Source organism: Pseudomonas sp. RL_15y_Pfl2_60, from assembly GCF_963970595.1.
Taxonomy (GTDB): Bacteria; Pseudomonadota; Gammaproteobacteria; order Pseudomonadales; family Pseudomonadaceae; genus Aquipseudomonas.
Window position 1 is genome coordinate 286,137 of the sequence record NZ_CAXAOE010000001.1, and the last position, 57,671, is coordinate 343,807.

The following is a 57,671-nucleotide window of genomic DNA, read 5'->3' on the forward strand; positions in this document are numbered from 1 at the left end:
CGGAGTAACGCGCAGGCGGTTTGGTGAAATGCTGGCTAGGATCAAGCTTGATCAGCTTGAGTGTCTCGCCCTGCTTCATCTCAGGCAACACAGCGTCATCGCCGGCCTTGCTCAGCTGTGGCAATACACGGGTGTAGCCATCGAACTTGAGAATACGGCCCTTGGCGCGCAACTCGAAATTAGCCGCCTCGACGGTAACTGTCGTCGACAGGTACTGCGCCGGTGGCATCTGGCACGCAACGAATTGACGCCAGATCAGCTCATACAGGCGCTCAGCGTCACGCTCCATGCCACTCAACTGGGTCGGCTTGGTATTGACGTCGGAGGGACGAATCGCTTCGTGGGCCTCTTGCGCGCCTTCCTTGCTGCTGTACATGTTTGGCGTTTCCGGCAGGTACTTCTTGCCGAATTCATCTTCGATAAAACCGCGCACCATGCTCACCGCATCAGCCGACAGGTTGGTCGAGTCGGTACGCATGTAGGTGATGTAGCCAGCCTCATACAGCCGCTGAGCCATCATCATGGTCTTCTTCACACCGAAGCCCAGGCGGTTGCTCGCAGCCTGCTGCAAGGTGGAGGTGATAAAGGGCGCTGAAGGCTTGCTGCTGGTCGGTTTGTCTTCACGCTTGGCGACGCTGTAGCTGGACGACTTAAGCGTCTCCAGCGCAGCTGTAGCCTGTGCTTCGTTGAGCGGCTTGAATGCTGCACCGTTTTCACGGGCCACTTCAAAACGCACAGTGTCTTTTTTGTCTGTGGCCAGATCAGCGTGCACTTCCCAATATTCTTCCGGGACAAAGGCACGAATCTCTTTCTCACGCTCAACCACCAGCTTGACCGCTACCGATTGCACACGACCTGCAGACAGGCCGCGTGCGATCTTGGCCCACAGCAGCGGTGAAACCATATAACCCACAACGCGGTCGAGAAAGCGTCGGGCTTGCTGGGCGTTAACTCTATTGATATCGAGCTCGCCCGGCTTGGAGAATGCCTCTTGAATGGCTTTCTTGGTGATCTCGTTGAACACCACGCGCTTATAACGGCTGTCATCGCCACCAATGGATTCGCGCAGGTGCCAGGCAATAGCTTCCCCCTCGCGATCCAAGTCGGTTGCGAGATAGATGGTGTCGGCGTCTTTGGCTAAGCGGCGCAGTTCATCAACGACTTTCTCTTTGCCCGGGAGGATCTCGTACTTGGCTTTCCAGCCATGCTCGGGATCAACCCCCATGCGCGCCACCAATTGACGCTTGGCTTTTTCCTTTGGCGACAGGGCCGGAGCCTCGCCTGCAGCAGCTTTTCCGCGTTTGGCCGGTTCTTTGGCCGCACTTGCCGAACCACTAGTAGGCAGGTCACGGATGTGGCCGATGCTCGACTTCACCACGTACTCGTTGCCCAAGTACTTGTTGATTGTCTTGGCCTTGGCCGGGGATTCCACGATGACCAGCGATTTACCCATGGATCAGAAAATTCCTGAATGTGAAGAAAAGAAAAGGCAGGAGACGCCTTGTCTGGCACCGCTATATATAGTGGCGCTCAAGGCAAGGTCAAGTTTAGGTATTTGACTAAGCGCTTCAAGGTTTGCCAAAAAGCGGCGTTTCAGCCTCGATCAAAGCGAAGCGCGGAACGCTTTCGCCGTCAACATCAACACGCTCACAAAACATCTCAAGCGGACGAACCCAAAGCCCATAATCACCGTACAGCGCCTGATAAACAACGACCTGCTGCTCAGTTTCGGAATGCTGGGCGACACCAAAAACGCGGTACTCAGGGCCTTTGTAATGGCGGTAAAGACCGGGTTTTATCTGCATCACACATTTCCTGTAAAAATAAAAATTCTCGCAAAGTGATTTCTGAAAATCAGACCGCCTGATTTTTCAGTAACCCCCCAACAAACAAAAACCGGGGCACAAGGCCCCGGTTTCGCACCCTGAACGATTAGACCCGTTCGAAGATGGTGGTGATGCCCTGACCGAGGCCCACACACATAGTCGCGACACCCAAAGCGCCGTCGTTTTGCTTCATTACGTTGAGCAGGGTACCGGAGATACGTGCACCGGAACAACCGAACGGGTGGCCCAACGCAATCGCGCCACCGTGCAAGTTGACCATTTGATCCATCTTATCGAGCACTTTCAGGTCCTTCAGCACAGGCAAGGCCTGAGCCGCGAAGGCTTCGTTGAGCTCCATAAAATTGATGTCAGCCATGGTCAAGCCAGCACGCTTGAGCGCTTTCTGAGTCGAAGGCACTGGACCGTAACCCATGATTGCCGGATCAACACCTGCAACGGCCATCGCACGGACCACAGCCATCGGCTGGATACCCAGATCCTGGGCACGCTGCGCCGACATCACGATCATGCATGAAGCGCCGTCAGTGATCTGCGAGGAAGTCCCTGCAGTGACGGTGCCGCCTTTTGGGTTGAACGCTGGACGCAGTGTAGCCAGGCTCTCAAGGGTTGTTTCCGGACGAATGGTCTCGTCGTAGTCGAAAACCTTGAGGAAGCCATTCTCGTCGTAGCCTTCCATCGGGATGATTTCATCCTTGAAGTTGCCTGCGACTGTAGCTTTGTGCGCCAAACGGTGCGAACGCTCACCGAACGCGTCCTGCTGCTCACGGGTAATACCGTGCATTTTACCGAGCATTTCAGCGGTCAGACCCATCATGCCCGACGCCTTGGCCGCGTACAGCGACAGGTGCGGGTTTGGATCAACACCGTGCATCATGCCAACGTGGCCCATGTGCTCAACGCCGCCAACCACGAATACATCACCGTTACCGGTTTGAATCGCCTGCACGGCAGTGTGCAAAGCGCTCATGGAAGAGCCGCACAGACGGCTAACGGTCTGGCCTGCACTGGTGTGCGGGATCTGAGTCATCAGCGACGCCATGCGTGCGATGTTCCAGCCCTGTTCCAGCGTCTGGTTTACACAACCCCAGATCACGTCTTCGACTTCGGCCGGATCGATCTTCGAGTTGCGATCCAGGACGCCGCGAATCAGGTTTGCCGACATGGTCTCGGCACGGGTGTTACGGTGCATGCCGCCTTTGGAGCGCCCCATCGGGGTGCGACCGAAGTCAACAATCACTGCATCTCTTGGGTTCAAGCTCATCATTTTACCCTCGCTAAATCGTTGCGCGATTAACCGAAAAACGTCTGGCCGTTCTTGGCCATTTCACGCAGCTTTTCAGTTGGCTGGTACAACGCGCCCAGATCGGCGTACTTATCGGCCAGGGCTACAAATTCGGCTACGCCGATGCTATCGATGTAACGCAGTGCACCACCACGGAACGGCGGGAAGCCGATACCGTAGATCAGGCCCATATCGGCCTCTGCAGCGGTTTCAACGATGCCATCTTCGAGGCAGCGAACGGTTTCCATGCACAGCGGGATCATCATGAAGTTGACGATATCTTCATCAGTCAACTCACGCTCTTCGCGCACGATTTCTTTAAGCAGTTCATAAGCTTTAGGGTCAACGACCTTTTTCGGCTTACCGCGCTTGTCAGTCTCGTAGGCATAGAAGCCTTTGCCATTTTTCTGGCCCAGACGATCAGCGTCATACATCACGTCAACCGCAGTACGGCCTTCAACAGCCATGCGATCCGGGAAGCCTTCAGCCATCACGTCACGGCCGTGGTGGCCAGTGTCGATGCCAACAACGTCAGACAGGTACGCCGGGCCCATTGGCCAGCCGAACTTTTCCATGACTTTGTCGATACGGGTGAAATCAACACCGAACTCAAGCAGCTTGGAGAAACCACCGAAGTAAGGGAACAACACGCGATTGACCAGGAAACCAGGGCAGTCGTTGACCACAACCGGGGTCTTGCCCATCTTCTTGGCGTAAGCAACGGTAGTAGCGATGGCGGTTTCGCCAGACTTCTCACCGCGGATAACTTCAACCAGCGGCATCATGTGCACAGGGTTGAAGAAGTGCATGCCACAGAAGTTTTCCGGGCGCTTCAGCGCCTTAGCCAGCAGGCTGATGGAAATGGTCGAGGTGTTGGAGGTCAGGATCGCATCTTCACGAACCACGCCTTCAACCTCAGCCAACACAGCTTGCTTGACCTTCGGGTTTTCAACCACTGCTTCAACCACGATATCAACGTGACCGAAGTCACCGTAAGACATGGTTGGGCGAATGGCGTTTAGCGCCTCAGCCATTTTGGCCGGGGTCAGACGACCTTTTTCGACACGCTTGCCGAGCAGCTTGGAAGCCTCGTTCAAGCCCATCTGGATACCCTCTTCACGGATATCTTTCATCATGATCGGCGTGCCTTTGACAGCCGACTGGTAGGCGATGCCGCCCCCCATGATGCCAGCGCCGAGTACGGCAGCCAGTTTCACGTCTTTTGCGATTTCGTCGTAGTGCTTGGCTTTCTTCTTCAGTTCCTGATCGTTCAGGAACAGACCAATCAGGCTTGCAGCAACCGGCGTCTTGGCCAGTTTCACAAAGCCTTTGGCTTCAACTTCCAGCGCTTTGTCGCGACCGAAGTTTGCAGCTTTCTGAATGGTTTTGATCGCTTCAACCGGCGCCGGGTAGTTCGGGCCAGCTTGACCTGCAACGAAACCCTTGGCGGTTTCAAAGCACATCATCTGCTCAATTGCGTTGAGCTTGAGTTTTTCCAGCTTAGGCTGACGCTTGGCCTTGTAATCCAGCTCGCCGCTGATGGCGCGCTTGATCAGGTCCAAGGCAGCTGCTTGCAGCTTATCAGCGTCAACAACGACGTCGACAGCGCCAGCTTTGAGTGCATCTTCGGCACGGTTTTCTTTACCGGCGGCAATCCACTCAACAGCGTTGTCAGTGCCGATAACACGCGGCAAACGCACGGTACCGCCGAAGCCCGGATAGATACCCAGTTTGACTTCTGGCAGACCAACTTTAGCGCTGGTGGCCATGATGCGGTAATCCGCAGCCAGGCACATTTCAAAACCACCACCCAAAGCGATACCGTTGATAACGGCGACGGTTGGAACAGCAAGGTCTTCAAAGTCACTGAAGATTTTGTTGGCTTCAAGGTTGCCTGCGACCAACTCTTCGTCAGGCAGCTTGAAATTCTCAACGAATTCGGTGATGTCGGCACCGACGATAAATACGTCTTTGCCGCTGGTAACAATCACGCCCTTGATCGAACCATCGGCCTTGATTGCATCTACGGACTGACGCAATTCGTTCAGGGTAAGACGGTTGAACTTGTTGACGGATTCACCCTTGAGGTCGAAATTCAATTCGACGATGCCACTTTCAAGAGCTTTAACCGTGATGGCTTTACCTTCGTAAATCATCAACTGATCTCCACGATATGGAAGCTAAACAGTACACGTCAGAGCCAACCAGCAAGCTGCTCCGCGGCTGAGCCGTCCAGAGTAGCGTTAAAATGCCTGGCACACCCACTGACGCGATATTCGAGCAGTAAAGGCGCTGTTTATTACAAACAAACGCTCAATTCATACGCCCGTTTGATTTGGGTCGGCACACATTCAGGGAAAAGACTTAACTTGTCAATTGTCGATCTGCGACCACGGCTTGGCAAAAGCGCGCTAAAACCAGCAAAAAGACTGTTACGCCGGGGCTTGCAAAGGATAATCAGCTAATCTTTTAGCGCATAATTCAGCACCAGCAGCCAAGCAAACTAGTACGCGTTCAGGCTAGCAAATCACTCTGAGGCCCGGTACATTTGACCGCAGATGGCGCGCAAGGATTCATCCTGAGTTGCCACCCAAAACAACAACGAACCCTAGCAAAGGGTCTATGGAGCACCGCATGACAAGCCATATGCTTGCCATTTCCCTACGCACTTTATTCGCATCCGCCCTGCTCCTGATCAGCACATTCAGCCATGCAGCACCCCCTCCGGCAGATAGCCTGCTAACGCTTCACCAGATGCGCCTTGACACCCAAAAAAGCCTCAGCAGCTTCTACATGTACAACAACATGGAGGGCGACCAGCGTTATGCGCAAATGATTAATGAGTCGCTCAGCGAAGCCAGCCAGGCTTTGTCTAGCTTGCAAGATCTGAACGGCGACAGCTCCAAAGCCCTTAGCGGGCAGTTGGTTGGGCTCTGGAATGGCTACCAGCACAACCTCAACAATCTGGTAAACACCCTCAAAACCCAGGGCTATACCGACTTGCAGCCGGTGGCCGACCTGGCTGAACAGAATCAGAAAATCATGGCCCTGAGCGAGGAGCTCTACAAAAAGATAGAGCAGGAAAGTGGCTACAGCGTGCCGCTGTTAATTCAACAAAGCCGCAAGCAAAGCCTGTTGATGCAGGCGATTGCAGTGGATTACTCATCGCGCAGTGCATCGGTGGGCGCAACGTTTATGGGTGGCGGCGATAGCCGGAGCATGGAAGAGCTGGTCAATGAGTTTGCCACCACCCTCAAGGCGCTCAGCCAAGCCCCCGAGAACACTGCCCAGACCACTGAAACGCTGAACAATGTAGGCACCAAATGGCATTACATTGAAAAATCATTGAAAAATTACAATGAAAACAGTGTACCCTTCTTGGTTAGCAAGTACTCCGATAGCATCATTGAAGAGCTGGAGCAGCTATCCTCGCAGTACGCAGCAGCATCGACCTAAGCGCCCAAGCAACAATGCCACCGAGTCGCGTCGATATGCACACACAGAATTTACCGGCCTGCCTGGCCAACCTTCCAGCCCGGTGCTTGCATCGGGCTTTTCTTTGCCTGCTAGAAATAGCTTTTGAGAAAGTCCCTGATCGCTTCCAGGCCCTGCCCTTTGCCATGCTCGCCCCAGCACACGGCGACCATTTGCGGGCTAAGTTCAGCCTTGTAGACATCTGCCGGCAAACTCGCCAAACGCTGCGCAAGCTCGTTGTCCGTGCAGGGCTCACGCCACTGATTGCACCACTGCCCAGGCTCTATCTGCCAATAACACCAGCTGTCTTGATGCCCACGGCGACGCGCCAGATGATACTGCGGGCACGACGTCCCCTGCCCGCGCTGCAGCCAGTGCGGCCATTGCTGTTGCGAGAGGTTCATGGCCAACCCGAACTGCCTGGCTTGCATGCGCACATCCATGCGTCCACGCAAACGCCTGGAGGGCATCAGCATCGCCAAGGGGCTGAGCATACAAAAAAGCAATGCCAATACAATCCACAAGGTCATAGGTTATATCTCTGCCGTAAAAGCCTGCCGCAAGCACTCATTAAGGTTCATACTTATATTCATCGACTGTCCATTTAAGGAGTCTCTCATGTCCTACACACACATCTTGGTCGCCGTTGACCTTACCGAAGAATGCGACCCGGTCATGAGCCGCGCGCAATTACTGGCACGCAACAACCAAGCGAAGCTGTCGGTTGTGCATGTCGTCGAACCAATGGCCATGGCGTTTGGTGGCGACGTGCCAATGGACCTGTCGATGCTGCAACAACAGCAATTTGATCAAGCCCGCGAGCGCCTTGATGCATTTGCCGTGAAATACAACGAACTGGCTGCTGACCAGCGCCACCTGACCTACGGCCAGCCGCGCCAGGAAATCCATCGCCTGGCCGAAGAACAGGGTTGTGACCTGATCATCGTCGGCAGTCATGGTCGCCACGGCCTCGCCCTGCTGCTGGGCTCCACCGCCAATGACGTGCTTCACGGTGCGCCATGCGATGTACTTGCAGTACGCTTGAAAAAACCCGAATAAAACCCGGGATACCGCCTGGGCCAGCAGGCCCAGGCGAGTTTATTCTGGACTCTCACCTGCGCTCATCACCATTGGCCGGATTTTCTGCAGTTGCGTCTCCAACGAATAGGTCATGCTCGAAGACATCGAAAAGAAGGTCAGGAACGCCTTCAAGTTGGAGTCTCCCTTGCAGGTATCGTGAATGCGCTGCCAAAAGGCCTGATTGACCAGCTGCAATTGCTGGAACATGCGCACCAACCCCTTCAACTCCCAATCAGCATGGCGCCCTTCTCGCGAATTGAAGTACTGGCGAGACAAATAGAGCGAAAATGCGCGCAGGATAAATTCCTGATTACTGGCAAAGGGCAGATGATTCTGCGCCATCGGTTTCAACTTACCCAGTACCGGGCAAGCACTGGTTGCCATTATCACCCCAAGCAAAGCCCGCAGGCCTTCTTCAAGCCCCGCATGCTTGGTGTACTCACGCTCAGGCGTGCGCACCCAGACCATAGCCTTTGTGAAGGCTGGCAAACCTTGAAAATCCTCAACCACGCGATGCAGGTCGACCGCTGCCGGGCAATGACTGAAATTGTCTTTGCTCAAAGGGCAATTGCTGCATTGCTGGTTGCTCAGGCGAGTCCAGGCCGGGGCACTGCTTGCTTCAACGGGGTCGTATTCACGATCCAGCTCAATGCGATAACTAAACTGATGACTGTCGTCGAGAGTAATGCGGTACTCGATAGACATGAAACTCTCCGGCATATGTAAGCGCTACAGTCAACGACTGCATACATGCCCAGCCCTCTAGGACGAGGACTGGGACCTTATATTCAAGACAGCCCAGACTATCGGAGAATTAGCCTTCCAGCTCTGCCCAACGTTCCAGTAAGTGATCCAGTTCCTCTTGCAGCACCGGCAATTTAGCCAGGACCTCGGCTGTTGTCTCAGCAGGCTGCTGGTAGAAAGCCGGATCAGAGATTTGCGCCTGAATCGCAGCCATCTTTTGCTCGACAGCATCAATCTGTGCCGGCAATGCCTCCAGCTCACGCTGAAGTTTGTAGCTGAGCTTTTTCTTGGCGGGAGCGTTCTGCTCTGGTGCGGGCGTAGCAACCGGTTCAGGGGCCGCAACCACTGCCGAGGCCAGCTCAGGCTTACCTGCTTTACTTTCACCAACACCCAGCAACCGGGCCGAACCGCCTTGGCGAATCCAATCCTGGTAGCCGCCGACGTACTCACGCACGCGGCCCTCGCCTTCGAACACCAGGGTGCTGGTCACTACGTTGTCGAGAAATGCCCGGTCGTGGCTGACCATCAATACGGTGCCCGGGAACGTCAGCAGAACTTCTTCGAGCAATTCAAGGGTTTCAACGTCGAGGTCGTTGGTCGGTTCGTCCAGCACCAGCAAGTTGGCAGGCTTGCTGAACAACTTGGCCAGCAGCAGGCGTGCACGCTCACCACCGGACAAGGCCTTGACCGGCGTGCGCGCACGTTGCGGGCTAAACAGGAAGTCGCCCAGGTAGCTAAGAACGTGACGGTTCTGACCATCAATCTCGATAAAGTCGCGACCTTCGGCAACGTTGTCGATAACGGTTTTTTCCAGATCCAACTGATGACGCAACTGATCAAAATAAGCCACGTCAATGCGCGTGCCTTCCACGACCGAACCACTGGTTGGCTGCAAGCCGCCCAGCATCAGCTTGAGCAAGGTGGTTTTGCCTGTGCCGTTAGCCCCCAACAAGCCAATGCGATCGCCGCGCTGCAGCACCATGGAGAAATCCTTGACCAGCATCGGCCCGTCAGGATGAGCGAAGCTGACATTTTCAAGAACCATCACCTGCTTGCCAGACTTCTCGGCTGTTTCAAGCTGGATATTGGCCTTGCCGGTGCGCTCACGACGCTCGCTGCGCTCGACACGCAGAGCCTTGAGCGCCCGTACACGGCCTTCGTTACGGGTGCGACGGGCCTTGATGCCTTGGCGAATCCACACTTCCTCTTGCGCCAGGCGCTTGTCGAACAGGGCGTTGGCGGTTTCTTCAGCGGCCAGCGTGGCCTCTTTGTGCACCAGAAAGCTTGCGTAATCGCCGTTCCAGTCGATCAGGCCGCCACGATCCAGTTCGAGTATGCGTGTAGCCAGGTTCTGCAGGAATGAACGGTCGTGGGTAATAAACAGCACCGCACCCTGAAAACCAACCAGCGCCTCTTCCAACCAGGCAATCGCACCGATATCCAGGTGGTTGGTTGGCTCATCGAGCAACAGCAAATCAGGTTCAGAAACCAATGCCTGGGCCAGCAACACGCGGCGGCGCCAGCCACCGGAAAGCTCAGCCAGGGTCTTGTCAGCTGGCAGCTGCAAGCGGCTCAAGGTGCTGTCGACCAATTGCTGCAAGCGCCAGCCATCGCGCGCTTCAAGGTCTTGCTGCACATGCATCAACTTATCGAGATCAGCATCGCTGTGGATGTTCTGGCTCAGGTGATGGTATTCAGCGAGCAACGCGCCGACGCCATCCAGACCTTCGGCCACCACATCAAATACGGTACGACCATCGGCACGGGGCAATTCTTGTGGCAACTCGCCAATTTTAAGTCCGGGCGCGCGCCACACAGCGCCGTCGTCGGGCTTTTGGTCGCCCTTGACCAACTTCAGCATGCTTGATTTGCCTGTGCCATTACGGCCAATTATGCAAACCCGCTCGCCTCTGGCAATCTGCCAAGACACCTTGTCCAGCAGCGGCATGGCGCCGTACGCCAGGGAAACATCGGTGAACTTAAGCAGGGTCATGGTACGCCTCAACATTTATGCAACGAATGCGCTAGCACTATTGTTCGGAGAAAAACCGCAATTTAGTCAGCAACTGCGGGTAACGCCTTTGAATACAGTGTTCGCATCGCGAAATTTGATTATCGGGGCCTTAATGCGCCGATAAAAAACTGGGCGCGCATTCTAACCGAGTTGAGCCTAGTAATTGCGGGCATTTTTCATTATTAGCGCTGCAAGCGGCCAACCGGCTTTCGCCCACCCCAGGCAAACAGCTAAGCTAGGGCAATCAAGCACCAAGATGCACGGTGCTCAATTGACCCCACACCCGGAAGTGTCATGTCCCGCCGATTGTTAAAACTACTTTCTTGCCTGATTGTCTCGGCCACAGCGCTGTCCACTGCACAGGCCGCAAGCTTGAGCCAGCAACGCCTATATTACGATGAGGCCAAGCGCGCCCTTGATAAAGGTGACAGCGGTCCGTACCGGCGTTATGCAAGTGCTCTGAGTGACTATCCACTTGAGCCCTATCTGGCTTACACCGAACTGACCGCACGACTGAAATCTGCCAGCAATGCCGAAATCGAGCGTTTTCTAGCTGATCACGGCGACTTGCCCCAGGCCAACTGGATGAAACTGCGCTGGCTACGCTGGCTGGCCGAGCGTGGCGACTGGGCGACCTTTGCAAAATATTACGACCCGGGGCTGAACTTCACCGAACTCGACTGCCTCAATGGCCGCTACCTGATGAGCCACGGCAAGGTAGCTGAAGGTTACGCCGCAGCGGAAAAACTCTGGCTGGTGGGTAAGTCGCAACCCGAGGCTTGTGATCGCCTGTTCGACGAATGGGCAGCGGCTGGCCAGTTGACCGAAAGCAAACGCTGGCAGCGTGCCAAACTGGCCGCTGAAGTTCGTAACTATGGCCTCACCAGCTACCTGACGAAAAACTCCCCGACACTCAGCGAAGAAGGCAAGTTGCTGATTGAAGTTGCGCAAAAGCCGCAACTGTTAAGCAATCCCGCACGCTTTACCCCAGTCGATGAGCCAATGTCCGATATTGTCGGCCTGGGTTTGCGCCGCCTGGCACGCCAAGACCCGGAAAAAACCCTGAGCCTGCTCGATAGCTATGCCGAGCGCATGCACTTCTCTGATGCGGAGAAGCTCTCAATCGCTCGCGAAGTGGGTTTGTCCCTCGCCAAAAACTTTGACCCGCGGGCGCTTGCCGTCATGGCCAAGTACGACCCCAAGCTGCAAAACGACACTGTCAGCGAATGGCGCGCACGGTTGCTGATGCGCCTGGGCCGTTGGGAGGAAACCTACAAGCTGACTCAGCAAATGCCGACCGAACTGGCCCACACCAGCCGCTGGCGCTACTGGGCTGCGCGCAGCTTGCAACTGGCCAAGCCCGACAGCGCGCAACCGGCAAAGCTTTACCGTAGCCTGGCGACTGAACGCGATTTCTACGGTTTTATGGCTGCCGATCAGGTCAAGGTGCCCTACAAGTTCAATAACAAGCCGCTGGCACTGGACCCTAATGTCGTCAAGAAAGTGCGCAATACACCGGGCATCCAGCGTGCCCTGGAATTCCACGATCGAGGCCAGATTGTCGATGGCCGCCGTGAGTGGTATCACGTTAGCCGCCAGTTCAGCCGCGACGAGCTGGTCGCTCAAGCACGCCTGGGTTATGAGCTGAAATGGTACTTCCCGGCAATCCGCACCATTAGCCTGGCCAAGTACTGGGATGATCTCGATGTTCGCTTCCCGATCACCCATCGCTCCTCATTGAACAATGAAGCCAAGAAACGCGGCCTTCATTCCAGCTGGGTGTTTGCGATCACCCGCCAGGAAAGCGCCTTCATGGAGGATGCAAAATCTCCTGCCGGGGCCATGGGCCTGATGCAGTTGATGCCCGCAACGGCCAAGGAAACTGCGCGCCGTTACGATATTCCGCTGAGCAACCCGAACAACGTGCTGATCCCTTCGGTCAACATTCAGCTTGGCGCGGCCTACCTGAGCCAGATCTACGCACAATTCAACGGCAATAGAGTGCTTGCGACTGCGGCGTATAACGCGGGACCTGGTCGTGTTCGTCAGTGGCTGCGTGGCGCCGACCATCTGCCTTACGATGTCTGGGTTGAAAACATCCCCTACGACGAAACCCGTCAATACGTGCAGAACGTGCTTTCATATGCCGTCATCTATGGCGAAAAACTTAACGCACCACAGCCATTGATCGCCTGGCATGAGCGGTACTTTGATGATCAATAAGCGTTGATCAGCAGCAAAAAGGGGCCGGAAAGGCCCCTTTTGCTTTTACAGCCTGCACCAGTGTTTATTCGAGCACTTCAACGGGCATGCCAAGTTCCAACGCCCCCGAGGACAAGGCAATCAGGTTTTGCCCAAAGAACACATCGCCTTCAACCTGCCGATAGGTTTTCAAGGTGGTCAGTGGCTCGCGGTCGACGCTGCGCTCGCCTGTCACCGGGTCAAGGGTGGTCATGATGCAACGTGAACAACCCTTGGCGACCTTGAACTCGATACCACCGATGGCGATCCGCTTCCAGCTGTCTTCCGCGTAAGGCTCGCTGCCTTCGACCACCAGGTTGGGACGAAAACGCAGCATTTCCAGGTCACGCCCTACCCGACTGGACAAATCCTCCAGCGAAGCCTGGCCAATCAGCAACAATGGGAAACCGTCAGGGAAAGCCACTTTCTGGCCAATCTCAGCATACACCGGGTCGATCTGCCGGGCCCGTTCTGGCGCGACGTACACCAGCCGGCAATCACGCTGCAAGAACTGGCTCAACCACTGCGCGGCGGCATCACCGGCGTCCGGTACTCGCAAACTGTCACGCCAGATATGCACACCGCGCAAATCTTCGCTGCCCTGCGGCACCGCAACCGGTAGATCTGGCATGTTTGGGCCGCTCAGAAGCAACTCATCAGCATTTTGCCAGCGTGCTTTTATCTGATTCATCTGGCCTAAAAGGCGCTGGGTAATGAAGCGCCCGCTCTGCGCATCGACTACCATCCAACGACGATCACCTTGCACACCCAGCGAATCCAACTGAGTGTCTTGCAGCGGTTCGGCAGCGCCAGACTTAAGCGGATAACGGTAAAGACCAGAGAGATGCAACATGAGCCAGCACTCCAAAACTGAAAACCTTGTTATACGAGCATGCGTCGACGCTCACAAGCCTCCAATAACGCCAAAAACAGCACATGGCAGGGGTGCGCGCAGGATTTTACAAGGGCAACTACCACTGCTGATGGTCCTGGCACTCAGTGCTTGCAGCGCCAGCCCACCGACCAGCCTAGGCGTCCATGCCGGGCGCTTCGAGCCATGCCCCAGCTCGCCAAACTGCGTAAACAGCCAGGCAAGCGACAGTGAACATAAGATTGCGCCCCTGGCGCTCAATGGCGACCCCGCCGAAACACAGGCTCTGCTGCTGCAGGTTATTGCCAAGCAACCCCGGGCGACGCTGACCAAAGCCGAGGGCAATTACCTGCGATTTGAGTTCACCAGCGCAGTGCTGCGCTTTGTCGATGATGTTGAATTCCTGGTTGGCGAGCATCAAGTCGAGGTGCGCTCAGCATCACGCCTGGGTTACTCAGACTTGGGGGTGAATCGCCAGCGCATTGAAACGATCCGCGAGGCATTAGCCAAGCGGCCTTAAACGGCCGCGCGGTTCTTGAAGGGTTCAGGCATCCAGTTCGAGGCGTTGACGCACCACATCAACCAATTTGTCGGGTTGGAATTTCGACAAGAAATTATCACACCCCACCTTCTTGACCATGGCATCGTTAAAGCTGCCCGACAGCGAGGTGTGCAATACGATATACAAACCGGCCAAGCGCGGATCCTGGCGGATCTCGGTGGTGAGGCGATAGCCGTCCATCTCTGGCATTTCCGCATCGGTAAAGACCATCAGCAGCTTGTCCGTCAGCACCTCACCTGCATCGGCCCAGCCCTTGAGCATGTTCAGTGCCTTTAACCCATCACTGGCGACATGCATCTTCACTCCCAGCTGCCCGAGGGTTTCACGCAACTGAGACAGCGCAACACTGGAATCATCGACCAGCAGCACCTCGCGCCCACGCGCGTTATTGAGCAGCGGGTCATTCAGGCGATCACTTGAGATTTTGGCGCTGTAAGGCACAATTTCGGCCAAGACCATCTCGACATCGATGATCTCAACCAGTTGTTCTTCAACCTTGGTAATGGCCGTCAAGTAATGCTGACGCCCTGCTCCACCCGGTGGTGGCAGTACAGCCTCCCAATTGAGGTTGATGATGCGCTCGACCCCTCCCACCAGAAACGCCTGGATTGAGCGGTTGTACTCGGTCACGATGATGGTGCTTTGCTCGGTTGGCACAATTGGGCGCATGCCGATCGCTTGCGACAGATCAATCACGGGCAAGGTTTTGCCACGTAGATTAACCACCCCACAAACACAGCGGTGACGGTTGGGCATCAAGGTTAACTTGGGCATGTGCAGGACTTCCTGCACCTTGAAAACGTTAATCGCAAACAGCTGACGTCCGTTCAAACGGAACATCAGAATTTCCAGACGATTTTCACCCACCAACTGCGTACGCTGGTCTACCGAATCGAGAATTCCGGCCACTGCAAGCTCCTGTTATGTAGGCATCAACACCGACTACAGATGCTGTATCGGCAGCCCTTTGCATAACTGGAGCGCGCCCTGGAAAAATCCATCAGCCTGCAAGCCGCCGCTGCACTGCAAGATTTGCAAGTGCAGGGCGTTTTTCAATGACTTAATAGTGGCGAGTAGACTGGCAAATGCACACGCAGCGCCTTGGCGCGGGCCTTGAAGCTCAATTTGCTGGCGCTCATCGGCTCGCCATCAAGATTGAGATCCAGGCCTTCTGGCGCCTCCACCTCAAGCCAGGCGACACGAGCCATCTGCGACACACTTTCGACACCATTCATGGAGCCTGACAACATAGTCCCCAGCGTGCCAACCACGTCTGGCGCAGCGGGCACTATGCACACATCGAGCAAACCGTCATCGATCCGCGCCTTCGGACACAGCACGTGGCCTCCGCCCGCTTGGGAGCCGTTGCCAATACCCAACGCTAAAAACTCGCCTTCCCAGTTGAAATCTGGCCCCTTGAAACGCCCAAACGCCGAGTGGACTTCAGCGAAGCGACTCAACCCGGTCAGGAAATAGGCCGCGCCGCCGAGCAATTTCTTCAAGTCTTCCGGGGTGCTTGTTGTCACACTGGTGCCAAAGCCACCGGTGGCCATGTTAAGGAACAACTGCCCATTCACTTCGCCCAGATCAATGGCTGTAGGCTCAATGTCGAGTAAATCAAGGGCCTCGTTCAGATCAATCGGCACACCGGCAGCCGTGGCAAAGTCGTTGGCAGTGCCCAAGCCCAGCAAAAGCAAACTGGCATCGCTGTCGGAAAGTGCAATCACCTCGGCAACCGCACGCAAAGTGCCGTCGCCACCACCGGCAATCAGTGTCTGGTAGCCTTCGGCGAGCGCTTCGCGGGCCAGGCGTTGCGCATCACCTGCTTCCCAGGTAACCCTGACCGCAATCTCCCAACCCTGCTTGCGTTTGGCATAGATGGCATCACGCAATACTTCGTTCATTGACTGCTTGCCATGCAAAATCAACAGCGCTTTGCGTTCACTCATTGACTGCTCCTTGTAGAACCTAAAGCTCGGTAGGTAGATACGATAAAGAACAAATGCCCATATACCTTGTTAACAGACCACAGCGGCGCTCATTTGTCTCTGCCCGCCGAATATTCTTCAGCGTTGGAAGCACATTCTTCGCCCAAGCCTGAGTCAAAGCTGTGATGACTCAAGAAAACAATCGAATAATTCGATTCATATAATGCAAAAACAGCGCTTTTAGCAACAGCTAAACTGATAGAAACTAGCCTCATGACCAAACGCCCACCGCTTGCCGGTTGCGTATCACTCACTGAGGATATCGAAATGATTGAAGTTCGCGCTTTTGCAGATCTCGGCGGCGCCGAGCACGGCTGGTTGAACGCTCGCCACCATTTTTCTTTCGCCGAGTACTATGATCCGCAGCGTATGGCATGGGGTGATTTACGGGTGTGGAATGATGATGAAATCGCCCCGCACTCGGGTTTTCCACCGCACCCACACCGCGACATGGAAATCATCACCTATGTGCGCCAGGGTGCGATTACCCATAAAGACAATCTGGGCAACCATGGCCGTACCGAGGCAGGTGATGTACAGGTAATGAGTGCAGGCACCGGGATTGCCCACAGTGAATACAACCTGGAAGACAGCACAACCAAAATCTTCCAGATCTGGATCACACCGAATCAGTTTGATTCACCGCCATCATGGGGCGCCAAACCTTTCCCCAAAGGCGACCGCGCTGGCAGTTTCGTGACCTTGGCAAGCGGTAACAACGACGACCAGGATGCGCTGCCTATCCGGGCCAATGCACGAGTAGCCGCTGCGACCTTGAAGGCCGGCCAATCCACTGAGTATGTACTTGGTGCTGAGCGCAAAGCCTATTTGGTGGCTTCATCAGGTGCGTTCGAGGTCAACGGTGTTGCTGCTCAAACTCGCGATGGCGTTGCTGTTCGTGACATTGATGTACTGCATGTAACAGCGACCGAAGACACTGAAATTGTCTTGGTGGACGTTGCATGACCAGCGCTTTACTGCCTGCACAAGCCTCCAGCCAACTTGACGGCTGGAGGCACCACTCGGCTATTTAGATCTATTTGCTTATACTGGCCCGCAGCCAACAATCGGATTGGCGATTGAGCCTAATAACATGAACAGCCTTGGTTTCACTGCAGCGCCTGCCCTGCTTAAGTACCTGCGTCATGCCGAGTCTCTGGGCATTGATACCGACCTGGCCTTGCAGGCTGCACACCTGTCCCGCGAAGACCTGAACGACAACGCCAAACGCATCCCCGGTGACAGCCATGAACGCTTGCTCAAGTATCTGTTGAGCCAGTGTGACGACCCATTGTTTGGCCTGCACAGTGCCCGCTATGTGCAGCCGGGATCATGGAGCGTACTGGGCTATATCACCCTCAACTGCGCCACGCTGGGTGAAGCAATCAGCCGAATAGTGCCCTACGAAAAGCTGGTCGGCGACATGGGTGTCAGCCGTGTTGAAAGCGATGCCGAGTACACCCGACTGATCTGGAGTTGCCGCCACGACGCCCCCCTCATCCGCCGGCACATGGTTGAAAATGTACTGGCGTCATGGCTGCTGTATGCCCGCTGGATAGCCGACAAGGACTACTCACCTGCAGCGGTATGGTTTGAGCATGCCCAGCCGAACGGCATGCAGCATGAAGTCTACCAATCGGCATTTGGCTGCAAGGTGTTGTTCGAACAACCTTGCAATGCGCTGATAGTTCCCAATCAATTACTCGCCATTGAGCTGCGCCAGGCGGATCCAAACCTGCTGCGCACGCTGGAAGAGCATGCGCTGGCGTTGATGGCAAAACTGGATGATGACCAGCCGCTGACGGCACGGGTCAAGGGCGCGCTGCGCCTGCTGCTCAAAGATGGGCTGCCGCGTAAAGAGCGGGTTGCCGAGCGATTCGATATGACGGTGCGCACCCTGCAAAGGCATTTGCAACAAGCGGGTACAAGCTATCAATCAATCCTTGATGAGTTGCGCCAGGAATTGGCCGAGCACTATTTACTGCGCAGCGACTTGCCGGTGCAAGAGATCGCCAGCTACCTGGGTTTCAGTGAATCGCGTTCGTTTCACCGCAGCTTCAAAATCTGGACGGGGCAAACGCCTGGCGAATATCGGCAAGCGCATCGCCCCACCCGCTAACCGAGAATCTCACTCATTGGGATAAACCGCAGGCTATCGCCCTCAGCCAAGGTCTTGCCCTCTAGGATTTCAGCCAGCCCCTCGGCCCATGACGCACTGCGCAGCACACCGGAACTCTGGTTCGGATGCATCACCACCCGGCCATTTTCGATCCGCGCACGCACGTACTCACGGCGGTTACCAGCATGGCTCCAAACGAATCCGGCAGGCATCGGGAAACCCAGCGGCTCGACCTTGGAAACACCCATGCGCCGCAACAGATAAGGGCGCGCCAGTAAACCAAAAGTCACCAAGGTAGAAGCAGGGTTACCGGGCAAGCCCAACACCGGCACGCCTCGAAAAGCGCCAAAGGTCAGCGGCTTACCCGGTTTGATTGCAAGCTTCCAGAGCGCCAGCTCGCCTTCTTCGCGCAGTGCAGCGCCGAGAAAATCAGCCTCGCCCACCGAAACGCCGCCGGTTGAAAGAATGAGATCCACATCATTGAGCGCAGCCAATGCGTCACGGGTTAGCTGCAGGTCATCGGCCAGAATCCCGGCATCAACCACTTCGCAGCCCAAGCGCTGCAACCATGTGCACAGCAGGCGACGATTGCTGTTGTAGATCTGTCCCGGACCCAGCGCCTGGCCTGGCTCGATCAACTCATCTCCAGTCGACAACACCGCAACCCGAGCCCGTCGATAAACCATCAGGCGGTCAGCCCCCAGCGATGCCGCCAGCCCCAGCTCGATCGGCCCCAGGCGTGTACCTGCTGGCAAGACGCAGTCGCCGACTTTGGTTTCCTGGCCTTGCGCCCGAACGTTCTGGCCGAAGCGCATGTTCTGGCTGAAACTGACGCGTTGATCGTCGCCCAACTGCACATTTTCCTGCATTTCCACGACGTCCGCGCCTGCTGGCAAAGGCGCACCGGTAAATATCCGGGCGCAGGTGCCGGGCTCAAGGGCTGACGGCAAGGTGCCTGCAAGAATACGCTGGCTGACAGGCAGTGGCTCGCCTTGCCAGTCAGCCAGGCGCAGCGCATAACCGTCCATTGCGCTGTTTGCCCAAGGCGGCAAATCCAGTGATGAAATCAGCGCTTCGGCGAGCACTCGACCATCGGCCTGTTCCAGCGTTACCGATTCTATTTGGTCGATCGGCGTCGCATCCGCCATCGCCAATAACCGCTCCAGAGCAACTTCTACCGGCAGCAATCCCGGCTGATCACAACCGCTCATCCACGGCTCTCGCAAGCGGCAGCTTGTTTGAGGTGGGGAACAAAATTACAAGGGCGGTGGCTGGCATCCAATTGCTCGGCAAGGATCCCATCCCACGCGGTACGACACGCATTTGTCGAGCCCGGCAAGCAACACACCAAGGTGCCATTGGCCAAACCGGCCAAGGCCCTGGACTGAATAGTCGAGGTGCCGATATCGGGCACCGAGATTTGCCGGAACAACTCGCCAAAACCATCAACCTGCTTGTCCAGCAAGCAGCTCACCGCTTCAGGCGTGCTGTCGCGTGCGGTGAAACCCGTACCACCGGTGATCAACACCACTTGCACTTGATCTTCGGCAATCCAGGTCGCCACTTGTGCACGGATCTTGTACAGATCGTCCTTGAGCAACACGCGGCACGCCAGGGTGTGGCCAGCCGCCTCAAGACGATCAATCAAGGTCTGACCCGAGGTGTCCGAATCCAGGCTGCGGGTGTCGCTAACGGTCAATACGGCGATGTTCAACGGGACAAATGCGGTGTCGAGTTTATGGCCCATAACAGACTTCCGGTTGTTCAAATAATGGGGCAATGTTATATCACAGGCTCACTTTGAGAGACTGCACTATGTCAACCCCACCCCCAATCAACGCCTGCTCGATATTGCTGCTGGCTGGTGGCCGCGGTCAACGCATGGGCGGCCGTGATAAAGGGCTGGTGCTCTGGCATGAGCAACCACTGATTGCTTGGCTACATGACCTGGTGCGCCCGCTGAGCGATGACCTGATCATCTCCTGCAATCGCAATAACGCCCAGTACGCAGCCTATGCCGACCAGATCGTGGCGGATGACGACAACGATTTCCAAGGACCGCTGGCAGGTATCCGCGCAGGGCTGAAAGTGGCACGCCACACACATATGCTGGTGCTGCCCTGTGATGCGCCGATGCTCGATCAAAAGCTGCTAACGGATCTGATGGCGCTTGCCGGGGATGCGCCTGCGGTGGTGCGCCAAGGGCAATACCTGGAGCCATTATTTAGCGTGATTCCAGGCCAGCTTAGCAATCAGTTGGAAAATGCATGGCTGGCCGGTGAACGCAGCCCGCAGCGTTGGTTGCGCAGCCTCGATCCACGCACCCTGGACTGCCTTGATCAGGATCCGCGGCTGGCCAACATAAATACGCCCGAGCTCCTCGACACCCCCACGATCAAGCAATATCGCGGAAATTGACGGAACTTTGGCGCCAGCAGCCTATCTTAAGTTTGGTACGCAATTTCAAACCCATGAGGAGATCCACCATGAGCCAACGGACAATCGCAGCACTATTTCTGACCCTGGGCCTCGCAACTCTGGCAGGCTGCGCTTCACCGACGGTAATCACCCTCAACGACGGTCGTGAGATTCAGACTGTTGACGAGCCTGACTTTGATGATGACACAGGCTTCTACGAATTCGAGCAACTTGATGGCAAGCGCGCACGCGTCAACAAAGACGAAGTCCGCACCGTTAAAGAGCTGTAAGCATCTACCACAACCGAATGTTGCACAGGCAGCATTCGGTTGTGCAGTTGTACCCCGCCTAGCTGAGCGCCTGGAATGCCCTGACCAGTGCATTGCTCAAGTCTACCGTTGAGAATTTAGTCAACATATCGTTTGCCCCGACAGAACGCGCTTTCTCAGTGTTCATCGTGCTATCGAGCGATGTGTGCAACAACACATAGGTGTGGCCGATGTCAGCGGTCTTGCGAATCTCACGCACCAGGCTGTAGCCATCCATCTCTGGCATTTCAATATCTGAAACCAAAACCTCTATCGGCGTGCCCGCTTGGTGTTGCTCCTGCAATACTGCAAATGCACTACCAGCGCTGCGCACTGACTGGCAATCAAGACCCAGTTTGCGCAAGGTATTGACCGTTTGATGCAACGCCACGTGCGAGTCATCGACCACAAGTACCCGCCGTCCTTCCAGCATTTGCAGATCAGCACTGGAGATCAGCGAATCATCAATTTCCTCGGGTTCAGCCGGGGCGATGTCATGCAGCACTTTTTCGATATCGAGCACCTGCACTATTGCACCGTCGATCTGGGTGACTCCGGTGATAAAGGCACGGCTCCCGGACCCGGCGGGCGGCGGCTTAACATCCCGGGTCGAGCACTGCACGATGCGCTCTACATTCTGCACATGCAGGCCCTGGCGTGAACGACTGAGCTCGGTCACGATCAGGCAGCCTTCTTGGCTCGCGTTATTACCGCGCTCACCTATGGCTCGGGCCAGATCAATAACGGTCAGTGAGGCGCCGCGTAAACTGGCAATGCCCCGCACATGCGGATGCCGGTTAGGCAACTTGGTCAACGTCGGGCAGGCAATAATTTCATTAACCTTAAGCAGGTTAATCCCCAATAAACGACCACTGTGCAGACGAAACAACAGCAGCGATAAGGAATCTCCTAAAACTGCACTCACCGCGTCACTCCCCTTGGTCCTTAAATAATGCTGAGCGGAATATTCAGCTCAGAAATGCGACCACCTGTTCAGCCTCGAATGGCCAATCCAGTTCAGCCCCGGTATCACACCGGCGTAGTACTGGAATGCGCAAACCGTAGCGCTCGACCCATACCTCGTCTTCGGCAATATCGACCAGCTCGACCAGCAGACCGTGCTCGACAAAAGGCATCAGCAATGCTTCGGCCACATCACACAGGTGGCATCCTAGGGTGCCAAAGAGTTGGCATTCGGGCAGCATTTGAGGATCTCCTGTTTCAGTTCAGGCTTTGAAGCCAGCAGTTTAAACACAGCTGCCGCCCAATACATCCAGGAACCTGCTATCGCCCGCCCAATCAATACACCCGGCCAGACAGTGCAAAACCGGGGTTTTGAACTTTCCCCTAGCGCTCTAAATAACGTTGACGGCTGCTTCACGGAAAACTTTAACGGCAAAGCCGCAGCGCTCTGCAGCCAACCCGACGAACTGCTAAATGCCTGCAAATGACCTGCTGGCAAGCACCGCAAATACTGGGCAAGGGGCACGCCGACTAAAGTCTAAAAGCAGACCGCCAAATCTCATGCTTTATTCAACAGCGCCGTACCAGATGGTCCCGCACCCACTTGAGGAGAAAACAATAATGATTCGAACTCCCCTTGCCCGTGCTGTGGCTGTAGCCACGCTAGGCGCTTGCTGCGCATTGCCTACGATTGCCCATGCTGAATTTTTCAAAGACAGCAAAGCTACCATCGAGGCTCGTAACTTCTACTTCAACCGTGATCTGCGTGATACCACATCAGCCCAGCAGTCAAAACGCGAAGAATGGGCACAGGGATTTATTGTTAAAGCCGAGTCAGGCTTTACCGAAGGGACTGTCGGCTTTGGTCTTGATGCCTATGCAGGGCTTGGCCTGAAGCTTGATTCATCACCTGATCGCACAGGCAGCGGCCTGCTACCCGGAAGTTTCGGCAATGAAGCGCCAGATGATTATTCCGAAGCCACCGCCACCGCCAAAGTGAGAATATCCAAGACTGTCGGCAAGTTTGGTGGCCTGACCCCCAAACTGCCTACCATCTCGGCAAACGACTCGCGCCTGCTGCCGCAAACCTTCCTCGGCGGGCACCTCAACTCACAAGAGATTGCCGGCCTGAATATTGATGGCGGTGTAATCAAGGAACAAAACCAGCGCGACTCATCCAACTTTGAAGACCTGAGCATCAACGGCGGCGGCAAGCGCAATTTTGACCTGGGCGGCAGCCAAGCAGACGACTTCAATTTTGCCGGGGTTTCCTACAAATGGACCGACAACCTCACCACCGGCTACAACTATGGTGAGCTGGAAGAAATCTACAAGCAGCACATCGTCAACCTGGTCCACCTATTGCCGATTGGCGACAAGCAAAGTCTTAAAACTGACCTGCGCTATGCACGCTCCACGGACGATGGCAATACCAACGTCGACAACAACGCATTCGGCGCCATGTTCACCTACGCCATTGGCTCCAGCAGCTTTGGCCTGGGTTATCAGTCAATGAGTGGCGACACCGGCTACGCCTACATCAACAGCACCGATCCGTTTCTGGTCAACTATGTGCAAATCGGTGATTTTGCCAACAAGGACGAGAAATCCTGGCAGGCACGCTTTGACTACAACTTTGCTGGCCTGGGCATTCCCGGCCTGACCTTTATGACGCGCTATCTCAGCGGTGACAATATCGACCAACTCAGTGCGACAACCAATGAAGATGGCAAAGAGTGGGAGCGCAACACCGACATCGCCTACGTCTTCCAAGACGGTCCATTGAAGGACTTGGGAATCAAATGGCGTAACGCCACAGTACGCAACAACTTTGCCAATGACCTGGATGAAAACCGCCTGATTGTCAGCTACACACTGGCCTTGCAGTAAGCGGCAACACAATAAAAAGCCCGGGATGACCGGGCTTTTTATTGCCTGTGAATCATCAATCCGGGCTTACAGCACCAATCTTGTGAACCGACAGATCGGCACCGTTGTATTCCTCTTCCTGGCTCAGGCGAATCCCCATGGTCGCTTTCAGCAAACCGTACACAGCAAAACCACCAATCAAGGCCACAACCACGCCAAGACCGGTACCGAGCAACTGGCTGATCATGCTTACCCCGCCAAGACCGCCCAGCGCCTGCTGACCAAATATGCCGCAGGCAATGCCGCCCCAAACGCCGCACAAGCCATGCAGGGGCCACACACCGAGCACGTCATCAATTTTCCACTTTGCCTGCGCTGCAGTGAATGCCCAGACGAACAAGGCACCGGCGATGGCGCCCGTCACCAAGGCCCCTACCGGATGCATCAGGTCTGAGCCTGCACACACGGCGACCAAGCCAGCCAGCGGGCCGTTGTGCAAAAAGCCTGGGTCATTGCGGCCGATAAACAGCGCAGCAATGGTGCCGCCGACCATCGCCATCAAGGTGTTGACTGCAACCAGACCGCTGACACTGCCAAGGGTTTGTGCGCTCATCACGTTGAAACCAAACCAGCCGATAATCAATATCCAGGAGCCCAGCGCCAGGAAGGGAATATTCGACGGCGCGAATGCCACCAGACGGCCGTCACGATAACGTCCATCCCGGCGCCCCAGCAAAATCACCGCGCCAAATGCTAGCCAGCCGCCCATTGCATGGACCACCACGGAACCGGCGAAGTCGTGAAAACCCGCACCAAATTGTGCTTCAAGCCAGGCTTGAAAGCCAAAGTTGCTGTTCCAGATCAGCCCCTCGAAGAAGGGATAGATGAACGCAACAATCAGCACCGTTGCGCATAGTTGCGGACCAAACTTTGCCCGCTCGGCAATACCACCGGAAATGATCGCCGGAATTGCCGCAGCGAAGGTCAATAGAAAGAAGAATTTGACCAAGGCATAGCCATTGCCTTCGGTCAGCACCGTTGCAGGCTGAAAAAATGTCACGCCGTATGCGATCCAATAGCCTATAAAGAAATAGGCCAATGCAGAAATCGCAAAGTCGGAAAGAATTTTCGACAAGGCGTTGACCTGATTTTTCTGACGTACCGTACCCACTTCAAGGAAGGCAAATCCGGCATGCATCGCTAAAACCATGACAGCACCCAGCAGAATAAACAGGGTGTTGGAACCATGAATCAGCGTCTCTACAGCACTGTTGATGTTTTCCATCGGCAAGTAAAACTCCGTCTACAGACCAAGAGCACCAATTCGGATCTTTTTATTAACACGCGCACCAACAAGAGGCGGTCTGAATTAAAAGCGAATCAGAACAATCGCTCCAGATGCGCCAATTGCGTGCTGCCCGAATTTAGCTAAATTGCACTTAGTCTTTATTTATTAATGGGTTAGCTTTGCACCAAAGCACTAAGCCGAGCGATCTAAAAGCCCCAATTAGGCGCGCATGCGCCCAGGCTCGCACCAGGACAATGCAAGCGCTGTACCAAACAAATAACAGGGTCGCCTGGTGATATCAGATTGAACCCTTCTAACGAATGCCACTCGAAGTACACAGGCGTTCTAAAACATCAAGGAGAGTAGAAATGGCACGTAAAAAAACCGCTTCGAACCAAGATGAACTGCTAAACGAATTCCAGGCACTGGTACGTGACACTGAGTCACTGCTCCAGCAATCGGCTAACCTCGCAGGCGATCAAGGCGAAGAACTGCGTGATCAGATTCGCAACAGCTTGAATCGCGCACGCTCCACCCTGCACTCAGCTGAAGAAGCCGTTATAGAGCGCGGTAAAGCTGCCGTCGACGCAACCGAAGGCTACGTACAAACCCACCCGTGGCAATCTATTAGTATCGCTGCCGGTGTTGGTATGCTACTGGGTATGTTGATAACCAAACGCTAAACGGACATCTCTATTACATGGAAGCCAGATCACAGCCCAGTACCGGGAACAATCCTTCACCCCGCAGATTTGCAGGTGCCCTGTTAGGGCTCCTGCAGGGCCATGCGGCCCTGTTCGGAGAAGAGCTCAAGGAGCAGCAGACTCACGCAGTTCGCCTTCTGCTGCTCACCAGCTTGAGCTTGGTTTTTGGCTTGCTGCTGGTGATAGGATTATCGGCAACCCTGTTGATCTGCTTCTGGGATGATTACCGCATCCCAGTGATAATTGGCTTGTGTGTGTTTTACTCAGTGGCACTGATCATTAGCTTGGTGACACTGATCAATTATCTGCGCAACGCCCCGAGTCCTTTTAGTGCAAGCCTTGAAGAACTTGCACGTGACCGTGAGCAATTGTTGCCATGAACCAGACGCCATTGCCGCAACTGCCTGTAAATGCATCACGCCGTGAACTGCGCAAAGCCATGCTACGCATGCGCCTGGAGATGCATCGCCAGGAGTTGCGCCACGAAACCTTGGTAATGCTGGAACCACTGCGCAAGGCCAAGAGCTTTGGCAGCCAGTTGAGAGGCGGCGGTTCATCATTGTGGATTACCGGTGGCGCAGTGCTGCTTGCGGGCCTGGGCCTGAAGAAAAGCAACTGGCGGCGCTGGATTAAAATCGCCCTGATTGCCCTGCCACTGTTACGCCGTACCCCTCCCCGGCACCAGCCCCCAGCGAGCCACTAGCGCACGCCATTCAGTCTTTGTGTCCTGCTGCTTGCAGATTGGCCACGTTCTTGCTTTAGCTCTTGAATGTCGCCTCGGCAGCTTAATGTCTTGGCGCTGTTTTAAGACCCTAAACCAAGGATGCCTGCGTGCTCGACGGTCAACCCACTGTTGTATTTCAACCCTTTATCGACACTGCTACCGGGCAGATTGCAGGTGTTGAAGCGCTCGCACGGCTCCGTGACGACAGGGGGCAACTGCACTCGGCCGGACCTCTTTTCAGCGACCCCAAAACACCTCTACCCGGCTTGCGCAGGCTTGACCGAACCATCCGCCAGCAAGCCCTGCAGCGTTTTCACCAAGCGCCTGGCGAGTGGTTCCTCAGCCTGAATATCTCACCACGCTGGGTGAGCCGCTTGCGCATTGGTCAACCGCTGCCCAGCCTCAAACAATTGCAACAAAGTGGTGTTGCACCTGAACGCGTGGTGTTCGAAATCACCGAATTGGGAGGCGCCAGCCAACGCCTGCCAGCGGTGGTAGCGGCCTACCGGGCAGCCGGGGCGCGGGTTGCGATTGATGACTTTGGCGCCGGCTATTCGCAGCTTGATCGAGTACTGGCCCTACAACCTGACATCCTCAAGCTTGACATGCGCTTGTTCAAGGCCGCAGCGCTTGGCGGCCCCAGTGAACAAATTGTAAAGGCACTGGCACAGATGGCCGAGCGCACCGGATGCTGGATCATCGCCGAGGGTGTTGAATCCGAAGCAGAACTCAGCTTTGCCCTGGAGTGCGGCGCACGCTACGTTCAGGGATACCTGTTTGCCAAACCAGAACTGGAATTCTTCGCCACCGACGCCTTTGTCGATCACTTTGCCCAGCTACGTAATCAGTACGTCAAACACAAACTGCATGAGCGCGCACAGCTTATGCAATTACGCAAACATCTAAGTTTACTGATGGCAGAGCTATACCTGTGGGCGCACAGGGGAGCCAGCCGTGAACAACTGCCCGCGCCGGACGCTTATCCCTGGTTGCGACGAGTCTTTATCTGCGACAGCCAAGGCACACAGCTCTCCCCCAATCATGAGTGGCGAAACGCAGGCTGGCACACCGATAGCCGTTATGTTGGCCACAACTGGTCGTGGCGACCTTATTTCTACCAATTGCTTGCCGAGGGTTGGGATGAGCGACGCCTGATCCTGTCAACGGTCTACCGCGATGCGACCAGCAACCAGTATTGCCTAACCGCAGGTAAATTTATCGATAACAACCGGTTGATACTGGTCGATATTGACGCCGCTGGTTTTTAAATCACTCTTTTGCATGCATTTCTCCGACTACCCCCTTGCAGGGAGACGCTGCTACCCTGAAGCTAGCAATATTAGCCACGTAACGGCGAGGAGCTGCCTTGGACTGGCAAACACTGTTAAACCGCGAACGACTGGGCAAGCCGTCTCATAGCGCTGAAGAACTAGGCCGCAGTCCGTTCCATAAAGATCACGACCGGATCATTTTCTCAGGCGCATTCCGTCGCCTGGGTCGCAAAACCCAAGTTCATCCCGTCTCCAGCAACGACCACATCCATACGCGCCTGACTCACTCACTTGAAGTCAGCTGCGTGGGCCGATCACTGGGTATGCGCGTAGCCGAAATGATTCGCGACAAACTGCCCGACTGGTGCGAGCCCAGCGACCTGGGCATGGTCGTGCAATCTGCCTGCTTGGCGCACGACATTGGTAATCCACCCTTTGGCCACTCAGGTGAAGACGCGATTCGGCATTGGTTTCAGCAAGCGGCCGGGCGTGGCTGGCTTGATTCGATGACAAGCGTCGAGCGTAGTGACTTCCTTAGCTTCGAGGGCAACGCCCAAGGCTTTCGTGTGCTCACCCAGCTCGAATATCACCAGTTCGACGGTGGCACCCGATTGACCTACGCGACCCTGGGCACTTACTTGAAGTACCCCTGGACGGCTCGCCATGCCGAAGCCCAGGGTTATAAGAAACACAAGTTCGGCTGCTATCAGAGCGAGCTGCCATTACTTGAGCAAATCGCCAACAAGCTCGGATTGCCGCAAATCGAAGAACAGCGCTGGGCACGCCACCCGCTGGTTTATCTGATGGAGGCAGCAGACGACATCTGCTATGGCTTGATTGACCTTGAAGACGGCCTGGAAATGGAGCTGCTCGAATACAGCGAGGTTGAGGCGGTGTTGCTGGATCTGGTTGGCGATGACCTGCCGCAGACCTACCGTCAACTGGGCCCCAATGACTCGCGTCGACGCAAACTTGCCATCCTGCGGGGCAAAGCCATCGAACACCTGACCAATGCCGCCGCCCATGCATTTGTCGAACAGCACGATGCCCTGCTTGCCGGCACCTTGCAGGGGGATCTTGTCGAGCATATGCACGGCCCGGCTAAACGCTGCGTGCAGAGCGCGAAAAATATGGCCCGCCAGAAAATCTTCCAGGATAAGCGCAAAACCCTGCATGAAATCGGCGCCTATACCACCTTGGAGATTCTCCTCAATGCCTTTTGCGGCGCGGCCCTGGAACAACATGGCGGCCGTACCCCCTCATTCAAGCATCGACGCATCCTTGATTTGCTTGGCAACAATGCACCCGACCCTAATGGGCCGTTGTACACGTCCTTCTTGCGCATGATCGATTTCATCGCAGGCATGACTGACAGCTATGCTACTGAAATGGCCCGTGAAATGACGGGACGCTCAAGTCCGGTGTAATCCATGGCAAATAAACACAGATCACCACACCAAAGACTGACGGGGCCTCCCACCATGGGACCGGCGATAATCGCTGGTATGGGCTGTGCGCTACCGCTGTTATTGGGGTTGTTCAGCGGCCACCCGGGGTTTCTGTGGGCATCGGCCGGTGCCTTTCAAGCGGCGCAGATCAACCCTTTGCACCGACTTGGCATGTTGCGCATGCTGCTGATCATTTTCCTCGGCGCGGTATGCGCCGGCTGGGGATTCTGGGCGGCGGCGTATCCGGGTCTGAGTTTTGCTGTATTTGCAGCCTTTGGCTTTATCCTGGCCTGGCTGCAGCGCTTTGGCGCCGAAGCCGGAAAACTCGGTGCAGGCCTGGCTGTGTGCATGTGCCTAGGCCAGGGGGAAACAGCGGGAAGTCACCTGAATAACCCCTATGCAATCGCCATGCTTTTTATTCTTGGCGGGCTTTGGGTCACCCTCTTGGCTTTTGGCTTGCGGGGCGTGCATGGCTTGCGCATGTGGCCACAAGCCCCTCGTGTAGTAAGCATCGTCAAGGTTCTCAAGCGCTATGCGAAACGGCTGCCAGAACAACGCTGGCGCCAACATGCATTACGCTGCACGCTGGCGTTTGGCTTAGCTGGCTTACTCGTCAGCCTGGAAAACCTGCCCCACGGTTACTGGCTGACCATGATAGTGATTGGCACCTTGCAGTTTGAGTTATCCAACAGCCTTAAACGCCTGCTGATACCCCATTTGGTCAGCCTCTCGCTCGCGGCAATCATGATTGCGGTTGGCTACAGCGTGCAGGATCCGGTAATCATGGTCAGCGCAACCTTAGCGCTGATAATCTTGTGCCGAACCTTCCAAGCCCATCATTATGGGCTTTACTTGCTGCAGCTATTGGTCTGCTTCATGGTGCTGGTCGAAAGCCTTTCACTCGACTGGCAACTCGCACCGCAACGCCTGTTCAATAGCTTGTTTGGCGTGGCCATCTCGTTGGCGGTGGCAGTGCTTATTTATGCACTAAACAAGGGCTTTATCAGAATAAAAAACAGGGCTTCAGCACATCAGTGAAGGCCTTGAAAAATAACTATTAAATCTATTAGCGCATAGTTCATTATTCACTATGCTTTCATTCTGCCATCACCGCAGTTTCGGGAGCAATTCTGCATGAAAGTCAGTGAACTAACCGGGAATAGGCGCTTTCCACTTCACGTTCATATTAGTTTTTTATTTACATTGCTACTGCTTAGCACCGGTATCGTGCTGGGTATTTTTAATTATCAACAAACCAGCCGAATTATTCTTTCAAGCAGTCTTCAACTATTCGAGCACATCAGCGATCAAGTTGATCGCGATCTGCGCGATACCTACATCCCTGTCGATAACCTGCTCAATCTGCTCGCGCTGGATGAGCGCAACATGGGCGAGACTCGCGACGCTCGCTTGTCAATGTTGCCCGTGTTTGCCCAAGCCCTCAAAGACCACCCGAAACTGGCCTCCTTGTACCTTGGCTATACCGACGGTGACTTCTTTATGGTGCGCCCATTGCGCACCGAAAAACTGAAAAAAATCTTCAATACCCCAGACAATGCTGCCTTTCAGGTGTGGAGTATCGAGCGCACTAAAGGAGCTCCGATCAAGGCGATGCACCTCTACTTTGATGCCAAGCTGAACTACCTCGGTGATCGCGAGATCAGCAACGAGTCCTATGACGCGCGAACCCGACCTTGGTACCAGGAAGCGATGCATAGCAATGCTATGTTTACCACCGAACCCTATGTGTTCTTCTCCTCCGGAGATGTTGGCACCACGGTTTCGCGGGTCAGCATGGGCCGCAGCGTTATTGGTGCGGACATCACCCTGGCGGATCTTTCGCAAACACTTGCCAAACACAAGATCACCCCCTCGACCGAAGTCGCCTTGTACAGCCCAGATGGTTTGGCCGTTGCTTACCCAGACATCACAAAACTCATTACTGGCCACGACAAATCCAATCGCGCCAACTTTGCACAACTCAGCCCAGTAACTGCCAGCCTCAGCAACAAAGATCCAGATGGCTCACTTCAGGGCTCGATTGAACTTGATAAGCGCGGCTGGCTGGTTTCCCAGAAGAAGCTGAACATGGGCGGTCCCAAGGGTTTGCGCCTGGCCATTCTGGCGCCTGAAGACGAGCTGCTGGCTGATGCTTACCGGATGCGCTGGATAAGCGCAGTAATCACCCTCGGCATTTTATTGCTGTGCATTCCGCTGGGCTGGGCATTGTCCCGCTTACTGGTCAAACCTCTACGAGGATTGCTCAGTGAAGCGGAAGCGATACGCCGCTTCGACTTTAAACACCCTGCCAGCGCCAGCTCGCCAGTGCTCGAGATCGAACTCCTTGCCGTGGCGATGGCGCGTATGAAGGAAACCATTTCCAGCTTCCTTGAGATCGCTGCCAGCCTCTCGGCTGAAACACGCTTTGAGGCACTACTCGAACGCGTGCTGGAAGAAACCGCTGGAATCAGCCAGGCCCACGCGGGCTTGATTTACCTGAGTGACGCCGAAGGCAAGCACCTTGAAGCCAAGGGCTTGTATCTCGACGGCCCGCCCATGAGCCTCGCAGAGCTGAAAATCAGCAGCTTTGCAATCGACGATGAACGCATGCCAGATTGGCTCAAAAAACCGGTACGTGGAGGCGCAAGCAGCATTGCATCGATCGGCTTTGATCAAGCAGGCGACTACCAAAAACTGCTGCAAGCGATGGACTCGCCACGCACTCATATCGTTGCCACGGGCTTGCATAATCGCCAGGGCGATACAGTTGGAGTCTTGGTGCTGTTGCACAAAGACAGCGGCACCGAAGCCGACATCCCGTTCCAGAGTCCTGCACGGGTCGCATTTGTCGAAGCCGTGTCTGGGGTTGCCGCACTCTGTATTGAAAGCCAGCGCCTGCTGGATCGACAAAGACAACTACTCGACGCCTTTATTCAACTGATTGCCGGCGCAATCGACGCCAAGAGCCCTTACACCGGGGGCCACTGCCAACGGGTGCCTGAAATCACCATGATGCTGGCCAAGGCCGCGGCCAACAGCCATGCCCCGGCTTTTCGCGACTACTGCCCCACCGACGAAGAATGGGAAGCGCTGCATATTGCAGCGTGGCTGCATGACTGCGGCAAGGTCACCACGCCGGAGTACGTGGTTGACAAAGCCACCAAGCTTGAAACCCTGTACGACCGCATCCATGAAATTCGCAGCCGTTTTGAAATCCTCAAGCGCGATGCCTGGATCAGCTATTGGCAAGCGCGCGCAGAAGGCGGCGACGACAGGATATTACTCGCTCAACGCGACCAGTTACTGGCTGAGCTCGACGAGGAGTTCAGCTTTGTAGCACGCTGCAACCTTGGCGGCGAAGCCATGGCCGAAGACGATATCCAACGCCTGCAGCGTATCGCAGAGCGAAAATGGTGGCGCACCCTGGATGACCGACTCGGATTGTCATGGGAAGAAAGCCAACGGATGGAAAGCACCCCGACAGTCGAGCTTCCCGTATTGGAAAACCTGCTGGCCGACCGGCCTCGGCATTTGGTTGAACGACCTGCCAGCGAATTGATTGCCGAGAACAATCGCTGGGGCTTCAAGCTTGAAGTGCCGCGCTACAAGTTCAACCGCGGCGAACTCTACAACCTGAGCATCGCGCGCGGCACCTTGACCGCCGAAGAGCGCTACATCATCAACCACCATATCGTCCAAACCATACTCATGCTTGATCACCTGCCCTTCCCCAAGCACCTGAAGAACGTCGCTGAAATTGCCGGCGGGCATCATGAGAAAATGGACGGCACCGGTTATCCAAAACGCTTGCGCCGCGAAGAAATGAGCCTACCGGCAAGGATGATGGCAATTGCCGACATTTTCGAAGCACTGACAGCAGTCGATCGCCCCTACAAGAAAGGAAAGTCTCTGTCTGAAGCGATTGCGATCATGGCTGGCATGTGTAGAGGCGCGCACATTGACCCAGACCTGTTCGGCCTGTTTATCCGCAAGCAGATCTATAAGCAATACGCAGAGCGCTTTATGCAGCCTGAACAAATTGACGAGGTGGATGAAACGCAGACACTGATCAAAGCGGGACTTGCTGATTAAGTCTTGGGGTCGACAACGCAAAGCCTAGTCGTTGACCCCAAGCACAACTCAATCAATAGCCGAGCACGCATTGCGCGTGCCCGGCTTTAGGCATCAAGCCTTGTTGATTGGGTTTTCCGGGTACCAAACGTCGAGCAATGGGCTGACGTTGAAATCAGCCAGCTCACAGCGGCCCTTGAGCCAGGCTTCAACACTTGCACGCTGCTCTTCGCTGACCGAGCCACGCTGGTCAAGGCAAACCAGGCCGTAGTCATCGCCACCCACATAACCAAGACCGTTGCCTTCCATTGCCTCTTTCAGAAACTGATCAAGGAAAGCGTCAACGACTTCATCGGTCAAATCGTCTTTAAAATTCAGGTTCAGCTCAAAACCCAGCTCCTGAAATTCATCGACGCAGAGTTTTTTGCGCAGACGGCGGGAACGATTAGTAGCCATGAAACAATCCTCAAAAGTGATATCGCCGCGCACTTTAGCAGTTCCAGCCTATTTATGCCCGAAACTCTGCAATGCATCGGCTGCCGACCTACCTTAAAACACTCAATTGATGTGCAATCTTGTTCACATATTTCGCATAAACCTATGCTTGCGGCATAATGTGTCATGTATGAAACATACATCGTAGCGGTATCTCGCACGTTACAAGTCACTTTTCAAGCTACGCCCAGGGGGCGTAAATCATGATCAAACAACTGCGCCAGTTAGCCATTGTCAGTTTGTTACTACCTCTTTCTTTACCTCTGTACGCTGCCGTCAACGCCACTATTCCGACCAAAGTTGAACAGGCGCTTAAAGCTAACAAAGTCAGTCCAAAATCATTTTCCCTCGTCACCATCCCGCTCAACGGTCCAGGTAATAGCACCTATTACAACGCTGATGTTTCAGTTAACCCAGCGTCGACCATGAAGTTGATCACCACCTTCGCCGCACTGGAGTTGCTCGGCCCAAATTACCAGTGGGCGACCAGCTTTTACACCGATGGCACCCTGAGTAACGGCGTGCTCAAGGGCAACCTGTATTTCAAGGGTGGCGGCGACCCAAAGATGAACATGGAGAAGCTGTGGTTGCTTCTGCGTGACCTACGGGCCAATGGCGTCAAGCGTATTACCGGTGACCTGGTGCTTGATCGCAGCTATTTCATCCAACCACAACTGCCACCGTTCAACGATGACTCAGGCGATAGCTACAAGCCTTATCTGGTGGCCCCTGATGCACTGTTGATCAACTTCAAGGCGCTGCGCTTTATCGCCCACTCTGAAAGCGGTCGGGTGCAGATCACCACCGAGCCGCCGATTGCCAATGTACGCGTCGTTAACCAGGTAACCGCGCTTAAATCAGGCAAATGCCCTTCGTGGCGAGACGGTATCCGCTTTACGCCAACGCCCACCGCGACCGGCTTCACGGTAACCGCGCAAGGCAAGCTGGCTGATGGCTGCACCACCCAGAGCTACATCTCCCTGCTCGACCAGCCCAACTATGCCGCAGGCACGGTGCGCGCATTGTGGACGGAACTAGGTGGCAGCATAGATGGCAAGGACCGCCAAGCACCTGTGCCGAGCAAAGCCCGCTTGCTGAGCCGCGCCTACTCGCCTGACCTGACTGAAATCATCCGCGACATCAACAAGTACAGCAATAACACCATGGCCCGCCAGTTATTCCTCAGTATCGGTGCCAAGTTCCGCACCAGCGCGGACCCTGACGATGCCAAGGCCGCACAGCGGGTCATCCGTGCCTGGCTGGCGCGCAAGGGCATTACCGCGTCACAACTGGTCATGGAAAATGGTTCAGGCTTGTCACGCGCTGAACGTGTCAGTGCGCGTGAAATGTCGAAAATTCTGCAAGCAGCCTGGAACAGTCCCTACGCGGCAGAGTTCATCAGCTCTATGCCTCTGGCGGGTCGCGACGGCACCATGCGCAAGCGCCTGCGCAACACACCGATGGCCGGCGAAGCGCATATCAAGACCGGGACCTTGAACAACGTGCGCGCAATTGCTGGTTTCAGCCGCGACAACAAAGGCAAGAGCTGGGCGGTGGTTGCGATCATCAACGATCCCAAGCCCTGGGGCGCGTCGTCCGTGCTCGACCGGGTCCTGCTCGAGTTGCAAAAGCAACCCTCGCGCTAGACCGGGCCCAGCCAAAGAGAAAAGGCCACGCTTAGCGTGGCCTTTTCCATGGTTGGTCTTAAACAGCCAGGCGCTTAGCCACGTGCGGTAATACGCCAGGCGCGGTGGATTTTGCTATTGCGGGCAAAGTCCGGGTCCAGGGTCGAAGAGGTGATTTCTTCGACCTGATAACGCGCAGTCAGGGTCTCATCGAGGACGAACTTGCGGAAGTTGTTGGAGAAATACAGCACCCCACCGCTGGCCAGACGCGCCATTGCCAGATCCAGCAAGGCCACATGATCACGTTGAATATCGAAGATACCTTCCATGCGTTTGGAGTTGGAGAAGGTCGGCGGATCAATGAAGATCAACTCGTATTCGTTGCGATCCTCGGCCAGCCAGGCCATGACATCACCCTGCTCCAGCTTGTTCTTGTCAGAAAAACCGTTGAGTGACAGGTTGCGCCGCGCCCAATCCAGGTAAGTCTTGGACAAGTCCACACTTGTGGTGCTGCGAGCACCGCCCTTGGCCGCATGAACCGAAGCCGTCGCTGTATAGCAATACAGGTTGAGGAAGCGTTTGCCTGCGGCCTCACGCTGAATGCGCAAGCGCAGTGGCCGGTGATCGAGAAACAAGCCGGTATCGAGGTAATCGGTCAGGTTGACCAGCAACTTGGCCCCGCCCTCGCTGACTTCCATGAACTGGCCCTGAGCACTCTGGCGCTGGTACTGCTTGGTACCGCTCTGGCGCTCGCGGCGCTTGATGACGACCTTGCTCTTGTCGACATTCAACGCCTGCGGGATAGCGGCAAGCGCATCAAACAGGCGCGCCTGGGCCTTCTCTGGCTCGATGGAGCGTGGCGCGGCGTATTCCTGCACATGGACCCAGTCGCCATAGAGATCGACGGCCAGCGCGTACTCAGGCATATCGGCATCGTACAAGCGATAACATTGCACCGCTTCTTTGCGCGCCCACTTGCCCAGTTGCTTGAGGTTCTTTTGCAGGCGATTGGCAAACATCTGCCCGCCTTCACTCAAACGCGCCTGCTCAACCGGCACAGCAGCAGGTGCTGCGGACTTGGCTGCGACGACTGGCGCGGCGCTGGCAACCAGCTCATTTTGCTCACGCTCGCGCTCGCGCTGTTCGGGCGTACGCCGCTCGCCGGTGACAAACTGCTCAGGCTGGACCTTGATCAACAACAGCTTGCACGGCAATGCACCGTTCCAGAAGGCGTATTGCTTGTGGCTGCGAATGCCCATGCGCTTGCCTAGGTCTGGCGCGCCGGTAAATACCGCTGCTTCCCAACCCATGCAGGCCTGGCGCAGGCGTTCGCCAAGGTTTTGATAGAGATACAACAGGCTGGCTTCGTCACCCAGACGCTCACCATAAGGCGGGTTGCAGATGACCAAACCTTTCTGGTTCTGATCCGGACGTGGCTCGAAGGTGGCCACCTCGCCCTGGTAGACCTTGATCCAGTGGCTCAGACCTGCCCGATCAATGTTGTTCTTGGCTGGCTGAATCAAGCGTGGATCGGCTTCGTAGCCGCGGATCCACAATGGCGGCTTGGCCATACCAATGTCTGCGCGTTCTTGCGCTTCGGCCTGCAATTTCTTCCAAATCGCCGGCACGTGGCCCAACCATTTGCTAAAGCCCCACTGTTCGCGCGTCAGGTTCGGCGCCACGTCAGCCGCCATCATTGCCGCTTCGACCAAAAACGTACCGACCCCACACATGGGGTCAGCCAGGGCGCCGCCCTCAGCCGCAATGCGCGGCCAGCCAGCACGGATCAATACCGCGGCTGCAAGGTTTTCCTTGAGTGGCGCAGCACCTTGCTGAAGACGATAACCGCGCTGATGCAAACTGTGCCCGGACAGGTCAAGCGACAGAATTGCTTCGCCGCGATCAAGGCGCAGGTGAATACGCAAATCCGGGTTGAGCTTATCCACCGATGGCCGCGTGCCGTCTTTCTGGCGCAGTTTGTCGACAATCGCATCCTTGACCTTGAGCGCGCCAAAGTGAGTGTTATCAATGCCCGAACCATTGCCACTGAACTCGACGGCCAATGTGCCGTTTGGCTCCATGTGCTCGTACCAGTCAACTTCCAGTACGCCCTCGTACATGCTCTGGGCGTCTTTCACCGGAAAACGCTTGAGCACCAATAGCACCCGGTTTGCCAGGCGAGACCAGAGGCACAAGCGATATGCAGTCTCGATTTGAGCAAAACCGCGAACGGCAGAAGTGTGTTCGCGCACCTCTTCGAGGCCCAGTGTGCTGGCCTCTTCAAGGAGCAACCCTTCAAGACCTTTTGGGCACGTAAGGAAGAGTTCGTAACGATCCGACATGAGAATTTCCAGTGGCTAACGCCGTTAGTGGCAGGCAAGCAGATGTGCACAACCAAAATAAGTGACAAAAAGTCTCAGCGCGACCCTTCGTCGGAATAAATAACAGTCGCAATCGCGATCAGTTCGCGATGGCAGATTACTAGTAAAGCATCAGCAAAGCCCCGCCCGGCCTGTGCTGTGTCAACAAACGAATGATCGGGCCAAGTTGCCTTATGGCCATACCATCAAAACTGTTACGCCCTTATGACAAAACGATCATTCACACAGGCTCACGCATTGGTTAGAAATCTACCTAGGTTATCGCCGCAACGGCGAAAACACAGGAGGCTCGCGACGCCGGCAGCGGACTCCATCGGCAGACCATTTCTGCCTGATCTCACCATGAGATCTACAGGACATAAACAGTCAACAAGTGAGGGCAACACCCTATGAGAAGACTTAAGCGTGATCCTCTAGAAAAAGCTTTTTTACGCGGCTATCAGTACGGTATTCATGGTAAATCTCGAGAGCTCTGTCCATTCACCCTTGCCTCAGTTCGCCAAGCTTGGTTAAACGGCTGGCGAGAGGGCCGCGGAGACAACTGGGACGGTTTAACAGGCACTGCCGGTATCCATAGACTCAACGAACTTCATGCGGTCGGTTAATTACAGGACATAACCGACTCAATCAAGCACGCCCCAATCGGGCGTCGGGCTAAGCCCAAGGGGCTCCTATCGAGGAGCCCTTTTTATTTTTGCGGCAACCCCGCAATAGCATCCACCGCCTCACGAATCAGCGCCGGGCCTTTATAAATAAAGCCTGAATAAATTTGCACCAGGCTCGCACCGGCAGCGATTTTCTCGGCGGCATGCTTGCCCTCGGTGATACCGCCTACGGCGATAATCGGCAAGCGCCCCGCCAGTTCACTCGCCAACACCTTGACGATATGCGTGCTTTGCTCACGTACCGGTGCACCAGACAAACCACCCGCCTGATCAGCATGCTCAAGACCTTTAACCCCTTCGCGCGCGAGTGTGGTGTTGGTTGCGATAACCGCATCCATACCTGTCTCAACCAGCGCCTGGGCAACCTGCACGGTTTCCTCATCGGTCATGTCTGGAGCAATCTTGATTGCCAGCGGAACACGCTTGCCATGTACTTGGGCCAGGTCTTCCTGGCGCTGACGCAGCGCTTCGAGCAACTGCTTGAGCGAGTCCCCGAACTGCAAACTGCGCAGCCCCGGCGTGTTTGGCGAACTGACATTGACAGTGACGTAGCTGGCGTGACGATAAACCTTGTCCAGGCAGATCAGGTAATCATCGACTGCCCGCTCGACCGGGGTATCAAAGTTCTTACCGATGTTGATGCCCAGAACACCTTTGTATTTTGCCGCTTGCACTCGCGCCAAGAGATGATCAACGCCATGGTTGTTAAACCCCATGCGATTGATGATGCCCTCGGCCTCGGGCAGACGAAACAAGCGCGGTTTAGGATTTCCCGGCTGCGCACGCGGGGTCACTGTACCAATCTCGACAAAGCCAAAACCCAGTTGAGCGAAACCATCAATGGCATCGCCATTTTTATCCAGGCCAGCTGCCAGCCCCACCGGGTTGGCAAACTGCAACCCCATGACATTAACCGGCAAGCTGGCAGGCGCCTTGGTTAGCAAGCCGTTAAGGCCCAAGCGGCCACCAGAACCAATCAGGTCGATAGACAGTTCGTGGGAGGTTTCAGCGGAAAGCTTGAACAGCAGCTCGCGGGCCAAGTTATACATGGGCAGGCTCAGCTCGATTTATCAGAGTTGGAAAGGCGGTGATTATACAGACCCGGGGCACAGCGAGGAACCATCAACAAAGCCAGCCCATGAGGTAGCTGCACAACCTGGCCAACAGGCCAAGAAAATCTAATTCACAGCCTCTAACTCTGGTGTCTCAGCTCAAACGACGTAAACTGAGCAGCTTGCCGAATTCATTGAATTCGATTTCAAATACACCATTAATCCCCAAGTGAGTGACAAAGGGACGCAAGTGATGGATCGGCAGGTTGACTCGCCGCCCCTCGCGACTGGTCAGCACAAGGCGATTCGCATCACCTTGGTAATACAATTGAAGTGTTTGCCTGGAAAGCGCTATATCCAGCAGCAAGCTAGGCATGGAGGCTCCTTTTTGATGGTATTGATACAGGCGCGGCCCGGCGCATCCGGGCAACACAGCGTTTTACGTGCAGCAGGCCTGCGAGTCTGCCACACTGGCTCTGGCGCACACAGAGTATGTAATTGGCTATGAGCCCGCACGACCCAACCAACACCATAAGCGCTCGTCTCACCGCCCTCGCCCAGCGTTTGGGCCTTATTGGCCGTGGCCCACGACAAATCCTTGAACGCGCCAGTGCTTTAAAGCTTCCTTTCAATGAGATACCCAAGCGCGAATACACCATTAGCTGGGAGCAAGGCATCCCCTGGCATTACCTGCTCGATTTGCCGCGAAGTGCCTTATCCGGCCCCGTGCAAGAAGACAAGGCCCATGCGCGATCAATGCTGCTCAAGGTCATCAAGACCCAACAGCACAGCCTGGACTCATTCGACCTGCGCAAGGTAGACGGCCTCGCTCACTGCCCATCAGAACACTCACGCCTTGACAGCTTTGAACAGCTTGCCGCCACGGATTACTGCCGCCAGGCACGAATCATCAGCTACAAAGACTTCGTCAAAACCATCAGCCTTGCCCTGCCGCGCTTCCTCGCTGCAGAAACAGTCCAGTTGCAGCAAGCCAGCTGGCAAGGCGCACGCCTGTTCTGGAGCGGTGACAGCAATGGCGATGCATTCGCCAGCGCTATTGTCTATGCCAGACGACGCGAACTGGAGGTCAGCATGCCCACTCTGATGACCAGCTATCAAGTCGACAGCGAAGGTTTGCAGCAATTGGACCTGCACTATCATGTGTTGGCCATGCCAGCCGCCGCTTGGAGTGATGCTGGTTTCATGGCGTTGCTACTTGAAGTGCCCTACTCGCGATTAGCCTTCAACGGCCGCTCTGGCGCAACCGAAATACTCCTGCTGCCCAAAGAATCGGCGCAAGCCTCCGCCCTGGGCGAAGGTTTATTAATCGCTGGCGCCACTGACGTAGCTGCGCACCTGCAAAAACTCGCCACAGATTAAAGCAACCACCCGTGCAAACCCTGTTCGGCATCAAGCTCCAATAGCGCCAACACCTTGTGGCCAGGACCACTACAGCTGCGCCCGTGGTTCTTAAGCCCAATAAAAAAGCCCCGCACTTGGCGGGGCTCATAAGTCAAAATGACTTGGGCTTAATTTGAACTGCCGGTTTGCGCCAGGTCCATCAACTCCCGGTTAGCCACTGCATACATGGCGTAGTCGGTGGTTGTCGCGGCACGCAGTTCCGCCAACATGAACTTCCAGCGCTCGACCATGCGCCGATGCTCTTCAATCCAGACCTGAACACGCGCCTCGATATCGTTTGGAGCATCGGTCATTTGCAGAACCGAGACAGTGATTCCGCGCTGCTGGTAATCCAGGTCGTCACGGAAGGCTTCACGGGCCAGCCCTTGCCAGTTATTTTCAACCGGCAAGCCGTTGATCTGCTGCAAGTACCAGGACAGTTCCAAGCTGTCGCCAATCGCGAAGTAAGCCTCGGCAACACGCGCCGGATCTTGTCCGGTGACATCCGAAGCCTCGATGATCGGCAACAAGGTGTAGAGCTGACCGGTGCCTGCAACCACACTCGCCAACTCCTCCGGCACACCGGCTTCGACATAAGCCTGGAAGCGGGCCAGCCATTGCTCACGCGCCGGGCCTTCAAGCAAGTCCTTCAGGCTCAGCGCCAAGGCTTCAACCCGTGGTGCAAAGTGAGCAACATCACGCGCGGCATCCAGATCATTACGACGGCTACGCAAGAACCAGCGAGTCGCACGACGACCCAGGCGCATCAGCTCATCCATCATCTGCAATTGCAGCTCGGCAGGAACCTTGTGATCAAGCGCCTCGATCTGTTTCCACCAGCGCGGCAAGTGGAACACATCACGCACTATTACATAGGCGCCGGCCACATTGGCCGAACTCATGCCTGTTGAGTCCTTCAGGCGCTGGACGAAGGTGATCCCCATGTGGTTGACCAGATCGTTGGCAAGCTGGGTGCTGACGATCTCGCGCTTGAGGCGGTGTTGACGCATCGACTCACCAAACTTGTCGACCAAAAGCGCCGGGAATGCACTCTCCATTTCGCGCGCCAGGTATTCATCATCAGGCACCCGAGAAAGCAACAACGACTCTTTCAAGTCGATCTTGCTGTAGGAGATCAATACCGACAGCTCCGGACGGGTCAGCCCCAGACCGTTGGCGGTACGCTCATTGAGTTCATCATCCGTTGGCAAGAACTCCAGCGCGCGGTCCAATTTGCCTGCGGCTTCAAGCACCAACATCAAGCGCTTGTATTCACCTACACGCTCACGGGCGCGGCGGGTAGCCACCGACAATGCCTGTGTTTGCTTGTAGTTATTACCCAGCACCAGCGCGCCGACGGCATCGGTCATCTCTGCCAGCAGCTTGTTACGCTGCTTGCCCGTCATGTCACCTGCGGTCACGGTTTCGTTGAGCAGGATCTTGATGTTCACTTCATGGTCGGAGCAGTCAACACCACCGGCGTTATCAATGAAGTCGGTGTTGCTGGAGCCGCCATGCAGGCCAAACTCGACACGGCCCAGCTGGGTCATGCCGAGGTTACCGCCCTCGCCCACAACCTTGGCTCGCAGCTCACGCCCGTCAACCCGCAATACGTCGTTGGCCTTGTCGCCCACATCGGCATGGCTTTCCTTGCTCGACTTGACGTAGGTGCCGATCCCGCCGTTCCAGATCAGGTCCACCGGCGCCTTGAGCAATGCATTGAGCAGCTCGGTCGGCGCCAGCTTGTCTGCGCTGATGTCGAAGCGTTCCTTCATCTCCGGGCTGATGTCGATGCTCTTGGCGCTGCGCATGAAAATGCCGCCACCCTGAGAAATCAGCGAGGTGTCGTAATCCGTCCAGCTTGAGCGTGGCAGATCGAACATGCGCCGACGCTCGATAAAGCTTTTTGCCGCATCCGGATTCGGGTCGATAAAGATGTGCAAGTGGTTGAATGCCGCCACGACCTGCAATTTATCCGAAAGCAACATACCGTTGCCGAAGACGTCGCCGGCCATGTCGCCAATACCGATTACGGTCGTTGGATCGGTCTGAACGTCGATACCGCGCTCACTGAAGTGACGCTGCACCGATACCCAAGCGCCCTTGGCAGTAATGCCCATGCCTTTGTGGTCATAACCTGCAGAGCCACCCGAGGCAAAGGCATCGCCCAGCCAGAAATCGTATTCGGCAGCAATGCCATTGGCAATGTCGGAGAAAGTAGCGGTGCCCTTGTCAGCTGCCACCACCAGATAAGGATCATCCGGGTCATGGCGCACAACATTGGCTGGCGGAACGACCTCGCCTTCCTTGAGGTTGTCGGTGATATCCAGCAAACCACTGATAAAGATGCGATAGCACGCAATGCCCTCGGCCTGAATCTCATCGCGCGTGCCATTGAGCGGCAGACGACGGGGCACAAAGCCGCCCTTGGCGCCGACCGGAACGATGACCGCGTTCTTCACCTGCTGCGCCTTGACCAGGCCCAGCACTTCGGTACGGTAATCTTCCTCGCGGTCGGACCAGCGCAAGCCACCCCGTGCGACCTTGCCGCCGCGCAAATGCACGCCTTCGACACGTGGCGAGTAGACGAAGACTTCAAACATTGGCACCGGCTTCGGAATTTCCGGAACAGCCCGTGGGTTCAGCTTGAAGCTGAAGTACGACTTGTTCTGGCCGCTGGCGTCCGTCTGGTAGAAGTTGGTGCGCAAGGTCGCCTTGATCAGGTCAAGGTAGCGCCGCAGGATGCGGTCCTCGTTAAGCACCGCAACATTGTCCAGCGCGCCAATGATGGCCTGCTCGAGCTTCAGTTGCTTATCTTCAAGGTCATCGGCAGTGAGCTTGCGCGCCAGGTAAAAACGCGTACGGAACAAGCGCACCAGCTCTTTGGCGATATCCGCATGATTAAGCAGGGTTGCCGCTACATAACTCAACGAGAAGCCCAGGCGAATCTGTTTTTGGTAACGTGCATAGGCCCGCAGCAAGGCGACTTCGCGCCATGGCATGGCCGCTGTCAGTACCAGGCGGTTGAACGCATCATTCTCGGCATTGCCGCTGACGATGTTGACGAAGGCGTCTTGCAGCGTGTCATTGAGCTGCTGGATATCGACGTCAAGACCTTCGGCATAGGTGAAAGCGAAATCGTGGATCCAGTATTCCTTGCCATCGCTTTGGAACAAGCGGTACGGAAACTCGCCCAGCACTCGCAGGCCCAGGTTTTCCAGGATCGGCAACACATCGGACAATGGCAGCGGCGTATCGGCGTGATAGAGCTTGCAGTGCAGCAAGTTATCGCCTTGCGCCAATGGCTGGTAGAAGCTCATGACCAGCGGCCGCTCGGCGCTGAGACTGAGCAGGTGCTGCATATCGACCACCGCCGAATGCGGTGCAAAACGCTCGCGATAACCGGCCGGGAAGCCTTTCGGGAACTCAGCCAGCACGTTGGTGCCCTGGGCTTCACCGAGGCTTTCAATCATCAAGCTGGCGTAGTCGTCCTTCCACGAGCGGCAGGCTTGAATCACTTCTTGCTCAAGACGCGCAGGATCAATGGTCGATTTATTCTTCGGGTCCACCCGCAAAATAAACTGCACCCGTGCCAGCACAGACTCGGAGAAGAAGGTCCAGAATTCACAGTCTGTCGCGTTGAGGCGCTCCATCAGCACTTGCTGAATCTTCACCCGCGTTTCAGTCGAGTAAACATCACGCGGCACATAGGCCAGGCAATAGCAGAAGCGGCCATAAGGATCACGGCGCAGGAATACACGGATCTTGTTGCGTTCCTGAATCTGCACGATCGACATTGCCGTGCAGAACAGCTCGTCGACCGGGGTCTGGAACAAATCGTCGCGTGGCAATACTTCCAGAACCTGCGCCAGCTCCTTGCCCAAGTGAGCCTTGCTGTCGAAGCCTGAACGTTGCTCGATCTCGGTGATTTTGCGGCGAATGTAAGGGATCTTCCACACGCTTTCGGAGTAGACCGCCGAGGTGTACAGCCCCATGAAACGGTACTCTTTGACCACCTTGCCTTTGCTGTCCAGCTCACGGATTGAGACAAAGTCCGGATACGCAGGGCGGTGAACCCGGCTTGGCACTGCGGCTTTGGCAAAGGACAGCAGCTTGGGCTCGCGCAAGTAGCTTACGGCCTCTTCTTCGATGTGCAGCTCTTGGCTGCTCAGGCCAGTGCGCAGGCCCTTGGACAAGCCCAGCAGGGATTTTTCGTCATACACCAACTGGCCGCCGCCAGGCGCATCGACAACGGTAAACTCTTCGTAGCCGAGGAAGGTGAAGTTGTTATCGAGCAACCAGCTCATGAAGACTTTGATTTCTTCAAGCTCGGCGGGCTCAACCTTGAGCTTGGTTTTGCTCAGCCAAACCAGCAGCTCTTGCGCCTTGGCCTTCATTGGCAAGAAGTCTTCAACGCTGGCGCGCACTTCAGCAAAGACTTCATGGAGTGACTTGGCCAAGGCCTGCATTTCTGCATTGTTGGCGCAGCGATCAATCTCCAGGAACATCAGTGCTTCCTGGGTAACGTCCTTACCGGTCGTGCCCTTGGGAAGAATTTCCTGCAGCTCGCCTTTCTTGTTGCGGCGAACGTTGAACACGCTGTTCTGCAAGGTATGAATATTGTAGCCACGACGGTTGAACTCCATGCGTACCGAGTCAACCAAGAATGGGGTGTCCGCGTGCAATATCTCGACAGCCGTGTGGGTAGACTGCCAGCCATGTTTCTCGTAATCAGGGTTGAATACACGAACCTGCGGTTCGCTCGGGTCAAAACGTTCAAGCAATCGCCAGGATGACAATGTGCAGCCAATCAGGTCAGACAATCGACGCTGGATCAGCTCATCAAGTGCAATAATTCCGAAAAATTGCTCAGCGAAAAGGCTTATTTGTGGTAGCCCCTGTTCGCTAACGTGCTGAGCCAACGCCGCTTGCAGTTGATGCTGAAAGTCGGCTTTGCTGGCCGCCGTAAAGAACGCCATGGCTTGTATGCTCCGTTTGGCTTGTAAAGAAACTAAGGCAGTGTCAGTAAGGTTTAGTGCCCCAACGTAGTAACGTTAGTCTACGAGACGCCTGTTGCATTACGGTGGCACCTCTATATCTGGCGACTTTCGAGACCAGCGGGTCACATTTGCCAGCCCAGCTTACCGATGGAGCACGGCCAAGCGCTTGCCACGCTGCGACATTTTCTTTCACTAAGCCTGCGTGTTTTCCCATACAGCGGACATCAACGTCCCTGCCTAGTATCTGCGGCACGTTGACACAACGTTCACAAGCACTGCACTAGGATCGGCCTTGCCTATTTTTGCTCTGGACTTTGACATCAAGCACGTGGCTCCCGCCTGGGAATGCGGCGAAATGTCACTACACCCATGCTTAGGCAGAGCGTAAAACTTTGCGGTCCGGCATTGGCCAAGCGACTGCGCTTGATGAGGACAATGTTTTTGCGGCCACCCCTGGTTTTTATCGCTCGGCGCCACCATATGCACTGCATAGGCAAAACTTACTTCCGGTAAGCGCTTGAATCGCTCAAAATCAGCCGCTATGGCCTGACACTGTTATGCGATTATGTGGCTATTGTTGCGAGTGCAGAGCGGCGCGCACTGGTAGCGGCCTAAACCCAATAGTTTTACCTGCGGTGCGTTGAACAAGCTGTAACACCTCGATTGGTACAGGATTGGTATTTTGGAAAACACAGAAACCGCGAAAGGCCCGGATCACCGGGCTGCACTGAATGAATTACGCCACTTTCTTTCAAGCCAGATCCTCGGCCAGGAAAAACTCGTCGAGCGACTGCTGATAGCCCTTCTCGCCGATGGCCACATGCTGGTTGAGGGCGCGCCAGGTCTGGCCAAGACCAAGGCGATCAAAGAGCTTGCCGAAGGCATCGAGGCGGAATTTCACCGGATACAGTTCACCCCGGACCTACTCCCGGCCGACATCACCGGCACCGAAATCTACCGCCCGGAAACCGGCAGCTTTGTGTTCCAGCAAGGGCCGATCTTCCACAATCTGGTACTGGCTGATGAAATTAACCGTGCGCCGGCCAAGGTCCAGTCGGCCTTGCTAGAGGCAATGGCTGAACGCCAGGTCAGTGTTGGCCGCAGCACCTATGACCTGTCACCGCTGTTCTTGGTCATGGCCACGCAGAACCCAATCGAGCAGGAAGGCACATACCCGCTGCCCGAGGCCCAGCTTGATCGTTTCTTGATGCACGTAAAAATTGGCTTCCCGGATGCAGTGGTTGAGCGCAAGATTCTCCAGCAGGCCCGTGGCGAAGCACTTAACGGCGAGGCCAAGCCTGAACATCGGGTCAGTCAGCAAGCCATTTTTGCCGCACGCACCGAGATTCTCGGCCTGTATATGGCTGAAGCGGTAGAGGAATATCTTGTGCAGCTGGTCATGGCCTCGCGCACCCCGGCCAAGTTCGATGCGGAGCTGGCCGAATGGATCGCCTACGGTGCCAGCCCTCGGGGCACTATCTCGCTGGATCGCTGCGCCCGTGCCCACGCCTGGCTTGCTGGCCGTGACTTTGTCAGCCCGGAAGATGTGCAAGCCGTGCTGTTTGACGTACTGCGTCACCGCATCATTTTGTCGTTTGAGGCAGAGGCGGCGGGTATCGACCAGGATCGCGTTATCCAGCGCATTCTCGACGTAGTAGCAGTTGCCTGAGACTATGCACGCACTCCCTAGCCAGCCTGGAATCCGCGTTAATCTCGCGGAACTGATCGAGATGCGCCATCGTGTGCGTGAAGTACAGCTGTTCTCTTCACCCTCCAGGCGCAGCCCGCTAATTGGCCTGCACCACTCCAAGTTGCGCGGGCGCGGCGTCGATTTCGATCAAGTCCGTATCTACCAGGCTGGCGATGATGTACGCACCATTGACTGGCGAGTGACAGCCCGCACGCAGGAACCCCACACCAAACTGTTCCATGAAGAGCGTGAGCGCCCCATCTATATTCTGGTCGAGCAAAGTCAGCGCTTGTTCTTCAGCTCCAGGCTGATGTTCAAGTCGGTCTTGGCTGCGCAGGTGGCCAGCTTGATTGGTTGGGCAGCACTGGATCACAACGATCGCGTGGGTGGCTTGGTGTTTGGCAACAACGAGCACCACGAAGTCAAACCACGGCGTAGCAAGCAAAGTCTGCTGCAATTACTCAGTCGTCTGGCCCGGGCCAATCAAGCCTTGCCTGGCGACATACAAAACACCCGCGACGCCTTTGGCCTCGCCTTGCGCCGCGCCCGCGAAGTGCTGCGACCAGGAAGCCTGGTCGTGGTGATTTGCGATGAACGCACATTGAATGACGCCAGCGAACAGCAGCTTAGCCTGCTTGCCCGTCACTCTGAAATCCTGTTGCTGCCGATCTCCGATCCACTCGATCAACAGTTGCCTGAAGCCGGCCGGCTGCGCTTCGCCCAACAGGCTGCCCAGCTAGAACTGGACAGCCATAACAAGGAGCTGCGCAAGGCTTACCAAGCCCAGGGGGAATCCCGTGCAGCGCGCTGGCAACGGCTTTCACTGAAGCTCGGCGTGCCCTTGTTGCCACTGACCACAGAGCGTGAAATGGTTGATCAACTGCGCGACCACCTGAACGGCCAGCGTAGCAGGAAGCAGCCATGAACCCCCTCGACCAACTCGAACCCTTGATCGCACCGCAAGCAGTCAGTTGGTGGCCTCCAGCGCCGGGTTGGTGGCTGCTACTATTGCTCGCTCTGGCGGCGTTGACCTGGGCCATACGCGCCTATAGACGTCGGACGCCCAGACTTAAAAAGAAACGCACGGATTCATCCCTGGACCCCGTTCGCCTCGCCGCGCTAACCGAACTCAATCAACTGCAAAAACCCTATTACGGGGTGGCTGCCGGGCCTTGGTTGCAGCAGCTGAACGGCGTGCTCAAACGCTTGTGCCGACACCGTTATCCCGACAGCAACAGCCATGTGCTTAGCGGTCGTGAGTGGCTGGCATTTCTCGACAACCGCTGCCCGGCCGCAGGGCTCACGCGCTGGATGGTGCTGGTCGAGGGCAATTACAAACCCAATTGCATACTTGACGACAAGGCGATTGAAGGCCTCAACAGCGCCGTTGATATCTGGATTCGCAAACATGTTTGAATTCACCTGGGCCTGGATTTTCCTGCTGGCGCCCTTGCCCTGGCTGCTACGCATGGTATTACCGGTTGCCGACAGCGGCGAAGCGGCGCTGAACATCAGCTACCTGAGCGAACTTGAAGGCCTTAGCGGCCGCAAGGCGCGAGCCAATTTATCCAAGTGGCGACGCCAAGCCCCCTTCGCCCTGCTCTGGATTTGCCTGCTTTGCGCAGCAGCACGCCCCGAATGGGTGGGTGAGCCGCTGCCCTTGCCCGCCAGTGGTCGAGACCTGTTGGTGGCCGTGGATATTTCCGGCTCCATGGAATACGCCGACATGCAGATGGACGGCAACGATGTCAGCCGCCTGACGCTGGTCAAACATTTGATGGGCGAGTTTATTCAAGGGCGAGTCGGAGACCGCGTGGGCTTGATCCTGTTTGGCAGCCAGGCCTACCTGCAAGCACCGCTCACATTCGACCGACAAACCGTACACACCTGGCTCGATGAGGCAGTCATTGGCATCGCTGGCAAAAACACAGCCATCGGCGACGCCATCGGCCTGGCAGTGAAGCGTTTGCGCGAACGACCGGCAACCAGCCGGGTATTGGTGCTGGTCACCGACGGCGCGAACACCGGTGGTGAAATCGAACCAATGCAGGCTGCGCGCCTGGCTGCCGACTCTGGCGTGACCATCTACACCATCGGCATAGGTGCGGACCCGCAACAAAACGGAATCATGGGCATGTTTGGCCTGAACCCTGGCCTGGACCTGGATGAACCCACCCTGCAAGGCATCGCCGACCTTACCGGCGGCGAATACTTTCGCGCCCGCGACAGTGACGAGTTGCAAGCCATTGAAACCACGCTCGACAAACTGGAGCCGGTGGAACAAAAGCCAACCTTGGCTCGACCCGCTAAAGCGCTTTATGCCTGGCCGCTCGGCGTTGCCATGCTCTTGAGCCTGTTGTTGGTGATTAGCGAAGTCTGGCCACAAATCCAGCAGGCCATGAGCCAGACGCTTCTGCGAGGCCGCAATGATTGAGTTATTGGATCAAGCCTGGCCGCACTGGCTGCGACCTTACTGGCTGGTGCTGCTGCCGCTGCTGTGTGCATTATTGTGGTTACTGTGGCGCCGTGAAAAACACGCCGGGAGCTGGCAAAAGATACTCCCTCCAGCCTTCCACGCTGCACTGCTCAGCGGCGGCGATGGTCGTCGTAGCCGGTTGCCCTGGTTATTGCTCGCCTGCGCATGGCTATTGGCATTGGTCGCCTTGATCGGGCCAAGCTGGCAACAGATTGAACAAAATACGCTCAAGCCTGCTGACCCGCTGGTTGTGATGCTTGAACTGTCGCCCCAGATGCTCGCCGCCGACCTGTCCCCGGACCGGCTCGAGCACGCCAAACGCAAGATCATCGACCTGCTCGAAGCGCGCCGCGATGCGCAATCAGCCATTGTGGTCTATGCCGGCAGCGCCCATACAGTGGTGCCGCTGTCTGATGATCTGGCCACTTCGCGCAACCTGCTCGAAGCCCTCAAACCCTCGATCATGCCAGAGCCAGGCCACCGCGCTGACTTGGCAATAGGCAAGGCGCTCGACTTGCTCAAGCAAGGTGGCCAAGGCCATGGCCGCCTGCTGCTGATCACCAGCGGCTTGAGTAGCCAGGAACAAGACGGCATCGCCAGCGCCATGCGTGGCTCTGCCAGCCACTTGAGCATCCTGGCCGTTGGCACCAAGCAAGGTGCGCCTATTACCCAGGAAGACGGCAGTTTCCTCAAGGATGCCAAGGGCGCAATTCTGATTCCGCGCCTCGATAGCCAGGGCCTTAGCCAATTCGCGCAACGGCTTGGCGCAGGCTACCAACGCAGCACCATCAGCGATAACGACATTGAGCGCCTTGGTTTGCTCGACGGCCCCAGCCAGATGCGCGACAACGGCCAACAGAGTCGCTTGCAAGCCTGGGCAGACCAAGGACACTGGTTGTTATTACCTCTGCTACTGCTGGCTGCTTTTGCGGGGCGGCGCGGCTGGCTGATGTGCCTGCCATTGTTGCTGCTGTGCATGCCGCAACCTAGCTACGCCTTTTCTTTCGACGACTTGTGGCTTCGTCCAGACCAACAGGGCCAGAAACTGCTGCAACAGAACCAGCCAGAAGAAGCGGCCAAGCACTTCACTGATCCGCAGTGGCAAGCGCAGGCACTCTACCAAGCAGGTAACTACCCTGGCGCAGCAGAGCGCTTTGCCACCAGTGACAGCGCTGCCGCCCACTACAACCGAGGCAATGCGTTAGCCCGGAGCAATGAGCTGGAAGCCGCAATCGAAGCCTATAACCAGGCGCTTGAATTGCAGCCGGACTTAACCCAAGCGCAGAAAAACAAAGCCCTGATCGAGCAAATGCTCAAGCAAAAGCAGCAACAAGACCAACAAGACCAACAAGACCAAAACAACCAGCAGGATCAGCAGGATCAGGATAAACAGCAACAACAGGGCCAAAACCAGGACCAGCAAACTGGTAATTCGCAAAATCCCGGCCAGCAAGCCAAGGACTCATCGCAGCAAGACTCAAAATCCAAGTCTGATCAGCCTTCCGACCCCGCCAAACAGCAAGGTGCTGACAAAACTCAAGCCCCCGGCGAGCAGGACAAAAAGCAGCAAGGCGCACAGGCAAGCGCGGCAGACAAGCAAGCTAAAGCCAAGGTCGCGGGTGAATCAACCAGCCCAATCGACGCCGAGCGTCGCCAGGCAATGGAACAGTGGTTGCGACAGATCCCCGATGACCCGGGCGAATTGCTGCGCCGCAAATTTTGGTACGAACAGCAACAGCGTCAGGAAACCCAACGATGAAACGCCTGTTTTGCACTTTTCTCCTCTGCCTGCTCGCCTTCACGGCGCAAGCTGGCGAGAACTTTACTGCTAGCGTAGACCGCAGCCAGATCGACAGTGGAGAAATGGTTGAACTGACACTGGAGTCTGATGACACAACCTTGTTCGGCAAGCCGGACCTAAGTCCGCTCAATGAGTTATTCGATGTATACGGCACGCGCCAGGTCAACCGCCTGACCAGCGTCGATGGTGCTTCACACGCCACCACTCGCTGGATTGTGACCATTTCGCCCAAGCACAGTGGCTATGTGGTCATCCCACCTATCAGTCTTGGCGACAAAACCACCGAGCCGATCACGCTGCACGTACTCGAAGCCTCCACAAGCAATCAGAAGGGTAAAATGGCGCCGGTATTCATCGACGCCAGCGTTGATAAAGAAAGCGTCTACGTCCAGGCCCAGGCAATTCTCACCCTGCGCATCTATCACTCGGTTTCACTTTACGATGACAGCAGCCTGACGCCGCTGGAAATTGCCGATGCACGGGTCGAGCCTCTGGGCAAACCACGCACCTACGAAAAGCAAATCAATGGGGTGCGCCACGGTGTGATTGAACTGCGCTACGCCATTTTTCCTCAAAAAAGCGGCACCCTGAACATCCCTGCACAAACGTTCACCGCCACCACTGTTGGTCGCGCAAACCCCAATGATTTCAACCCTTTTGGTCCTCGCCCAGGCAAAGTTGCCCGGGTTAAATCATCGGTTATCCCGCTGACGGTCAAAGCCAAGCCGGCCAGCTACCCAAGCGATGCCCCCTGGTTGCCCGCCAGCGCGCTGAGTTTGGCTGAGTCCTGGTCTCCGGAACCAGACAAGGCCAAGGTCGGAGACTCATTGACCCGCACTTTAATGCTCAAAGCCGAGGGCTTGTCCAGCGCACAGCTTCCAGCCCTGCCGCAAACTCAATCCAAGGGTCTGAAACGTTACCCAGACAAACCCCAGTTGAGCAATGAAACCAGTGAACAGGGCATCATCGGCAGCCGCGAGGAGCGTGAGGCCCTGGTCGCCAATCAGGCTGGCAAAGTTGAACTGGCACCGGTTGAAGTGGTGTGGTGGAACACCGATAAAGATCAACTCGAACGCACCAGCGTGCCTGGACACACACTTGAGATTGCAGCCAACAGCGAGATCAGCACCGACCCGGTACCGGCTGCAGCCCTACCCGCAACGACTCAAACCGGGCAAGCCATTTGGCCGTGGCAACTGGCATGCTTCATATTGAGCCTGACCACCTTGATCGGCTTTGCCCTGTGGTGGTATGCACGTCATCAGCCTGCAATTACCCGTGTGACTCCAACCGGACCAAGCCCACGCACGCTGCTTGATGACATCAAGCGCGCCTGCCTGGCTAACGACACCCAGGCTAGCCGCGCCGCGCTCGATGCCTGGGCGCGTCAGCAGCCAGAAACACTGGCCGAAATGGCAGCGCGATACGAGCCCCTGTCTGATGAACTGCACAGCCTCAATGGCGCGCTTTACAGCGAAACGGCCCAGCACTGGCAGGGGGAGGCCTTGTGGCAGGCGGTGCGCTCATTGCCGCCTCTCGCTCCAGGCGAGGTGGCCAACAACGCCGACACCAGTGCCTTGCCTGCGCTTTACCCGCGCTAGTAAAAACCGCTCATGCAAGACCGGCCAGGAACCTGCCTGGGTAACACGAGTCTATTCATAGCAACACTGTTACCGTCAGGGGTTTCCTGGAAATGCCCCTGGCCTGTCCGCAGTCCAAACCATGGTATGTCAATCATTAGAGGAACGATCCCCATGTTAAAACCTTCCAAAGTATTACTGCTCAGCCTGACACTTGCAGCCACCCCGGTGTTTGCATTCAACCTCGGTGATGCTGTCAACAGCGTGTCCAGCATGACTGGAAACTCTCAAGCGACAGGCGAAACAGGACAAATGCTCAAGGCCCTGTCCAGCCAACTTGGAGTGACCCAGCCCCAAGCCACAGGCGGTACCGCGGCACTGCTGGGCTTGGCAAAAAACAACCTTGAACCCAGCCAGTTCTCAGAGCTGACCAAGTCTGTACCGGGCCTTGAGCAACTGACCCAAAACAGCGAACTGCTTGACCAGGCCAGCTCATTGCTGGGCAAGGGTTCAGGCTCTGAGTCCACCAGCATCACTTCGCTGCTGAACAACACCAAGGACATGGGTGATGTCACCAGCGCCTTCAACAACCTGGGCATGAATGCAGAAACCCTGAACAAGTTCGCCCCCACACTACTCGACTACCTGGGCAAGCAAGGCCTGAGCGAACCCTTGATGACATCGTTGACCAGCCTTTGGGGCGCTTAATTCCGCGGCTCTCATCTGAACGAGTAAGCTGAAGCCAATCAGCGACAATAAAAAAACCGCGACCTAAATGGTCGCGGTTTTTTTGTACCTGCAACGCTGCTTATCCAGCAGCGTGCATGGGGTGTATCAGGCGTTAGCCTTGTTACGCAGCTTCTCTGGATTGATCAGGAAGCGAGCCAGGGCTGGCAACAACCAGATGGCGCCGAACATATTCCACAGGAACATGAAGGTCAGCATCAGGCCCATGTCCGCTTGGAACTTGATCGCCGAGAAGATCCAGGTCGCAACGCCAATGGCCAGACACACGCCAGTGAAGAGCACGGCTTTACCTGTCGACTTGAGCGTCTCGAAATACGCCTCCTGCAGGGACAAACCTTGACGCAGGTAAGTCTCCAATCGACTGTAAATATAGATGCCGTAGTCGACACCAATGCCCACGCCCAAGGCGATTACCGGCAAGGTCGCAACTTTCACCCCGATCCCCATGTAAGCCATCAATGCATTACCCAGCACCGAAGTCAGCACCAGCGGCAGCATTACGCAGAGTGTCGCGGCAATCGAACGGAAGGTAATCAGGCACATCAGGCCAACTGCAGCATAAACCGCAAGCAGCATGGTGGTTTCGGACTGATCAATGACTTCGTTGGTTGCAGCTTCAATACCGGCGTTACCCGCCGCGAGGATAAACTCAAGACCTTCCTTGTTGTTTTCCTTGATGAAACTTTCAGCTTCGGCGACCACGCGATTAAGGGTTTCAGCCTTGTGGTCATTAAGGAATATCAACAACGGCGCCACCGAGCAGTCCGCGTTGTACAGGCCATCGGCACGGGCGATCGAGTTATTCAGTACGTCCTGGTTACGCGACAGGGTTTCCCATTTCAAGCTCCCTTCGTTCATGCCCTTGATGACTTGACGCGAGACAGTGACCATCGAGATCGCCGACTGCACGCCCGGCGTGTTCTCCATGGTCCAGGACAACTGATCCATCGCCGAAAGCGTCTGGTAGGTCGAGCAGCCTTCGGCCGCGGTTTTGACCATGATCACCAGTACATCGGAGCTGGTTGAGTAGTTGCGAATAACGAAGTCGTTGTCCAGGTTGTAGCGTGAATCGGGACGCAACTCCGGCGCGCCCTGGTCAAGGTCACCGATCTTCAGGTTCTGGCCATACCAGACACCACCCGCCAGCGCGACAATGGCAATCACCACCGAAATAGGCGCCACCACCGGGTGAGCGAAATTGGAAATCAAGCGCCAGAACGGATGGTCACGCACCGCATCTTCGCGGCTGATCTTGACTGCCTTCTTGCTGATACCGATGTACGAGATCATCACCGGCAACAAGATCAGGTTGGTCAGGATGATCACCGCAACACCCATGGATGCGCCGATGGCCAGCTCGCGAATCACCCCGATATCAATCAGCAGCAAGGTAACGAAACCCACCGCATCAGACAGCAAGGCCACCAGACCCGGAATAAACAGCTGGCGGAAAGCCATGCGCGCTGCCGACAGCGAGTCAGTGGCCTCGCCCGACGCAATCGCAATGCCATTGATCTTCTGCACGCCATGGGAAATACCGATGGCGAAGACCAAGAAAGGTACCAGCATCGAGTACGGATCAAGCCCGAACCCGAGGGTTTTCAGCAAACCGAGCTGCCAGATCACTGCGATCAGCGTGGTACATACCACCGCCAGGGTGCTTTTGAAGCAACGGGTAAACCACAGCAACAAGACAAAGGTAATGCCGATTGCCACGGCAAAGAACAACGCCACACCCAGCAGGCCATCAATCAAGTCACCAACTTTCTTGGCAAAACCGATAATGTGGATTTTCACATTAGGGTTTTGTGCCTGGTACTTCTCGCGGATCTTTTCTTCAAGCTCGTGAGAGAACTTCTGGTAGTCCAGCGGCACCAATTTGCCTTGGTCCTTAGGATCTGGATACGCCTCAAGCAATGGAACATCGATGATGCTCGACTTGAAGTTGTTACCCACCAGGCGACCGATCTGGCCTGACTTGAGCACGTTATCGCGCAAATCCTCAAGGCTTTCTGGCGAGCCGTCATAGGTCTGCGGAATCACTTCACCGCCACTAAAGCCTTGCTCGGTCACTTCGGTCCAGCGCACGCTTGGACTCCAGAGTGACTTAAGGCCTGAGCGGTCAACGCCAGGAATGTAGAACACCTCGTCATTAATCTGGCGCAGGGTCTCCATGTACTCTTTGCTGAAGATGTCACCCTCAACCGCTTCAACCGAGATCCGCACTGTGTTGCCCAGGTTGGCAAGGTCGTTACGGTGCTCAAGCATCTTCTGGATGTAGGGGTGACCCAGTGGAATCATTTTTTCAAAGCTGGTTTGCGGGCGAACCTGCGCAGCTTGGTAAAACAAAAAGGCACTGATCAACACGCACAGCACGATAACGGCTGGACGGTTATTGAAAATCAACCGCTCGAGAAAAGACGCAGGTTTTTGTTGATGCTTACTCATGCAAACACTCCCGGCTTATTATTGTTGGCCCAGATCGGCGCCTGTTGGCGAAGCGACGTGTACACCGCCCTGCCCGACCAGAATCAGCTTGCCGTTATCCGTAGTTGCAGCACTGCTCAGAGAAACCCGATCAGCGCGATTTACTAAACTGAAACTGCGGCCATCATCCGTGCTTTTCAGCACAGTACCGCCATGCCCAACCACCACAATCGAGCCATCAGCCAGTAACTCGCCGTCAGCCAGACCGAACTCCAATGGGCCGTTATTGGGGGTATTGATCTCGATTTGTTGCCAGGAATCACCAAAATCGCTGCTGCGGAACAAGTGACCACGCAGACCGTACGCCAGCAAGGTGGCGGGTTCTTTAGTCGCTACCGCACCGAACAGTGAACCGTCGTAAGGACTTTCTACGTTTTCCCAGGTCTGGCCCCAGTCAGCCGAACGAAACATCACGCCCAGCTCGCCAACCACGAACAAGCCAGAGTCTTTGACTGCGGTGATCGAGTTGAGGTGATAGCCATCCTCGTTGTTCATCCGATCGCTGACATCTTCCCAGTTGGCGCCGCCATCGGTCGTGGCCAGCAAAGCACCATAGGCGCCGACTGCAAAACCGGTCTTGGCATCATCCTTGAACCAGATATCCAGCAACGGAGCCTCGCGTGAGAGGTCCTCGAACTGCTTGACCCAAGTCTGGCCAGCATCGGTGGTTGCCAGGATTTGCGCATCATGACCAACAGCCCAGCCGTGCTTGTCGTCGACAAAATACACAGAGGTGAGTAACTGGCGCGTGGGGACTTTGCTCTGGGTCCAGGTGGAACCATTATCATCGGAATACAGGATATGGCCGCGATCGCCAACGGCAACCAGACGCTTGCCAGCGACGGTGATATCCAGCAACAACGAGCTTTGTGCTTGCTCAGACACAATGGAATAGAGGCTGGCGGGCTCGGCGGCCTGCACAGTAAGTGGCGCAACGGTAAACGCTAGGATTGACAGCACACTGCACAGCGAGAGCGCTTTGCCC

General features: G+C 55.9%; 48 protein-coding genes (2 of these 48 cut by a window edge). 26 read left to right on the forward strand and 22 right to left on the reverse strand.

The window, feature by feature from the left end:
- From topA to fadB, 4 genes are all read right to left on the reverse strand, one after another.
- Nucleotides 1–1,453, reverse strand: the 5' portion of a protein-coding gene (topA, locus tag AACY26_RS01420; RefSeq protein WP_339510275.1) for a type I DNA topoisomerase. It extends 1,160 nt beyond the left edge of the window; the window shows 1,453 of its 2,613 coding nt (coding positions 1–1,453); the start codon lies at nucleotides 1,451–1,453; the stop codon falls past the left edge of the window.
- Nucleotides 1,454–1,568: 115 nt separating this feature from the next.
- Nucleotides 1,569–1,805 carry a DUF1653 domain-containing protein gene (locus AACY26_RS01425; protein ID WP_087517426.1) on the reverse strand — a complete coding sequence of 79 codons (237 nt, stop codon included), beginning with the start codon at nucleotides 1,803–1,805 and terminating at the stop codon, nucleotides 1,569–1,571.
- A 127-nt stretch (nucleotides 1,806–1,932) separates the two neighbouring features.
- Nucleotides 1,933–3,108 (reverse strand): acetyl-CoA C-acyltransferase FadA, encoded by a 1,176-nt coding sequence (gene fadA, locus AACY26_RS01430; RefSeq protein ID WP_339511673.1) that lies wholly within the window; start codon nucleotides 3,106–3,108, stop codon nucleotides 1,933–1,935.
- A gap of 29 nt (nucleotides 3,109–3,137) precedes the next feature.
- Nucleotides 3,138–5,285, reverse strand: a complete 2,148-nt coding sequence (gene fadB, locus AACY26_RS01435; RefSeq protein WP_339510278.1) for a fatty acid oxidation complex subunit alpha FadB — start codon at nucleotides 5,283–5,285, stop codon at nucleotides 3,138–3,140.
- A gap of 478 nt (nucleotides 5,286–5,763) precedes the next feature.
- Between fadB and AACY26_RS01440 the strand changes: the two genes are divergently transcribed.
- Nucleotides 5,764–6,585, forward strand: coding sequence for a hypothetical protein (locus AACY26_RS01440; RefSeq protein WP_339510280.1), 822 nt, complete (start codon nucleotides 5,764–5,766; stop codon nucleotides 6,583–6,585).
- Between the two features lie 110 nt (nucleotides 6,586–6,695).
- Here AACY26_RS01440 and AACY26_RS01445 read toward each other — a convergent pair whose 3' ends face one another.
- On the reverse strand, nucleotides 6,696–7,133 hold the full coding sequence (locus tag AACY26_RS01445; protein WP_339510282.1) for a hypothetical protein: 438 nt from the start codon (nucleotides 7,131–7,133) through the stop codon (nucleotides 6,696–6,698).
- A gap of 88 nt (nucleotides 7,134–7,221) precedes the next feature.
- Between AACY26_RS01445 and AACY26_RS01450 the strand changes: the two genes are divergently transcribed.
- Nucleotides 7,222–7,662 carry a universal stress protein gene (locus AACY26_RS01450; RefSeq protein WP_339510284.1) on the forward strand — a complete coding sequence of 147 codons (441 nt, stop codon included), beginning with the start codon at nucleotides 7,222–7,224 and terminating at the stop codon, nucleotides 7,660–7,662.
- A gap of 39 nt (nucleotides 7,663–7,701) precedes the next feature.
- On the opposite strand, the gene AACY26_RS01455 is transcribed toward AACY26_RS01450, so the two are convergent.
- Together AACY26_RS01455 and AACY26_RS01460 are read right to left on the reverse strand one after the other, a co-directional pair.
- Complete coding sequence (locus tag AACY26_RS01455; protein WP_339510286.1) at nucleotides 7,702–8,388, reverse strand: DUF6901 family protein; 687 nt, start codon at nucleotides 8,386–8,388, stop codon at nucleotides 7,702–7,704.
- Between the two features lie 109 nt (nucleotides 8,389–8,497).
- A complete protein-coding gene (locus AACY26_RS01460; protein ID WP_339510288.1) occupies nucleotides 8,498–10,420 on the reverse strand; it encodes an ATP-binding cassette domain-containing protein in 1,923 nt (640 codons plus the stop codon).
- Between the two features lie 315 nt (nucleotides 10,421–10,735).
- Here AACY26_RS01460 and AACY26_RS01465 point away from each other — a divergent pair, with 315 nt between their 5' ends.
- Nucleotides 10,736–12,664: a transglycosylase SLT domain-containing protein gene (locus AACY26_RS01465; RefSeq protein WP_339510290.1), complete on the forward strand. Its 1,929-nt coding sequence runs from the start codon at nucleotides 10,736–10,738 to the stop codon at nucleotides 12,662–12,664.
- A 64-nt stretch (nucleotides 12,665–12,728) separates the two neighbouring features.
- On the opposite strand, the gene AACY26_RS01470 is transcribed toward AACY26_RS01465, so the two are convergent.
- Complete coding sequence (locus AACY26_RS01470) at nucleotides 12,729–13,535, reverse strand: MOSC domain-containing protein (RefSeq protein WP_339510292.1); 807 nt, start codon at nucleotides 13,533–13,535, stop codon at nucleotides 12,729–12,731.
- A 130-nt stretch (nucleotides 13,536–13,665) separates the two neighbouring features.
- On the opposite strand from AACY26_RS01470, the gene AACY26_RS01475 reads away from it, so the two are divergent.
- A complete protein-coding gene (locus tag AACY26_RS01475) occupies nucleotides 13,666–14,073 on the forward strand; it encodes a DUF1499 domain-containing protein (RefSeq protein WP_339510294.1) in 408 nt (135 codons plus the stop codon).
- Nucleotides 14,074–14,097: 24 nt separating this feature from the next.
- Here AACY26_RS01475 and AACY26_RS01480 read toward each other — a convergent pair whose 3' ends face one another.
- Entirely contained in the window at nucleotides 14,098–15,024 is a 927-nt protein-coding gene (locus AACY26_RS01480; RefSeq protein ID WP_339510296.1) for a chemotaxis protein CheV, read from the reverse strand.
- Nucleotides 15,025–15,167: 143 nt separating this feature from the next.
- On the reverse strand, nucleotides 15,168–16,064 hold the full coding sequence (gene yegS, locus AACY26_RS01485) for a lipid kinase YegS (RefSeq protein WP_339510298.1): 897 nt from the start codon (nucleotides 16,062–16,064) through the stop codon (nucleotides 15,168–15,170).
- 306 nt (nucleotides 16,065–16,370) lie between these two features.
- On the opposite strand from yegS, the gene AACY26_RS01490 reads away from it, so the two are divergent.
- Both AACY26_RS01490 and gliR read left to right on the forward strand, forming a co-directional pair.
- Nucleotides 16,371–17,069, forward strand: a complete 699-nt coding sequence (locus tag AACY26_RS01490; RefSeq protein ID WP_339511675.1) for a pirin family protein — start codon at nucleotides 16,371–16,373, stop codon at nucleotides 17,067–17,069.
- Between the two features lie 127 nt (nucleotides 17,070–17,196).
- The gene (gene gliR / locus AACY26_RS01495; protein ID WP_339510300.1) at nucleotides 17,197–18,222 is read left to right on the forward strand and encodes an AraC family transcriptional regulator GliR; all 1,026 of its coding nucleotides are present in this window, start codon (nucleotides 17,197–17,199) and stop codon (nucleotides 18,220–18,222) included.
- Here the strand turns inward: gliR and AACY26_RS01500 are convergent.
- A complete protein-coding gene (locus AACY26_RS01500; RefSeq protein WP_339510302.1) occupies nucleotides 18,219–19,433 on the reverse strand; it encodes a molybdopterin molybdotransferase MoeA in 1,215 nt (404 codons plus the stop codon). The genes gliR and AACY26_RS01500 overlap by 4 nt on opposite strands.
- Entirely contained in the window at nucleotides 19,430–19,969 is a 540-nt protein-coding gene (moaB, locus tag AACY26_RS01505; protein WP_339510304.1) for a molybdenum cofactor biosynthesis protein B, read from the reverse strand. The genes AACY26_RS01500 and moaB overlap by 4 nt, the downstream gene beginning before the upstream one ends.
- Before the next feature lie 68 nt (nucleotides 19,970–20,037).
- Between moaB and mobA the strand changes: the two genes are divergently transcribed.
- Together mobA and AACY26_RS01515 are read left to right on the forward strand one after the other, a co-directional pair.
- Nucleotides 20,038–20,640: a molybdenum cofactor guanylyltransferase MobA gene (gene mobA / locus AACY26_RS01510; RefSeq protein ID WP_339510306.1), complete on the forward strand. Its 603-nt coding sequence runs from the start codon at nucleotides 20,038–20,040 to the stop codon at nucleotides 20,638–20,640.
- 68 nt (nucleotides 20,641–20,708) lie between these two features.
- On the forward strand, nucleotides 20,709–20,930 hold the full coding sequence (locus AACY26_RS01515) for a YgdI/YgdR family lipoprotein (protein ID WP_339485713.1): 222 nt from the start codon (nucleotides 20,709–20,711) through the stop codon (nucleotides 20,928–20,930).
- A 58-nt stretch (nucleotides 20,931–20,988) separates the two neighbouring features.
- On the opposite strand, the gene AACY26_RS01520 is transcribed toward AACY26_RS01515, so the two are convergent.
- The gene (locus AACY26_RS01520) at nucleotides 20,989–21,873 is read right to left on the reverse strand and encodes a chemotaxis protein CheV (protein ID WP_339510308.1); all 885 of its coding nucleotides are present in this window, start codon (nucleotides 21,871–21,873) and stop codon (nucleotides 20,989–20,991) included.
- Nucleotides 21,874–21,916: 43 nt separating this feature from the next.
- Complete coding sequence (locus AACY26_RS01525) at nucleotides 21,917–22,153, reverse strand: glutaredoxin family protein (RefSeq protein ID WP_339510310.1); 237 nt, start codon at nucleotides 22,151–22,153, stop codon at nucleotides 21,917–21,919.
- 379 nt (nucleotides 22,154–22,532) lie between these two features.
- On the opposite strand from AACY26_RS01525, the gene AACY26_RS01530 reads away from it, so the two are divergent.
- Nucleotides 22,533–23,801 carry an OprD family porin gene (locus tag AACY26_RS01530; RefSeq protein ID WP_339510312.1) on the forward strand — a complete coding sequence of 423 codons (1,269 nt, stop codon included), beginning with the start codon at nucleotides 22,533–22,535 and terminating at the stop codon, nucleotides 23,799–23,801.
- Nucleotides 23,802–23,856: 55 nt separating this feature from the next.
- Here the strand turns inward: AACY26_RS01530 and AACY26_RS01535 are convergent, their stop codons facing one another.
- Nucleotides 23,857–25,065 carry an ammonium transporter gene (locus tag AACY26_RS01535; RefSeq protein ID WP_339510314.1) on the reverse strand — a complete coding sequence of 403 codons (1,209 nt, stop codon included), beginning with the start codon at nucleotides 25,063–25,065 and terminating at the stop codon, nucleotides 23,857–23,859.
- Between the two features lie 371 nt (nucleotides 25,066–25,436).
- Here AACY26_RS01535 and AACY26_RS01540 point away from each other — a divergent pair, with 371 nt between their 5' ends.
- The 7 genes from AACY26_RS01540 to AACY26_RS01570 all read left to right on the forward strand — a co-directional run bounded on the left by AACY26_RS01540 (nucleotide 25,437) and on the right by AACY26_RS01570 (nucleotide 33,307).
- Complete coding sequence (locus AACY26_RS01540) at nucleotides 25,437–25,751, forward strand: DUF883 family protein (protein ID WP_339510316.1); 315 nt, start codon at nucleotides 25,437–25,439, stop codon at nucleotides 25,749–25,751.
- A 17-nt stretch (nucleotides 25,752–25,768) separates the two neighbouring features.
- Nucleotides 25,769–26,152, forward strand: a complete 384-nt coding sequence (locus AACY26_RS01545; protein ID WP_339510318.1) for a phage holin family protein — start codon at nucleotides 25,769–25,771, stop codon at nucleotides 26,150–26,152.
- Nucleotides 26,149–26,475, forward strand: a complete 327-nt coding sequence (locus tag AACY26_RS01550; protein WP_339510320.1) for a hypothetical protein — start codon at nucleotides 26,149–26,151, stop codon at nucleotides 26,473–26,475. Before AACY26_RS01545 ends, AACY26_RS01550 begins: the two co-directional genes overlap by 4 nt.
- Nucleotides 26,476–26,603: 128 nt before the next feature.
- Entirely contained in the window at nucleotides 26,604–27,764 is a 1,161-nt protein-coding gene (locus AACY26_RS01555; RefSeq protein ID WP_339510322.1) for an EAL domain-containing protein, read from the forward strand.
- Between the two features lie 98 nt (nucleotides 27,765–27,862).
- The gene (locus AACY26_RS01560; RefSeq protein ID WP_339510324.1) at nucleotides 27,863–29,194 is read left to right on the forward strand and encodes a deoxyguanosinetriphosphate triphosphohydrolase; all 1,332 of its coding nucleotides are present in this window, start codon (nucleotides 27,863–27,865) and stop codon (nucleotides 29,192–29,194) included.
- Between the two features lie 54 nt (nucleotides 29,195–29,248).
- A complete protein-coding gene (locus AACY26_RS01565) occupies nucleotides 29,249–30,253 on the forward strand; it encodes an FUSC family protein (RefSeq protein WP_339510326.1) in 1,005 nt (334 codons plus the stop codon).
- Nucleotides 30,254–30,349: 96 nt separating this feature from the next.
- Complete coding sequence (locus AACY26_RS01570) at nucleotides 30,350–33,307, forward strand: HD domain-containing phosphohydrolase (protein WP_339510328.1); 2,958 nt, start codon at nucleotides 30,350–30,352, stop codon at nucleotides 33,305–33,307.
- A 93-nt stretch (nucleotides 33,308–33,400) separates the two neighbouring features.
- Here AACY26_RS01570 and AACY26_RS01575 read toward each other — a convergent pair whose 3' ends face one another.
- Nucleotides 33,401–33,742, reverse strand: coding sequence for a YggL family protein (locus AACY26_RS01575; protein WP_339510330.1), 342 nt, complete (start codon nucleotides 33,740–33,742; stop codon nucleotides 33,401–33,403).
- Between the two features lie 242 nt (nucleotides 33,743–33,984).
- On the opposite strand from AACY26_RS01575, the gene dacB reads away from it, so the two are divergent.
- Complete coding sequence (dacB, locus tag AACY26_RS01580) at nucleotides 33,985–35,427, forward strand: D-alanyl-D-alanine carboxypeptidase/D-alanyl-D-alanine endopeptidase (protein ID WP_339510332.1); 1,443 nt, start codon at nucleotides 33,985–33,987, stop codon at nucleotides 35,425–35,427.
- Nucleotides 35,428–35,501: 74 nt separating this feature from the next.
- Here the strand turns inward: dacB and rlmKL are convergent, their stop codons facing one another.
- Nucleotides 35,502–37,748 (reverse strand): bifunctional 23S rRNA (guanine(2069)-N(7))-methyltransferase RlmK/23S rRNA (guanine(2445)-N(2))-methyltransferase RlmL, encoded by a 2,247-nt coding sequence (gene rlmKL, locus AACY26_RS01585; protein WP_339510334.1) that lies wholly within the window; start codon nucleotides 37,746–37,748, stop codon nucleotides 35,502–35,504.
- Between the two features lie 428 nt (nucleotides 37,749–38,176).
- On the opposite strand from rlmKL, the gene rmf reads away from it, so the two are divergent.
- A complete protein-coding gene (rmf, locus tag AACY26_RS01590) occupies nucleotides 38,177–38,392 on the forward strand; it encodes a ribosome modulation factor (protein ID WP_010483083.1) in 216 nt (71 codons plus the stop codon).
- 83 nt (nucleotides 38,393–38,475) lie between these two features.
- Here rmf and AACY26_RS01595 read toward each other — a convergent pair whose 3' ends face one another.
- A complete protein-coding gene (locus AACY26_RS01595; protein ID WP_339510337.1) occupies nucleotides 38,476–39,501 on the reverse strand; it encodes a quinone-dependent dihydroorotate dehydrogenase in 1,026 nt (341 codons plus the stop codon).
- Between the two features lie 157 nt (nucleotides 39,502–39,658).
- Nucleotides 39,659–39,880 (reverse strand): DUF2835 domain-containing protein, encoded by a 222-nt coding sequence (locus tag AACY26_RS01600; protein ID WP_339510338.1) that lies wholly within the window; start codon nucleotides 39,878–39,880, stop codon nucleotides 39,659–39,661.
- A 128-nt stretch (nucleotides 39,881–40,008) separates the two neighbouring features.
- Here AACY26_RS01600 and AACY26_RS01605 point away from each other — a divergent pair, with 128 nt between their 5' ends.
- Nucleotides 40,009–40,884: a DUF6685 family protein gene (locus AACY26_RS01605; RefSeq protein ID WP_339510339.1), complete on the forward strand. Its 876-nt coding sequence runs from the start codon at nucleotides 40,009–40,011 to the stop codon at nucleotides 40,882–40,884.
- A 149-nt stretch (nucleotides 40,885–41,033) separates the two neighbouring features.
- Here AACY26_RS01605 and AACY26_RS01610 read toward each other — a convergent pair whose 3' ends face one another.
- The gene (locus AACY26_RS01610; protein WP_339510340.1) at nucleotides 41,034–45,884 is read right to left on the reverse strand and encodes an NAD-glutamate dehydrogenase; all 4,851 of its coding nucleotides are present in this window, start codon (nucleotides 45,882–45,884) and stop codon (nucleotides 41,034–41,036) included.
- A 703-nt stretch (nucleotides 45,885–46,587) separates the two neighbouring features.
- Between AACY26_RS01610 and AACY26_RS01615 the strand changes: the two genes are divergently transcribed.
- The 7 genes from AACY26_RS01615 to AACY26_RS01645 all read left to right on the forward strand — a co-directional run bounded on the left by AACY26_RS01615 (nucleotide 46,588) and on the right by AACY26_RS01645 (nucleotide 54,160).
- Nucleotides 46,588–47,574: an AAA family ATPase gene (locus tag AACY26_RS01615; RefSeq protein ID WP_010483074.1), complete on the forward strand. Its 987-nt coding sequence runs from the start codon at nucleotides 46,588–46,590 to the stop codon at nucleotides 47,572–47,574.
- 4 nt (nucleotides 47,575–47,578) lie between these two features.
- Complete coding sequence (locus tag AACY26_RS01620) at nucleotides 47,579–48,520, forward strand: DUF58 domain-containing protein (RefSeq protein ID WP_339510341.1); 942 nt, start codon at nucleotides 47,579–47,581, stop codon at nucleotides 48,518–48,520.
- Entirely contained in the window at nucleotides 48,517–49,011 is a 495-nt protein-coding gene (locus tag AACY26_RS01625; RefSeq protein WP_339510343.1) for a DUF4381 domain-containing protein, read from the forward strand. The genes AACY26_RS01620 and AACY26_RS01625 overlap by 4 nt, the downstream gene beginning before the upstream one ends.
- Nucleotides 49,004–50,029 carry a vWA domain-containing protein gene (locus AACY26_RS01630; RefSeq protein ID WP_339510345.1) on the forward strand — a complete coding sequence of 342 codons (1,026 nt, stop codon included), beginning with the start codon at nucleotides 49,004–49,006 and terminating at the stop codon, nucleotides 50,027–50,029. The genes AACY26_RS01625 and AACY26_RS01630 overlap by 8 nt, the downstream gene beginning before the upstream one ends.
- Entirely contained in the window at nucleotides 50,022–51,830 is a 1,809-nt protein-coding gene (locus tag AACY26_RS01635; RefSeq protein WP_339510347.1) for a VWA domain-containing protein, read from the forward strand. Before AACY26_RS01630 ends, AACY26_RS01635 begins: the two co-directional genes overlap by 8 nt.
- The gene (locus tag AACY26_RS01640) at nucleotides 51,827–53,473 is read left to right on the forward strand and encodes a BatD family protein (protein WP_339510349.1); all 1,647 of its coding nucleotides are present in this window, start codon (nucleotides 51,827–51,829) and stop codon (nucleotides 53,471–53,473) included. The genes AACY26_RS01635 and AACY26_RS01640 overlap by 4 nt, the downstream gene beginning before the upstream one ends.
- A 153-nt stretch (nucleotides 53,474–53,626) precedes the next feature.
- Entirely contained in the window at nucleotides 53,627–54,160 is a 534-nt protein-coding gene (locus AACY26_RS01645; protein ID WP_339510351.1) for a DUF2780 domain-containing protein, read from the forward strand.
- Between the two features lie 126 nt (nucleotides 54,161–54,286).
- On the opposite strand, the gene AACY26_RS01650 is transcribed toward AACY26_RS01645, so the two are convergent.
- The gene (locus tag AACY26_RS01650) at nucleotides 54,287–56,647 is read right to left on the reverse strand and encodes an efflux RND transporter permease subunit (RefSeq protein ID WP_339510353.1); all 2,361 of its coding nucleotides are present in this window, start codon (nucleotides 56,645–56,647) and stop codon (nucleotides 54,287–54,289) included.
- Between the two features lie 18 nt (nucleotides 56,648–56,665).
- On the reverse strand, nucleotides 56,666–57,671 hold the 3' portion of the coding sequence (locus AACY26_RS01655) for a WD40/YVTN/BNR-like repeat-containing protein (protein WP_445261250.1). 86 nt of this gene lie beyond the right edge of the window; only the last 1,006 of its 1,092 coding nucleotides appear in the window; its start codon lies beyond the right edge, outside the window; the stop codon is at nucleotides 56,666–56,668.

Coding starts and splice junctions, on each gene's coding strand:
- AACY26_RS01460 (WP_339510288.1), bottom strand. CDS start 10,420: ATGACCCTGCTTAAGTTCACCGATGTTTCCCTGGCGTACGGCGCCATG.
- AACY26_RS01455 (WP_339510286.1), bottom strand. CDS start 8,388: ATGTCTATCGAGTACCGCATTACTCTCGACGACAGTCATCAGTTTAGT.
- AACY26_RS01465 (WP_339510290.1), top strand. CDS start 10,736: ATGTCCCGCCGATTGTTAAAACTACTTTCTTGCCTGATTGTCTCGGCC.
- AACY26_RS01490 (WP_339511675.1), top strand. CDS start 16,371: ATGATTGAAGTTCGCGCTTTTGCAGATCTCGGCGGCGCCGAGCACGGC.
- AACY26_RS01595 (WP_339510337.1), bottom strand. CDS start 39,501: ATGTATAACTTGGCCCGCGAGCTGCTGTTCAAGCTTTCCGCTGAAACC.
- AACY26_RS01645 (WP_339510351.1), top strand. CDS start 53,627: ATGTTAAAACCTTCCAAAGTATTACTGCTCAGCCTGACACTTGCAGCC.
- dacB (WP_339510332.1), top strand. CDS start 33,985: ATGATCAAACAACTGCGCCAGTTAGCCATTGTCAGTTTGTTACTACCT.
- AACY26_RS01450 (WP_339510284.1), top strand. CDS start 7,222: ATGTCCTACACACACATCTTGGTCGCCGTTGACCTTACCGAAGAATGC.
- AACY26_RS01630 (WP_339510345.1), top strand. CDS start 49,004: ATGTTTGAATTCACCTGGGCCTGGATTTTCCTGCTGGCGCCCTTGCCC.
- AACY26_RS01565 (WP_339510326.1), top strand. CDS start 29,249: ATGGGACCGGCGATAATCGCTGGTATGGGCTGTGCGCTACCGCTGTTA.
- AACY26_RS01445 (WP_339510282.1), bottom strand. CDS start 7,133: ATGACCTTGTGGATTGTATTGGCATTGCTTTTTTGTATGCTCAGCCCC.
- yegS (WP_339510298.1), bottom strand. CDS start 16,064: ATGAGTGAACGCAAAGCGCTGTTGATTTTGCATGGCAAGCAGTCAATG.
- AACY26_RS01525 (WP_339510310.1), bottom strand. CDS start 22,153: ATGCTGCCCGAATGCCAACTCTTTGGCACCCTAGGATGCCACCTGTGT.
- mobA (WP_339510306.1), top strand. CDS start 20,038: ATGTCAACCCCACCCCCAATCAACGCCTGCTCGATATTGCTGCTGGCT.
- AACY26_RS01425 (WP_087517426.1), bottom strand. CDS start 1,805: ATGCAGATAAAACCCGGTCTTTACCGCCATTACAAAGGCCCTGAGTAC.
- AACY26_RS01500 (WP_339510302.1), bottom strand. CDS start 19,433: ATGAGCGGTTGTGATCAGCCGGGATTGCTGCCGGTAGAAGTTGCTCTG.
- AACY26_RS01440 (WP_339510280.1), top strand. CDS start 5,764: ATGACAAGCCATATGCTTGCCATTTCCCTACGCACTTTATTCGCATCC.
- fadA (WP_339511673.1), bottom strand. CDS start 3,108: ATGAGCTTGAACCCAAGAGATGCAGTGATTGTTGACTTCGGTCGCACC.
- AACY26_RS01545 (WP_339510318.1), top strand. CDS start 25,769: ATGGAAGCCAGATCACAGCCCAGTACCGGGAACAATCCTTCACCCCGC.
- fadB (WP_339510278.1), bottom strand. CDS start 5,285: ATGATTTACGAAGGTAAAGCCATCACGGTTAAAGCTCTTGAAAGTGGC.
- AACY26_RS01640 (WP_339510349.1), top strand. CDS start 51,827: ATGAAACGCCTGTTTTGCACTTTTCTCCTCTGCCTGCTCGCCTTCACG.
- AACY26_RS01620 (WP_339510341.1), top strand. CDS start 47,579: ATGCACGCACTCCCTAGCCAGCCTGGAATCCGCGTTAATCTCGCGGAA.
- AACY26_RS01470 (WP_339510292.1), bottom strand. CDS start 13,535: ATGTTGCATCTCTCTGGTCTTTACCGTTATCCGCTTAAGTCTGGCGCT.
- AACY26_RS01600 (WP_339510338.1), bottom strand. CDS start 39,880: ATGCCTAGCTTGCTGCTGGATATAGCGCTTTCCAGGCAAACACTTCAA.
- AACY26_RS01540 (WP_339510316.1), top strand. CDS start 25,437: ATGGCACGTAAAAAAACCGCTTCGAACCAAGATGAACTGCTAAACGAA.
- AACY26_RS01650 (WP_339510353.1), bottom strand. CDS start 56,647: ATGAGTAAGCATCAACAAAAACCTGCGTCTTTTCTCGAGCGGTTGATT.
- AACY26_RS01535 (WP_339510314.1), bottom strand. CDS start 25,065: ATGGAAAACATCAACAGTGCTGTAGAGACGCTGATTCATGGTTCCAAC.
- AACY26_RS01550 (WP_339510320.1), top strand. CDS start 26,149: ATGAACCAGACGCCATTGCCGCAACTGCCTGTAAATGCATCACGCCGT.
- moaB (WP_339510304.1), bottom strand. CDS start 19,969: ATGGGCCATAAACTCGACACCGCATTTGTCCCGTTGAACATCGCCGTA.
- AACY26_RS01530 (WP_339510312.1), top strand. CDS start 22,533: ATGATTCGAACTCCCCTTGCCCGTGCTGTGGCTGTAGCCACGCTAGGC.
- AACY26_RS01570 (WP_339510328.1), top strand. CDS start 30,350: ATGAAAGTCAGTGAACTAACCGGGAATAGGCGCTTTCCACTTCACGTT.
- rlmKL (WP_339510334.1), bottom strand. CDS start 37,748: ATGTCGGATCGTTACGAACTCTTCCTTACGTGCCCAAAAGGTCTTGAA.
- AACY26_RS01635 (WP_339510347.1), top strand. CDS start 50,022: ATGATTGAGTTATTGGATCAAGCCTGGCCGCACTGGCTGCGACCTTAC.
- AACY26_RS01605 (WP_339510339.1), top strand. CDS start 40,009: ATGAGCCCGCACGACCCAACCAACACCATAAGCGCTCGTCTCACCGCC.
- rmf (WP_010483083.1), top strand. CDS start 38,177: ATGAGAAGACTTAAGCGTGATCCTCTAGAAAAAGCTTTTTTACGCGGC.
- gliR (WP_339510300.1), top strand. CDS start 17,197: ATGAACAGCCTTGGTTTCACTGCAGCGCCTGCCCTGCTTAAGTACCTG.
- AACY26_RS01515 (WP_339485713.1), top strand. CDS start 20,709: ATGAGCCAACGGACAATCGCAGCACTATTTCTGACCCTGGGCCTCGCA.
- AACY26_RS01575 (WP_339510330.1), bottom strand. CDS start 33,742: ATGGCTACTAATCGTTCCCGCCGTCTGCGCAAAAAACTCTGCGTCGAT.
- AACY26_RS01610 (WP_339510340.1), bottom strand. CDS start 45,884: ATGGCGTTCTTTACGGCGGCCAGCAAAGCCGACTTTCAGCATCAACTG.
- AACY26_RS01475 (WP_339510294.1), top strand. CDS start 13,666: ATGGTCCTGGCACTCAGTGCTTGCAGCGCCAGCCCACCGACCAGCCTA.
- AACY26_RS01625 (WP_339510343.1), top strand. CDS start 48,517: ATGAACCCCCTCGACCAACTCGAACCCTTGATCGCACCGCAAGCAGTC.